Below are 57,671 nucleotides of genomic sequence, written 5' to 3'. Positions count from 1 at the left end.
GAGTGGAGGGCGCGGCGGCGGGAGCTGCGGCCGGCGCGGCGGGGGCCGCGGCCTGGCGCGCTTCGCGCAGCTCGTGCTGCAGTTCGTCGAGCGGCGCGCTGGCCATGAAGTTGTTCACCAACTGCAGCGTATCGGTGAACAGGCGATCGATTTTCCGTTGCAGGAGCGGATCCTTCGAAACGGTACGCTGCTTTTGCGCATCGATCAGCAGGGCGAATTGCTCGCGCGTGCGCAGCGCGCCCAGCTCGTTGTTCAACTTTTCAGCCTCGGCAAGCTTCCCCTCGTCGAGGCGGGCGCGGATCAACGCCATGAGCACCTCGCGACGGACGACCAGGTCGACCAGTTCTTCCTGCAGGCCGACGATGAAGCCTTCGGCCGATACGCGTTCGTCGTCACGCTGCATGGGGGCCTGCACCCTCGCCTCCAGACCAGGCACGATCGGCAGCCGCGCGAGAAACTCGCCGCCGCTCTTCACCACCAGAATGCGGATCGGCTGCGGACCTGGGGGCACCTCGACCACCCCCTGGCTGTCGCTGCGCCCGAGGGAAACTGTCGTCTTATCGTTCGGGCCGTAGGCGAATACCTCGTAGCCGACCAGCGGGCGGTCGGGTTCGGTACGCGAGCACAGCTCCAGTCGCGTGACGCCAGAGGGGGACTTGATCTTCAGCGCCAACTGCTCCGTGCGCCCACGTTTTCTTGCGGCCAACGCCCCGCGGATGCCACTGTGAACGGCGCCTTTCGCGTCGGTGTCCCCCACTTCGTCGATCATCACGTAGGTGTAGGGCACCCCTTGCAGCTTCTTGACCGATCCGTCTCGTTCGTTCAGACGCATGATGGGTCGAAAGATATCGCCCGCAGAGACGAAGCTCAGGCCGGGATCGCGCGGCGGCAGGCCCGCCGCGCGCAGCTTGAGCGTGGCTACCTTGTTCTCGACTTTGTCCACGAGCGCCAGCGGCGTGAAGCTGTCGAAGACCGCGCGCACGACCTCGTTCGTCAACGGCCGGGTTTGGGCATCCTGACGCTCGACCGTGGCGCCCCATGTCTGTGTCCGCACGTCGTACTCGCGCGAACGGATCTTCGTGCCGCGAGAACTCGCCCCGACGGACACCAGCAGAACCTTGTCCGTTTCGAGGGCCGATGGAGGGAGGTCTTCGGCCGTGACCTGCGCGAGATCGTCCAGCAGCAACTGGCGCAGGTGGGCGTCGGGCGCGATCGATTCGATCTGCCAGGCGGCGCCGACCAAAGAGTCGAGTCGATCGACCACCTGGCTGCTCAACCGCGGCGCGTAATCGGCGGGCAATCGCCCGTCGTCGGCCGTGGCCACGATCAGTTGCAGGCGGTAGGGGGTCATATCCCACAGCGATTGCGCCACCGCCGGGATCGCGCCGAGTGCTAGCCAGGCCGCGGTCACGGTGACAAGTACATGGCGGATGATTCGATCCCTCAGGCGTCGTCTCATGGCTGCCCCTGCTCCGACGCTGCGCGCGCGTCGGTCTGGGCCACCCCCACCGGCAGCGGGGCGATCTGCCAGCGTTCGATCTCCTGGTAGAGCGAGACGGGGGCTTCGCCGATACCTTCCAGGTCCTGGTGATAGGCGAAGTAGTCGGTCAGTTGCCAGAGGGGCACGACGGTGACGTCCTCGGCCGCCAGGCGATGGATCTCGAAGAGCTTGTCGCGCGCCGTGCGCCAATCGCTGGCGTGAGCCAATTGTCGCAGGGCCTGATCGAGATACAGATTCGAGGCCCCGGCCAATCCGCCCGAACCGAGCAGTTGGCGCGCATCGACGATCGGTTCCCAGAGGGCCAGTTCGGCGTAGCGCAGGTCGTGGGGGGGGTGCTGGTCGGGTGGTTGCAGCGGATCGAGCTCGACCAGATCGACTTGCAGCCCCAAGACCGCTTCAAGCTGTCGCGCGATCTGCTCGCAGGCGCGGCGGGCGATGTCTTCGGCCGGCAGGGCGATGATGAGCTTCGTACTCTTGATGGCGGCCTCTTGCTCTTCCTGCGTGAGGGGCACCGCGGGAGCCGAGGCCGTTTTGGCATCGGGCGTCGAGGGGGGCGCTGCATCGGCTTGCTCGTCGTTGTTCTTCTTGGCGAGTTCCGACAGGGCCACGCGCGACAGCACGCGTGCCAGATTGGGATCGAAGGGCCGAACGTGTACCTGGTCGTTGTAGGCATAACCGAGCGGAAATGGCCCGCTAATCACCCGGCTGCGCGCGTCGTGGCGCTTGTCGAGCAGATCGCGGCTCAGAATCAATGATCGATTGATTCCATACACCAACGCGCGGCGGAACTGTCGATTGGCCGGCAGCGGTCTCGCAAGATTGGGAATCAGGCAGTGGACCGTCGGTACGCCATAGGACGCGACGGTCACGTTGGGAATGGCATGTACTTTGCCAAGCTGCCAGGGATTCACACGATCGAGCAGCAGGATATCGCCCAAACGCAGTGCCTTGATCGCCGCGTCGGCATCGGCGATGTGCCGTTCGTCGACCAGGTGGGGCTGTGCAGGACCACGATCGAAGTAGTTTTCGTTGAGCGTGTATTGAATGGCGTCCCCTGCGTTCGACTCGATGCGATAGGGTCCATCGGTTGGCACCGGCTGGCGACCTTCACGCACCGCGTCCCAATCGATCACGGGGCCTTGCAGCATCGCTTCGGGCCGGAGAGTGGTGCGCCGCAGACGCACGTTCGTCTCGAACACCGTGGGAACCTCGACGCTGGCGAACAGCTCGGCCCAATCGGAGCGATAGATGGGGCTTTTCGGATCGGACAGGGCCAGGAGTTGCCGCGCGAGATCAGCGCCGCCGAGCACCGCGCCGCCGGGAGACCAGGTGATGTCATGGCGCAAGCGAAAGTTCATGCCGACACCCAGATCGACGCTCTGCATCTCTCCGAGCGGGGAGCGATACTCGCCCCCCTCGACGCCATAGCCGGCCAGCTCGAACAGCCCGCGATGCAGCAATCGCCGACTGCGCCGCGCGGCCCAATCGTCGAGCACGTGGACCTGGCTGGGGTCGGGGGGAGCCGGCTGCGCGACCCCCACTGCCACGTAGGGGAAGCGGCGATTCAGATCGGTGAACAGCGTCCGCGCCGCGGCCAGGTCAGGCCAGATCGTCATGGCGCGCCGGGCCGCGGCATGCGCCTGGCGGATGCGACCGGCCGCCAGTTGTGATTGCGCCTCGTCGACGGCCGATCGCGAACGTTGCTCGAAGAACCCTCGCCACTGCAGGACCGATGCCTCGTCGGGATACTTGGCCGAGAGTCCGGAGAGCAGGCGGCGGGCCGCGGGGAATTCATCCTGCGAGAGCTGCTTCTCGATCAACTTGCCCGTCGTAATGCCCAGCGCGCGCGGCAGACCGGGGGATTGAGGATTGCGATCGTACAGCTCGAGCAAGAGCGCCAGCACGCGATCGTACTGCGCCTGACGTTGCCACGTTTTGGCCTCTTCGAACAGATAGCGTTCGATGGCCTGCTTCACGCCGTCGAAGCCGGCGTGCGTGTTGTCGAGGTAGGCGTAATAGTCGTAGGCGGCGTCGAACTTGCCCGCCGCGACGAGTTTGTCTGCCTCGGACATCACCATTTCTTCCCAGAAGGTGATGCTTTGCACGTCGCGCCAGCGGAGCTCGAACTTTTCGGCCGGCTTATCCGGAAACCGCACGATGATGATGTCCGAGCCGCGCGGGTTCTCGGGACGCCGCCGTCCGACGAACTCGAGCGGTAGCACCTTCAGGTCATTGCCATCCTTGAGCAGGATGCGATCGAAGGGATCCTGTTCGTAGAAAGGGGCCGTGGGGGCCGAGGGCGAGGTGGGAATCGCAGGCCCTGCCGGCGCGTCGACGGGTGGCGGGGTCGCGTTGTCGGGGGGGGCAGGCTGCTCGGCGTTGGGAGTCTCTGCCGCCGGTTCCTGCGCGAGCGCCGTCCAGGCTCCTTGCGCCACGATCGCCGCCAGCGCAAGCAGCACTACGACCGCGCGCCACGGCGTTCGCCGGCGGCGGTACGGTCGGATCGAGGTCTGGCGTGGGTTGAGCATCGAGGAACGGCGACTGGCAGAAAGTGACGAGCGGACGATCCCATTCACGAGCGCTACGGCTGCGGCACGACGTACAACGTTCCATCGTGACCGGCGACGACGAGATTTGTACCCACCGAAAGTGGGCCCGACGCCAAGGGGCAACCGAGCTCCACGCGACCAGTGGATTCGCCGGTGTCCGCCGCGACGCGGTAGACCACGCCGGACACGGTGGCCAGAACGATACTGTCGCCTACGGCGGCAGGTTCTCCGGTCAGGCTGCCGTGGGGCAGGGGGGCCTTCCAGGCGTTTTGTCCCGACGAGTCGAAGCAGTGCATCTGGGCATCCTCGGTCACGAGCACTACATGGTCCCCCGCGCCGTACGGCCCCCAGGCGACACGGCCACCCAAATTCCATGGTTCGCCCGGCGCAAGATCGGGCAATTTGAAGGCTAGAAGCCGGCCTTTCGCATCCACCGCGTAGGCAAACGATCCGGCGACTGCCGCGGGAGTGACGAGTGGTGTTTCGAACTCGACGGTGGCGGCGGCCGCCAGATGCGCCGCCGGCTGTGATTCGACCGTCAGGCGGTAGAGCCTGGTACTGCCGTCGGCGAGCAGGGCCTCAGTCTCGCTGAGGGCCGTGGGACGCAGCCAGCCGATCGTCGCCCCTGCCGCGAGTGCAGGTTGAAAGGGTTCGATCGCGACGGCGCCGGGTTCGGCCGGCACGAACGACACCTGACCACCTTTGCCCGGCGCGAGGAGGCCCCCCGCGATTCCGCCGGGCTGGCAGGCTAGGGTATCGGGCAGGCTGACGAAGCGGGGGCGTCGATCTCCGCCGCCCCCTTGGAAAACAATCACCCGCTGTTCGTCAGCGGCGCCGACGGCCGTCCAGTCGTTGGCCAGTGCGACCAGCCGCGACGCATCGGGGATCGGCATCGAGAGATCGAGGTGTTGATTCGGCTGGCTGGCGACCAGGTTCCCAGCGAGCCTGGCGCTCGGCAGACTATAGATCGAACCGGTGGTGGTCATGCCACCGACGGAGGCGGCAGCCGTGTCGACTTGCGGTCCGCCGGCCAACGGCGCGGCCAGCGCGGTTTCCCAGATCCGCTTGCCATCGCTCGAGCTCACCGCCGAAACGAGCGCGCCGGGCCAGCCTTCTTTGCGCCGGACGTGGAAGAGCACGTTGCCCGCGGCGCGAAGCGGTTGCAGGAACTTGTCGTGCTGATCGTTCACCCAGCGAGGAGAGAGCCGGGCGTTCGCCGCCTGGACGTCATACTTCGTGAAACGATCGTCGGCCACGAAGAGTTGATTGCCCGCCGCCAGGAAGTAGCGTGTGAGGGGCTCACCCTCCTGCGGCGGAGTCGTGGCCACGTTGGTGAGCGGAGTCGGCTGATCGGGCGTGCCGATCTCGAACGTGTAGATCGCGCCTCGGTCGGTGATGACCGATAACCACCGCTCGCGGACGAGTGGCGCGACGTCAACGTGCCCTTCGAGCGGAACTTCTTGCACGGGCTTGAGCTCAAGCCCGTGCTCGTTGCCGACGAAGACACGCAGCACCGACGAATTCAGACGATGGTTGTCGACGAGCAGGACGTAGCGGCTGGCGAGCACCGGCGCGACCCGAATCGTGCCTGGCTCGTGCCCGACATACGTAGCACCGGCACAAGTGCCGTCGGCAAGCGAGATGACGTACAGGGTCGAATGTTCGCCGGGGAGGTACGCGTAACGCTGTCGCGCATCGATGCCGGGCGCTACGGCGAGCTCGTCGGGAATCTGCGTCGATCCGGCGGCGGAGCCCGTGTCGAGCTGGATGCCGATCAGCTTGCCGCTTTTCGTACTGACGAGCACCCGGTCGCGCAGCAGCACGGGATCGGCGACGAGGGGCTCGCCCAGGGGATGCCGCCAGCGGGGCTTGCCGGTGTGCGACTCGACTCGGCAAAGTTCCCGACGCGCGCCGTCGACGAGCAGCAGATCGCTGCCGGCATCGGCATTCAACGGAGTTGGCACGTAGCGCGTCTCGAAGCCAACGAATTGTCGCCAGAGCAGCGTTCCATTCGTGGCATCGAGCCCATAGGCGGCGCCATCGACGAGCGCACTGACCACCTGGCCCTCGACGCCCGGCGCGGCGGCGCCCGTCGTCCGCGCCAGCGAGACGCTGGCCACGATCGGCGATTCCACGGGAGCGGTCTCGGCGGGCTGTTCGGCGGCGGTATACGCGACCGCTGCTTGTTCAGCCTCGACGATCTTCGTCACCGCCTCGACGAGCGCCGCGTTCGATTGGAGATCGGGATAGATTTTCAGCAACTGCTTGCGAACGTCGTAGGCACGGCGGGTCTCGCCGGCGCCCACGGCGTCGTTCATCTCGGCCACGGCCTTGTTCAAGGCCGCTTCGCGATCGATTTCACGCGTGGTGAGCGCCAGCAACTGGTCGATGTTGGTCAGTTGTTGCTCCGACTGCATGGCCTTGGGCACCCAGCGTGCCACAAGGGCCAGTGCCTCGCGCGATTGCTCGACCCGGGCGGGATCTTGCTTCTCGCGGGCCTGCTGGGCGAGCCCCTCGGCGATCGCGGGCAGCAGCGAGGCAAGATCGCCCGAGGCTTCGCCGAACTCCTGCTCGCGCGAGATCTCGCTCAGCACCTGCTTGGCGGTGTCGAGCGCCTTGCTCCAGTCGCCGCCGCCACTTGTGGCTTGGCGCAGTTGTGCCAGTCCGCGATGGACTCGTGCCAGACCCACGCCGGTATGGCTGGGATAGTTCGCCAGGTAGAGGTCGTAGCGATGGACCGCCTGGGTGTACGCGCCGCTGCGGTATTCATTCTCGGCCAGCTCGAGCGCCTGGTCCCCCGTTTCACGGAAGATCGACCAGACCAGCACCCCCAAGGCGATGAACAGCGCGAGCAGTACACCGCCCCCCACCATCATCAGGTTCGAGTCCCAGCCCGATTTGCCCGGCTTGAGCTTCGCCGTGCGGGCGCGTGAAGTGGGGCGTTCCTTCTTCACAAAGGGATCGGCGTCGTCGATGACAACCGCCGTGAGAGCGCCTTCGTCGCTGATCAATTCGAGCTCATCGCCGATCGGCGCCAACTCCTCGTCGGCCGTCGCCAGCTTATCCGGTGTCACGGCCGCGGACTTGCCTGTCGAAGGAGGTGGCGATTTCGAGGCAGGCTTTTTCTTTTCGGAGGATGCCGGTTTGGGGGCAACCGTGTGCGGAACTTCTTCGAGCGGCGCCAATTCGAGCTCGGCGGCAGCGTCCGGTTCGGGCTGAAGCTCGAGCTCGGCGGGAGGCGCGTCGTCCGGAGCCGGCGATTCCTCGCGTACCGGCGAGCGGGAAAAGTCGCGAAAGAACTCCTGCAGGCTCGTGTCGGCATCGGGTTCCAGATCGCTGGCCGAGACGCGTTCCGTCGCAGTGATGGGCGTGCGAAAGAATTCGAGCGCCCCCTGATTTCCCACGCGCGAGGCGGCAAAGGGGGACAGCGCCTGCACGACCTCGTCCGGGGTTTGATAGCGCGCGGTGGGATCGCGCGCCAGCATCCTGGCGATGACCTGATCGAGCTCGGGCGAAATCTCGGGACGCAAGCTGCTGGCGACCGGCGCGTCGCGCGTCGCCCGCGCGAGCAGCTTTTCCATCGTATTCTCGCCCGGGAAGGGGAGCTTGCCCGTCAACAGGCGAAACAGGGCGCAGCCCAGGCTGAAGATGTCGGCGCGGATATCGGCGTGCTTGAAGTTCTCGGCCGCCTCGGGGGCGATATAGTCGGGCGTGCCGATCGTTTGACCGACCCGCGTCAGCGCGCCTTCTTCTTGCGTCTCGCTGACGAAGCGCGCCAGCCCCATGTCGAGCAGCTTGACGACGGGCCGCGATTTTTCCGAGTTCCAGGTGACCAGCATGTTCACCGGCTTGATGTCGCGATGCACCATCTTCTGGGCGTAGGCGTGGCTCAGCCCTTCGGCCGCCTGCATGGCGCACTCGCACGCCGCGGCAATGGGCAGGGGGCCTCTGGCCCGCAGCCAGGCATTCAGGTCGCTCCCCTCGACATACTCCATGACCAGGAAGTGCGTATTGCCGACGCGGTCGGCGTCGAAGGCGGTGATGATATTGGGGTGATGGAGCGCGGCCGCGGTTTTGACTTCGCGATTGAAGCGTTCGACGGCGCGCGGTTTCTTGAGCAAGTGCCGCGCCATCACCTTCAGGGCCACGGTGCGCGCCATCACGTCGTGCTGCGCTTTGAAGACGACGCCCATGCCCCCCTTGCCGATACGGTCGATCAAGCGGTAACGCCCCAGGTAGAACCGATCGCGCCCGGCCAGGAGTTGCCGGGCCTGCCAGAGCGAAATGTACTGCTTCTCGACCAGCCACTTGGCGACGCTGCGCGGATCGACGGGAGTCTTCGACTCGTTGGCGCGGCGCGAGACCTTGGCCAAGAGGTCGGCCGGCAGCAGGCTGCTGCGCCGCAGCACGTTCAAGAATTCATCGATCTTCAACTGGGACATGTCGTTCTTCTCGCGAGGCAAGCGACGCCTGCACTGGTTTGCGGTCGTTCTCGGTGGCCGAAGGTCGGCCGTACGCGGTTCCGGCTACTCGTCGTCCGCCATGCTCGACAGGCGAATGCTCTCCATGCCCACGGCCGTGCCCGAATCCAACACGCGCACCACCGTCTCGTGGGCGGCGTCGCCGCTGGCCATGACCATCAGGCGGGTGGCGCCGGGGCGACCTCCGCTGCCGGCCTTCAATTCGCGGAGCTTCGTGAGGAGCTCGATTTCGCTGTAGGCGGCGGCATCCTCGACCCAGACCGTGTTATCTCCTTCGATTCGCACGACGATGTAGTCGTTGTCCTCTTCCAGCTCTTCGATCGTGCGCGCCTGGGCCGCCGTATCGGTGGGGTCGGGCACCGGCATGTCGATCGACTTCTGCAGATTGAAGGTCGACGTGCAGATGAAGAAGATCAGCAACAGAAACGTCATATCGACCATGGGAGTCATGTCCATCTCTTCGTCCCCCGCGAAGGTGCGCTTGGCGAACATCGCCCCCTCTTCATCCTCGGCCAGGATCTCGGCCGGGGTGAGGGCCGCCGTCTGGGACTTCTGCGGTTCGGAATCTTGCGGCACCTCGATGGACTGACCACAACGCGGACACTTGCCGCGCCGCCCGGCGAGGCCGTCGTCGACTTTCAGTCGCTTGTTGCAGTGAGCACAGTGAAAGCGGATGGTCATGGCACAGCCAGTCGTCGTTCGTTGCTTTCTTCGGCAGCTCCGCCCCGCATCGCGTTCGTCACTCGGCCTCGAACACTCCGATGTAGAGGTGAATTCCCTCCACGGTGGTGGCCGCGGAGGCCACGCGGGTCACCTCGCGATGGGGCACGCCGCGCTCCGCCTTGATGATGACCGTCCCTTTGCCTTCGCGCATGCCCTGCTCGACCAACTCACGGATTTGAGTTTCTTGCGCCTCGTTTTCACCGGCCAGGGGCGTACCCGCCTTGCCGTCTCCCAGGTAGATCGCGGCTCGGCTGCCCCCCGTATCACCCACCGTGATGATCACGGCGGAGTTCTGGCTCACGGCCTTGCCGTAATGCGCCGGCGGCAGGTCGGCCGAGGCCTGCGTATCGATCGACGAGGCCACCAGAAAGTAAATCAGCAACAGAAACGTCATGTCGATCATCGGGGTGATGTCCATCTCGTCGTCGGCTTTCATGGGCCGGCGCGGAGGCAGCACCGCATCGTCTTCGTCGTCGACATAGGGTGGTTCGGCAACGGCGGTCGCGGCCATTTCAACGTCCTCCGACCGGCGCCTGGGTCAGCAACGGCTTGAGCGTATCGAAGAGCCGTTTCAACCCGAGTCCGACGAGATCCTCGAGTTTGCGAATACGGATATTGATGGCGGCCACGGCGAAGATCAGCGGAATGGCGATCGCCAGGCCGTAGGCGGTGGTATACAGCGCGAAGCTGATGTCGCCCGCCAGGCTGGTGGCCTCGACGTTGCCCCCCGCGGCCAGCTTGCCGAACGCGCCCACCATGCCGAGCACAGTGCCGAAGAGTCCCAGCATCGGCGCGCTCTTGATGCAGGTCTGCACCCAACTCAAGCGGTATTCGAGATCGGAAAGGATGTCACGTTGAAAACGATCGGCCACGAAGTGCCGCACCTGGTTGTAGCCCAGGTCGCGGTTGGTCAGCGCTAGGTGTACCAGCTGGGGCACGGCGCGCCCGTCTTCTTCGCACAGTTCGATGGCGGAATCGAAGTCTCCCACGATGAGAAAATCGTCGATCTGATCCATGAATTCGGCTTGCGCGTCCTCGTTGCGAAAACGCTGTTGTTGGATTCGCCGCCAGACGACGACTACGCAGAACGCGCCCCACAAGGCGCAGCCGGCGAGCGCCGCGTAATCCAACCACTCGAGAATCTTCATCAGGGCATCGATATTCATCGGCGGCGTTTCAGTCTCGTGGGTTTGAAAATGGTGGGATGGAATCGTGGGCCGCGCTGGTCCAAGGCCCCGCTAAAAGGCGGTTTGATCGATCACGTAGAACTCGTAGCCGGCGCCGGCCTCGCGCACGCCGAAGCGTGTCTTGCGGATCTTGGTGGCCTCGAGTCCCCGGAAATTGCGCTCGACGTTGGCCAGTACGTTTTCCGTCTCGGGAGGAAAGAATTGCACGACGAGCCGTCCGGCGGAAGACAAGCCCGCGCGGGCGACCAGCTCTTGATCGGCCTGCTGCAGGCTGCCCTTGCGCCAGGTCATATAGAGGCGGTTTTCTTCCGCCGCTGCACCGACGCGCGTCTCGGGCTTGGGCTGCGCCAGACGAAAGGCGTACTGCACCTGGTTCGTGCCGCCGACGACTCCCAACTCGATCTTGAAGAAGTCGAGCTGCCGCGCGTACGATTCGAGCGTGCCGCCATCCTGGAAGAAGATCTCCCAGCGTTGGGCGCGTGGGATGCCGGGTTCACCCTTGCCCGATCCGCGTCCCACCTGGCGGCCATCGCCGTGCGACTTGCCCCCGCCCCCCGACTCGACGTTGTCGGTCTCGGCCGGAGGCGTCAGGTCGGCTTGCAGCGTGGCCACGACCTCGGTGATCTGGTCGAGAGCCTGCTCGATTTGCGGCTCGGTCAATTCGCTTTCCTGCGAGATGACTTCGGCGTCGGGGGCATCGATCTCCATGCTCTCGCCGAGAACGCCGTCCTCGGCGCCTCCGCCGATCTCTTCGAGCAAGACCGGAATCGGAGCCTGCGTGACGAAGATGCGGCTCGTCAGCCAGATGAGAAACAGGCTCGCCACGGCAGCGCCGATCAACATCAGCAGCGAGATCATCCACCCCGCCGCGGTGTCGTAGCTGCTCACCTTCAGTTGGGCGGAGGTGCGCGCGGCCGCCGACCGGCGTCGCGGCGTCGCGGGATTGGAATGGGGCACGGACGGTGAAGACATCGACGCTTACTCCTCGAAATTGGCGTCGGGTCGGACCGTGAGATACCACTCCTTCCAGCGTGCGACGAGCGCTCCACGCTCGGCCGACGAGAGTCCTTCCTGGGCGCGGAAGCCGCTGAACTTGCGACTGATGCGCCGCAATCCATCGACCGCCTTCACGACGACGCGATCGTCCGGATCGGTCAGGGCGTAGATCAAGGTCGGCACGTTGTCGAGTTCCGTAGTGCGCGCCAGGGCCTCGACCGCGGCGATGCGCGCCTCGGGGTCCTCGGCGCCGGCCATGGCACGCAAACGCTCGGCATGCTTGTTGATGACTTCCTCATGGCCTTCGTTGAGCAATTCGCGGAAGCCCTCGATGGCGGCCAATTGATCAGGACTCGACGGATCGCCCATCAGCGTCAGCAATTGCTCGGCCGGACCCGACATGGCACGCGCCGCCACGCGGCCTCCCTTCAATTGCACGTCGGTTGTAGTCTGCGGCAGGCCGCGACCGCCCACCAGCGTGCCGCTCCCGATGCGATTCAATGCCTGCTGAGTCGAGCGGACGAGGAAGAGCGTGGCGAGCGCCGTATCGTGCATTGTCGACAGGTGCGACGACTTGCCGGCCCAGGAGCCGTCCTTGACTTGCGAGCTCAGCAAGTAGCGGGCTCCCTCGTCATACCAATTGGCCGAGCGAGCGCTGCTACTGCTACGGTACAACTCGCGGAACGATTGGTATCGTTCCAGGGCGTACAGATAGTAGCAGGTGTAACCGTGAGGTTCGGAGTCGGGTTGGGCACTGTAGTTCTGCTCGAACCAGGCGTCACCCCGTTGTTCGGTATCGTCCAGTCGCGCTACCGAGACGTTTTGCGTGCGTGGACCGGCGTGCGGCTTTTTCTTGTCTTCTTGGACGCGCCGCAACGCCGTCGAGATGTTCGAGCCGCCTCCCTGTGCGCCCAGGCGGAGATAATCCTGGCAGATGTACAGGCTGCCGACGCCGGCCGCGGTCCGCGTCACCGTCAGGTCCAGTTGCGGGACAAGTGCATCGCCTTTCGGATCCATGGCCTGATAGCCGTAGCCTCCCGACGGGTCTTGAACTCGCAGCAGGAAATTCGTCACGTTCTCCCAGGCGGAGATGGGGATCTCGGCCTCGGCGTGTGATGCTTCCCACAACGCCAGCACGGCGTATTGCGTGCGCGGCACATCCCCCTGACGGCTATGGTCGTAGCCCCACGAGCCGTTTTGCTTCTGCTGCTTCAGCAGCTTTTCGAGCAGCTTGGTGATCTCGGGACGATACTTCTGGGCATCGACCGACGCGAGCAAGATGATCGGTAACGCGGCCTGATAGTTGTCGGTGTCGACACCGGGATCGCCGTTGTCGCCGGCCTTGATGGCCAACTGCACCGCTTCATCGATGCGGGGATGAGTGGCTGGCTGGTTGGCTTTGATGAGTGCCAGCGCGAGCAGGCAGCGTCCCCCCAGGGTCTCGGAACTCGAGCTGAACGCCGAGAGGTATTGAACTGCTCGGGCAACGGCCGCCTTCACTTCGGGGCTTTGAGGGGTCAGGCCTTCCGCGGCGAGCACCGCCGATGGGCGAGGGCCCAGCAAAGCAAGAAGGAAGGCCCCAGCAGCGCCTACGGCGAGCGCGACATGCCGCGTGGAGCGGCGCTGTTGGCGCAGCGCAAGGGTATTCGGACGGCAGAGTAACTGCGTCACCTGGCATTCCTCGATCTCTGAATTCGCGACGGCGCGCCGCGCCTTGCGCGAAAGAGAAGGCTGGGCGAAGAAGTAGGTCGCGAGAGGCAAACTTTTCCGGGCAGCTTACCCACTTGGATCGTAATGACGCCGATTGCTAGTGTCAAGTTTTGCAGCGAACGGAAGTTATTGGCCCTAACCACTTTGCCGCCGGCGGCGGCATGAGGAGGGCAATTGACAACGCCCATTTGAGAACTTACGATTGCCCATTCGCTTGGCCCTTGTGGCGGGCATCCGGACAGGTAGCTCAGTTGGTAGAGCACTGGACTGAAAATTCAGGTGTCGGCGGTTCGATCCCGCCCCTGTCCACTTCCGACGTCGTGGGATGAATCGGTTCCCGCGCACGCATGGCGATACCTGTTGGGGTCGCCTTTTCTATGGGCGAGCGCGAGCTCGCTCCGCGCCTGCCTGGTACGATTTCCCCCACTTTTTTTCGCGCGGCGACCGTTTTTGTTGGAATTCGCCTGGAGCCTTCTTTAGACTGCCGCTTGCCGTTCGAGCGTCGGGCAACTCGCTTCGAACGGCCCCTAAGCATTTCTATCGGGGGATAGCGGGCAGTTTCGGCCAAGGGATGTCTGGGCCGTGGCTGACCCGATTTCGGGCAAGTATTGGCGTTCGATTCGGTTTCGGGTGGGGACGGTCGAGCCATCAGGGGGAGCCCTCATGCTGTCTTGAGGCTAGTTTGTCCGTTGCGCACCGTCTGCGCTCGTGATCGGGTCGTCTCTCTCGGGGGGACAGGCCCATGCTCTTCTGGCCGAAGTTTGCGTTGGGAGCGAATTGGGGATCGTTCCAGCCTGCCATGCTCGAGCGTGGCAGAGCGTGGCTGGCACTGTTTCTGCTGGCCGTGGTTTCGCTCGTGCTTTACGGCCGCATCTACGACAATGACTTTGTCGCCATCGACGATGCCACGCACGTGACGGCGAACCCCCATCTGCGCCCACTCTCGATCTCCGGGCTGCTAAACCTCTGGAGCGAGCCGTACGCCAGCATGTATATGCCGGCGAGCTACACGTTCTTTGCCGCCGAATCCTGGCTGGCAGAAGGTCGCAACGCGCAGGGGCAAACGACGCTCGATCCGCGGGTGTTCCATGTGACGAGTGCCGTGCTGCACGCCCTCAATACGGTTCTCGTCTTCTGCGTGGTGCGCATGCTCATTGGCGATTCGATGGCCTGCTTTTTTGGAGCCCTGCTCTTTGCCTGGCATCCGTTGCAGGTGCAATCGGTCGCGTGGGTATCGAGCACGCCGGGCCTGCTCTGTGCATGTGTTTCGCTGCTGGCGACGCATCAATACTTGCGTTTCCGCGGTGCATCCTGGTCGAACGCCGGCTTGACCGGTGCAGACGACGCGGATCAGGGCCCTCGCTCGTGGCGTTGCTGGGCGCATTACGCGTTGGCATTTTTGGCTTACCTGCTGGCGCTCTTGTGCAAGCCCGCCGCCACGGCATTGCCCTTGATGCTGATCGTAATGGAAGTTGCCTGGTTTCGCCGAGGGCTGTGGCGGGCACTGCTGCTGTTCGGCCCCTGGTTGCTGCCTGCGCTGTGGCTGGCGTCGTTGACACATGAACTTCAGGCCCGTCACGTGGCCGAGTTTGTCTACGTGCCGGTCTGGTGGTTGCGTCCCCTCGTGGCCATGGATGCGCTGGCCTACTACCTGCGCAAGTTGGTTTGGCCGATCGGCCTGGGCATCGATAACGGCCGATCGCCCGAATACTTGTTTCAGCACGGTTGGATCTACGTCCATTGGCTGCTTCCGGCGGGCCTGATGGCGGTGGCGGCATGGTCGTCGCAACGCCGCGCCTGGTTGACGGCCATCGGGCTGTTCGTGGCCGGGGTAGCGCCCGTGCTGGGCTTCGTGCCCTTCGTCTTTCAAGATATTTCAACGGTGGCCAGCCGCTACGTCTATCTGTCGATGCTGGGACCGGCGCTCGCCTTGGCGTGGTTCCTCGCGCAGCCCGTGGGCCGTGCCTGGCGCGGAGAGGTCGTTTTTGCCATCGCCTTGCTGGGGCTGTGTACGGTACGCCAGACGGGCTTCTGGCAGGATACGCGATCGTTGGCGGAACGGGGGCTGGACGTGAACGAGCGAAGCACGGTCTCGCTGGCCGCGCTCGCCCAGTTGGAAATCGCCGAACGAGATTATTCCGAGGCCGAGGAACTCTTGCGACGTGCGGCCGAATTCGACCCCGAAGGGGCCCGCGTATGGACCGATCTGGGATCCTTCTACGTGCATATAGGCCGCGCCGAGGACGCGAAACGCGCCCTCCGACAAGCGGCCCGCGTGTGCAGTCTCGATCCGTTGCCGCATGTCTTGATGGCCAAGTTGCGATTGCAGGAACGCGACTACGACAACGTCATCCTCGAAATGCGCAACTTGTTGCGGGTGATGCCCGACCATTGGGAGGGACGTCGCTATTTGGCGGTCGCGCTGTTCCACAAGCAGCAGTACGAACAAGCCGCCCTCGAGGGAGAGCGAATCGTGAATTCACAGCCCAATCAGACCGAGGTGCGCATGCTGGTCGCCACTTCGCATCTGCGCCTGGGTCGATATGAGGCGGCGCGAGCTCATCTACGGGCCGTGCAAGCGGTGCGGCCTGCCGATGCCAACGTGCGTCGAATGTGGCGGGAAATCGAGGCTCTTGAATCCAGCAGGAAAGGTGGATCTCTCAACGCCGACCCCCACTTGCGAAGCGGAAGAAGGCCCGGAAGCACCTGCTGGCGAGCGGTTGGCGTGCTGCCGGCGTGCTAACCGATCGGCGTTTGCCGGCTTGGCTACACGCGTCGCGGCTGCTAGACAATAGGCCAAACGGTCACGCATCACATGCACCCTGGAATGGCCTTCATGAGCAGCTTTGAAACGATCTCGTTGGAAGTCGACGCGCGTGGGATGGCCCGCCTCAGGCTGAACCGCCCCGAGTCGAAGAACGCCATGTCGCCGCAGATGATCGTCGAGCTGCGCGCGGCGGGGCGCAAGCTGGCCGAGGAGCCCAGCGTGCGAGGCATCGTGCTCACCGGGGCCGGTGACGTGTTTTGCGCCGGCGGCGATCTGAAGGGGATGCAGAAGCAGGCCCAGGGCACCCGGGAGGAACGGATTCAGGATGCCACGGAACTGGCCGAGATGCTTGCCGAGTGGAACATGCTGCCGAAGCCGATCATCGGGCGGATCAATGGATCGGCCTTCGGCGGAGGGATCGGGCTGATTTCAGTCTGCGATCTCGCCATTGGCGTGACGTCGGCCAAATTCTGCCTGACCGAAGTGCGGTTGGGGCTGATCCCGGCGACGATCTCTCCGTACGTCGTCGCCCGGCTCGGCGTGCCGAATGCGCGTCGTGTGATGCTCAACGCCCGCGAGATGGACGCCGCGATGGCGGTGCGGTTGGGGCTGCTGAGCGAGGCCGTCGCGCCGGATGAGTTGGACGCCGCGGTCGAACGCGAGATTTCCGCCCTGCTCCAGTGTGCCCCAGGAGCGGTGGGCAACGCCAAGGCGCTCATTCGCTTTGTCAGCACCCACGACACCCCGGCCAATATCGAGTACACCGCGCGGGCGCTGGCCGACGCCTGGGAAAGCGCCGAAGTCGCCGAGGGAATTCAGGCGTTTCTCACCAGGCAAAAGCCGAAGTGGTGCGTCGAATAATAGATGTAAGCTCGCGATACAGAGAAGCCGATGAGGCGCGTAGGTCAGGTACGCCGTACCTGACAATGTTCGATGTCGCCACTCGATTGATTGTCAGGTACGGCGTACCTGACCTACGCGCTTATTTCAGAGCCAACGGCCGCAGGGCGAAGCCGGCCGTGGTGCCGGCGATCTTGTTCGTGCTGGCGACGTAGCAGAACTCGTAGATCTTGTCGCGCGAAAGCTCCTCGAGGTTGTGGAATTCGAGAATGTGGATGCCCTGCTCGATCAGCAGGTAGCGATGCACCGGGATGAAGGTGTCTGAGCCGGGCGGGGGCGGATTGACTTCCAGACCGCTCGTGTCGGAGCCGATCATCATGGCGCCGAATTGCTCGACGAGATACTTCGCCGTATCGAGCGTGATGCCGGCCGAGTCGTGCTCGGCGAGCAGGTCCTGGTCCGCCCCCTCGGCGCCCCAGTAGCGCAGCGTGCCCGTGCGAAACAGCACCACGTCGCCGGGACGCAGTCCGATCTTCTGCCGCGCGAGGGCCGCATCGACGTCGAGCGGGGTGATGGCGTAGTGCGCCGGCAGGGCCTCGACTCCCTTGAGCGCGGCGATGTCGAGCATGACCCCCCGGGCCACGATCGGTGGGATGGTCGTCGCGTCGCACTTGCGCACACCGAAGTTGCCTCCCCAATCCGCTTCGCGGAAGCCGTTGTACCAGTGATTGTCTTCGCCCACGGTGACGTGGCCGAGTCCGTCGATCTGCGTGCCGACGTTGTCGCTCATAAACAGGGCGCAGCTATGCCAGGCCTGGCCACTGGGGTTCTCGGCATCGGGAAAGTCTTTCTGCCGTTTGACCCCTTCGGGTCCGCGGAAGGTCATGATCTCGGCCGGCGCGTGGCCGGGCCACTTGTAGCTGTTGCGGCTGTAAGTTACCCCCAGATCGAACACGCGGCCGGTCGTGGGAATCTTGAGTGCGGCCTCGATGGTCTCCGGGGTCATGGCGTTCAGCGCGCCCACTTCGTCGTCCGCGCCCCAGATCCAGCCATACCCTTTCCCTTTGACCCAGCCGGGTTTTAGGGCGTCGGCGGGCTTTTGACCTCGTGCGGCAGAGGAAGTGAGCAGGGCCAGCGCCGTCAGAAAGAACATCAGCAAAAGGCTCGATACGAGCCAGCGTCGCGAAAGCATGCGAACCAACATCGCCTGATTCCCCCGTCAGCAAGAATGGGTTCGTACTGTCGCCACGAGCCAGACGTGCGCCCGAAACGTGACGAACGAACGTGCCGGCCAGAGATGCCCGGCGAGCGCGGATTCTAGGTCAGCCTGTGGCACGGGGCAACGCGCGCTCCGGAATGCACCCCGCGTGATATGATAGTGGAAGCCCCCGGAAACCCGTCCATGACCGAAATCGAACAGGCCGCTGCCGAGACCGTCGAGGCTTCCGCCGCCGCGTCGAAGCCTCATTGGCTGACGCCCGACGTCGCGGGCAAGCTGCGCATCGTCTCGGCCATGCTCGTCGTGGCCAGCATCGTCATGTTCGGTTTCTACAGCCTCGAATGGTACAAGGCGCATCGCCTGCGCACCGAGGGGGTGCTGGTCGTGGCACGCGTGATCGATCCCGAATCGTATCTGGGCGTGGCCCGCGGTCGGCACAAGTACACGATGTGGGCCTCGTTCCTGCCGGCGGGGGCCACCGACGAGAAAACCGAGGGTGTGCGGGCAGAGATCAAGATCGACGAGCACATCTTTGCCAAGGCGCTCGAGGAGAAGCAGATCGCGCTGCGTTACGACCCCGACAACGCGAACTACTACGGGGTCGAGGGAGCGATCGCCGCGCCCCCCGGTCCGGCCGCGGCCGCCAGCACGTTTCTGGCCTGCGGCATCGCGCTGTGGATCTACATCGCCGTCGTGCAGCGGCGACTCAGCGCCACGCAAACGGCAGCATCGTGAGCCGCTCGTAGGCCTCGACGTATTTCTCGCGAGTCTTGCGAACGACGTCGTCCGGCAGCGCCGGCGGAGGGCTGTTCTTGTCCCAGCCCGTGGTTTCGAGCCAATCGCGAACGAACTGCTTGTCGAACGACATCTGCGGTCCGCCGGGCTGATACTGATCGGCGGGCCAGAAGCGCGAGCTATCGGGCGTGAGCACCTCGTCGATCAAGATGATCTCGCCGCCGACCATGCCCCATTCGAACTTCGTGTCGGCGATGATGATGCCGTGGCCGCGCGCGTGTTCGGCGGCGCGTTCGTAGATGGCGATGCTCCGCTGGCGCAGTTCCTCGGCCACGCTGTTGCCCACGTAGCGCGCCATGGCGGCGAAGGGGATGTTCTCGTCATGTCCCGATTCGGCCTTGGTGGCGGGCGTAAAGATCGGTCGGGGCAGCTTGTCGCTTTCGGTCAACCCCGGAGGCAGCTTCTCGCCGCACACGGTCTGCGATTGGCGGTACTCCTTCCAGCCCGAGCCGGCCAAATAGCCGCGGACGACACACTCGATCGGCACGACGTTCGTCTTACGTACCAGCATCGACCGGCCGACGAGCGGCTCGAGATCGATCTCCGGCGCAAGGCCGAATTCGTGGACGTCGGTCGAGATCAGGTGGTTCGATTCTCCCAGCAGTTCGAACCAGAACTTGCTCAACTGCGTCAGCACGCGTCCCTTGTCGGGAATGCCGTTGGGCATGACCCAGTCAAAGGCACTCGTCCGATCGGTACTGACGATCAGGAGCTGTTTTCCCAGGTCATAGACGTCGCGCACCTTCCCCCGGCGGACGGGCAGGTCGGGAAGCGAGGTTTCGAGCAGAGGGGACGAAGAGGCGGACATGGGGCGGGGCCTTGCCGGGGAGATATGCTGTGGGGAAGGCCGAGTATAGCAGTCCCCTTTGGCCCGAAACAATTGCCCCGCCGACCGGTGAACTCCGCCCAACGACTGCGGTTCTAGTGATGGGCGAGGACTCTCCACCCTTGCAGAAACGTGCCGACACGGGGACGATCAGTAGTTTATGCGACACGCGGGTTCCCTGTCGTCTCGGCTTGTCGACGAGCAATCAGAGCGTTCGATTCGCTATCCGGAAGTTCGTAGAAATATGTATCAGCGGCTCGTCCACATCCTGGAGATGATTCGCTTCAGCCATACGCTGTTCGCCTTGCCGTTCGCGCTGTTGGCGGCGGTGATGGCCTGGCAAGCACCCTCGACAACCGGCGGACCACCGGTCGCGTTCCGCTGGCAGGATTTGCTCGGCGTGTTGCTGTGCATGGTGTTCGCTCGCAGCGCCGCGATGTCGTTCAATCGGCTGGTCGATGCGCGGATCGACGCCGAGAACCCTCGCACCCAGGTGCGTCACATTCCGGCGGGATTGCTGAGCGTGACGAGCGTGGCGACGTTTGCCCTGTCCTGCGTGGTCGGCTTCGTGGCCAGCACGCTGCTGTTTCTGCCGAACTGGTGGCCGCTATATCTGTCGATTCCCGTGCTGGTGATTATCTGCGGTTACAGCTTTGCCAAGCGATTTACGTCGCTGGCGCATTTCTGGTTGGGGGCTGCCTTGATGCTCGCTCCCATAGCCACCTGGATCGCCCTGCGCGGAGAGTTGGCCTGGCCGCCGGTGATTCTCGGTCTGGCCGTCATGCTTTGGGTGGCCGGCTTCGATATCATTTACGCTTGCCAGGATGTTGACTTCGATCGACAGGCGGGGCTGCGGAGCGTGCCGGTACGATTGGGGGTGGCCGGCGCCTTGCACCTGGCGACGATTTGTCACGCCGGCATGATTGGTCTGTTGGCGGTGCTGCCGCTGGTCTATCCGTCGTTTGGTTGGATCTACTGGTGCGGCATCGGGGCGGTCGCCGCGCTCTTGATTTACGAACACTGGCTCGTGCGCCCCGACGACCTGACGCGAGTCAACCTGGCTTTTTATAATGTCAACGGCGTGATCAGCGTCGGCCTGTTTCTCATCGGCGCGGCCGACTTGCTGATGTAACGGCGCACGAGCGCAAGTAGTAAAGGAACCGTATGATCCGCACGGCCTCGGGAAATCTCGATCAGATTCGTGCCAAGGTTCTGGCCGGCGAGCGGCTCTCGCTCGACGAAGGGTTGTTCCTCTACAGTCCCGAGGCGCCGCTGAATGATGTGGGTGCCCTCGCCAACATCGTCCGCGAGCGGAAGAACGGCAACCTCGCCTACTACAACATCAACACGCACCTGAATCCCACGAACGTCTGCGTCTATCGCTGCATCTTCTGCGCGTTTCGCTCCGACCTGCGCGATCCCAAGGGCTACGCCATGTCGGACGAGCAGATCCTGGCGCGCGGCCGCGAGGCGGTCGAGTCGGGCTGCACCGAGATGCACATCGTGGGGGGCCTGCACCATCAGCGCAAGTACGAATGGTACGTGAACATCATTCGCATCCTGCACGAGGCCTATCCCCGGCTCCACCTGAAGGCCTGGACCGCCGTCGAGATCAACTGGTTCCAGCACCTAACGAAGCTGCCCGTGCGTCGCATTTTGGAAGACATGAAGGAGGCGGGGCTCGGCAGCCTGCCCGGTGGCGGCGCCGAGATCTTTCACCCCGAAGTCCGCGACCGCATCTGCGAGCACAAGGCCGACGCCAAGAACTGGATCGACATTCACCGCGAGGCACATGAGCTGGGACTGCACACGAACGCCACCATGCTCTACGGCCACATCGAGAACGCCTACCACCGCGTCGACCACCTGATTCGCCTGCGCGAGTTGCAGGACGAAACGGGGGGCTTCCAGACCTTCATTCCACTGGCGTTCCATCCCGACAACACGAAGCTGGATCACATTCGCAAACCGTCGGGCTTGATGGACTTGCGGACGATGGCCGTGAGCCGGCTGATGCTCGACAACTTCCCGCACATCAAGGCCTATTGGATCATGCTCGGCATCGGCACGGCGCAGACGGCCTTGTCGTACGGCGCCGACGATCTGGACGGCACGGTGCGGCACGAGCTGATCTATCACGACGCCGGCGCGGAAACGCCCGAGCTGCTGACCGTGGAACAGATCCGCCGGCTGATCGAAGAAGCGGGGCGCGAGCCGCTGGAGCGCGACACGCTCTACCACCGCGTGGTCCGCGACGGCGCGAACTGGGAAACGGCCGAGGCGATTGCCGTGGGGGCTTAGTGGCGTGGGCCGCGTGTAATTACGAGCGGTCGACGGATTCGCGGTCCGCATCCACAGCGCCAGCAGATCGATGTCGTAGCGTCGGCACGTTTCAGCGTGGGATGACTGCCCGGCGAGCGTGTCGAGTTAGCGAGTAGACTTCCTGTCCGATCGCTGCCGCTGAGAAAACGAACAACACGGGCCAAGTGAATAGCACATCGACCCGGATGTTCCAACCCTGGTCGATAGCGTGCAATTCATTCAAGCCAAAAAGCCCCAAAGCATCGCCGTCACCAGTGCCGCGAGATGCCGCCAGACTGGGAGACCGTTTGCGTAGAGCATCGAGATGCCGACCAGCATCAGGTAGCCAGCCGCCATGAGAAATGCCCGCTCGGGGTGCAAAATAAAAAACTCTGCCGGCGCATAAACGTTTTCCAACAGCCATTCCATGGTGTTCTCCCGTTGACGGCGAATTTAGCTCGCAATGCAAGTCCAACGGAGAAGGCGTGCTCGGGCTGCCTCATATCACGCGGTCTGACTGAGAATCTGGAAAAAAGCGTTCGCCCTGCGAAATGCCTGTCACCTCACATCCCCCAAGTCCCACACGCGATAGTGCAACCGTTGTTCTGTAAATGACCTTTGTTGGGTGGGGTTACGAGGTTGTCTTGGGGAGGTAGCGTTTCTCGGTTTGCCACTCATCGTCGGTCTCCATCAGCACCGCGGTGGCCAGGCGGAGCAAGGAGGCTTCGTTGGGGAAGATGCTCGCCACGCGCGTCCGCCGCTTCAGCTCGCGGTTCAATCGCTCCAGCGCGTTATTCGTCCGCAGCCGCCGGCGATGCTCGGCCGGGAAGGCGAACACGGCCAGCCCCTCCGGCACGTTGGCCTCCAACCAGGCCGCTAGCTTCGGCGCCGACGTGACGTGCTTCGACACCATCTGGCCCAGCAGCCGATCCAACACGCGCGTTCGGCGCGGTTAGTACCGAAGCGCAGATCGCGGCGCGCTTCGTCTGCGGTACGTTTGGCATGGAGCAGTCTGATGATTCTCTGCTGCCGGTAATTTGACATCGCTGCCAGGGCACGCCCGCAAATCGGGCCTGCAAGGCGGCCCGCAGTCCGGCGTGATCGTCACTGGTGATCAACCGCACGCCGTACGAAACCACGCAGCGCAGTCAACGAAAACTCGCGTCAATGCACCTCGGCTTCGGAAAGCGAGACGCTCAGGCCCAACACGCTGCGTCGCCCGTCGGGCTGGACGCCGATCGCGACCAAGAGCGCGCAGGAGACCACGGTGCCGCCGATGCGGACCTTTCATGGCAGGCGTCGAGAAAGCAAGTACAGGACCTCGGCAACGGCCGCACTCCGCCAGGCGGTCAGCTCTTCGTCGAGCGTCTGCACGGCGCGGCTGACCTGCATGCTGGTTACTTCGCGGCCGCAGAGTTGCTCCATCACGGCGGTCACCTTCCGCGTCGAGACCCCTTGGAGATACATCTCGGCGACCGCCGCGGCCAACGCGCGCGTTCGCTCCACGTGCCACGCTCCAAAGCCGGCAGATGGGAACTCGATGCCGCGCGCGCAGAGGCACGGCCAGCTCGAGCGTACCCAGGCGGGTGCGAGCGACGCAGCGCCCAGGAAACGGTGGCATAGCCGCGGCGGTCAGGCGATAACGTCGTAGGAGCTGCACGCCCCTTCTGGCTGCGTTAAGCTTCATGGCTTCATTCAACAGCGTCTGCATCGCCTGAGCCATGCCGTCGAAGCCGTGGTCGACCAGCAACTCAAGCAGCTCGTGGAAGCTGCCCGGCGAATCGGAGTCGGCTTGGGTCTCGAAGTCGAGGCGGTTACGATGATCGCGGTGGGTCATGGGCGTGTCTCCTTGGAAATGTGGTAATTCCCAAAGAAAACCGCGTATGGCCCGCCCTTTCCAAGATCACTTCACGCGCGAATGACAGCAATGCTGGCTGCCACGCGTTTACAGAAGGAATGATGCACTACCCCACACGCGGCCGTAGCGGGTGATCATCTGCTTGCGCAGCCGCGCGTGCTCGGGCAGGGCGATGCCGGGGTCTCGCTCGACCAGTGCCAGCGCGTCGCGGCGGGCTTCTTCCAGTACCGGTGAGTCGCACTTCAGATCGGCGATCCACATGGCCGGTATGCCGTGCTGTTTCGTGCCCAGCAGATCGCCGGGGCCGCTCGTACACGAGCCGACGGAACGCGACACGCATTACCACCGCATGGTCCGCGACGGAGGAACTGGGAAACAGCCAAGGCGATTGCCGTGGGGGGGGCTGGCTCAGGAATGAGTGATTACAGATATCAGCTTAGCAGGAGGTTTGCATTCGGGGACAACTCGAGTTCGCATTGTTCGCCGTAGAATGTCGCGCTGAAGAACTCGAGAAACCCCACATGGCCCAAGAGCAGTGTTTCATCTTTCGCACTTGGGATATCGGCAAACTGGATTCTTGCATTCCACCGGCAACTGCTCTCGCCGTCCGATATTTCTAGGTCGACATCTGCAAAGCTGAGCCGCAATTGTTGACCGCCAAAGGCGGTGATTGCTGGACCGCTACCTGGAGTCGGCTTGATGCCGATCTGTTCGGCCACAGATTCTGGAAACACGGTGAAGTCCGCCCCTGTATCAACGAGTCCTAGATATCGGTGCGATCGTGTTGCTCCGTGTATCGTAATGAAAATTTCCGGGCGCATAATCAGCATCGGCTCGCCATCTTCAGGCGCCGTCGAGATTATAGTCGTGTAGTTGAAGATCATGTCCCACCCAAGAAAGGAGTGGTGGGGACTCGATGGAAGACGGGGTCGGTATAACCCCCTTCTTCAACCTGGCGCTCGACTTCCGCCAGGGTATCGCCGTGCGCAATGATACTTGTTCGAGTGCTATTCCATACCACCCATTTGCCAGCGAACTCCGAAGGGATTGGATCTGGACGATCCGGAAATCTTTTCTTGAATTCAGCGACAGTCATGCGCATGGTGTTTCCTCCGTCACCGAATTCTAAACCTGGCCCTAAACGCTCGCCAAGATCGAAAGAAGTTTGAATGGTGGCCTCTAACCCACATCCCCCAAGTCCCACACGCGGCCGTAGCGGGTGATCATCTGCTTGCGCAGCCGCGCGTGCTCGGGCAGGGCGATGCCGGGGTCTCGCTCGACCAGTGCCAGCGCGTCGCGGCGGGCTTCTTCCAGTACCGGTGAGTCGCGCTTCAGATCGGCGATCCACATGGCCGGTATGCCGTGCTGTTTCGTGCCCAGCAGATCGCCGGGCCCGCGCAGCTCGTAGTCGATCTCGGCCAGCTTGAAGCCGTCGGTCGTGTCGACAAAGGCCTGCAACCGCGCGCGGACGTCTTCGCTGTCGCGCTCGGTGAAGACGCAGCAATAGCCCGGGTGCGTGCCGCGGCTGATCCGCCCGCGAAGCTGGTGCAATTGCGAGAGGCCGAACCACTCGGCCCCTTCGATCGTCATGAGGGTGGCGTTGGGCACGTCGACTCCCACCTCGACGACGGTCGTGGCCACCAGCACTTGCGTTTCGCCTTGTCGAAAGGCCTCCATGGCGGCCTCTTTTTCCCCGGTGGTCATCCGGCCATGCACCAGCCCCAGGCGGAACGCCTCGAGCTCACCGTTGGCAAGCGCCTCGAACGTGGCCGACAGGCTGCTGTTCTGCCGCGTTTCGCTTTCGTCGACGAGCGGAGTGATGACGTAACCCTGCCGGCCTTCGCGCAGCTTCTTGCGGAAGAAGTCCCACCACTTGGCACGCTGTTCGGCAGTGGCGAGATAGGTGTGGACCGGCTGACGGCCGGGAGGGGCTTCGCTCAGGATCGAGACGTCGAGATCGCCGAAGGCGCTCATCAGCATGGTGCGCGGGATCGGCGTGGCCGTCATCACCAGGTAATGCGGATCGAGCCCGGCCCGCTTGAGCGCCGCACGCTGCCGCACGCCGAACTTGTGTTGCTCGTCGATCACCACCAGCCCCAGCTTGGCGAACTCGACGTCCTCTTCGAGCATGGCCTGCGTGCCGATGACGAGGTCGATCTGCCCGGCCGCGACGTCTTTGAGCAGATCGCGACGTTGTGCGGCGGTGAGCGCGCCGGTGAGCAATCCGCGCCGCACCTGGCTGGTGGCCAACAAACGGCGCAACGTCGAGTCGTGCTGTCGGGCCAAGACTTCGGTAGGCGCCATCAGCACCGCCTGATAGCCGTGCGCCACGGCCACCAGCATGGCATACAAGGCGACCACGGTCTTGCCAGTGCCGACGTCCCCTTGCAGCAGGCGATTCATCGGATAGCCGTGCGCCATGTCGGCAGCCACTTCGTCGATCGCCCCGTTTTGGCCCGGGGTGAGTTCAAAGGGAAACAGGCGCCGAATGCGGGCGTCGATCTTCGCCGAGAGGGGGAGCGGGGGCGCCTTGTGATGATCGCGCAACTGCCGCCGTTTCACCGACAGCGCCAACTGCAGGATGAACAGTTCCTGGTAGACGAAGCGCCGCCGGGCCGCTTCGAGGCTAGTGCGATCGGCCGGAAAATGAATCGCCGCCAGCGCCTGGCGAATCGGCCAGAGTTGATGCTCGCGCAGGTACTCGTCCGAGAAGGCCTCTTCGAGCACCTCGGCAAACGATTCGAGCGTGGCAGCGGCGATGCGGCGCATCATGCCTTGCCCCAGTCCTTCGGTCAGACCGTAGACGGGCAGCATGCGGCCGGCGGCTTCTTCCTCGCTATCGATCCACTCGACGCGCGGGTGCGACATTTGCCAATAGCCACCGTGGCGCTGCACCTTGCCCGAGAGCAGTACCTGCTGGTCGGGACGAAATTTCTCGGCCATGAAGGGCAAGTTGAACCAGATGGCGCGCAGCACGCCGGTCGAGTCGGCAATGAGCACGCCGAGCATGGTGCGGCCGCGCCCCGTCGAGCGCGTATCGACGTCGTCGACGCGCCCCAGCACGCTGACGACTTTGCCTTCTTCGAGCTCCTCGATCTTGCGGAGATCGGTGAGATCTTGATACGTCCGCGGGAAGTAGAAGAGTACGTCCCGCGCTGTTCTTAGCCCGAGCCGTTCGAGGAGAGGAGCCCGTTGGGGACCGACCCCCTTCAGGTACTGGACCTGCGTGGCAAGCAGTTCGGCGGCGGATCGAGCGTTGGTCTCCATACGCTCGGTATTTTAGTATGCAATGGTCAAGTGGACGACCAAAGCAACTTCCATTTACTAAGTTTCTTGTGATGGTTCGTCGGGATATTGCTCGTCTTTTTGCTGATCGAGTTCACGGAGCTTGGACAAGACTTCTTCCGTTGTGTACTTCTTACCTCCCAATGCTTTCTTCCAGCGCTCGAACTTGTCGGCCGGGAGTTCCTCATCCGCCATGATGATTCTCCTCGAAAATGGCATCGCTTCAGTCTAGATTTCGAGAACAATCGTGTCGAATACTGCACGTTACAAATATTGCTGATACGCCGCCACGGCCAGTTCGTCGCAGCGATCGTTCTCGGGGTGTCCGCTATGCCCCGCCACTCGCGTGTAGACGATCTGGTGCTCGGCGATCAGCTCGTCGAGGCGCCGCCAGAGGTCCTCATTCTTCACCGGCATGAGCTTCTGACCTTCGCGGCGGCGCCAGTTGTTGGCCTTCCACTTCGGCATCCACTCGGTCAGTCCCTTGCCCACGTAGACGCTGTCGGTCAACAGCTCGACATGGGACGGTCGGGTGAGAGTTTCCAGCCCGCGCACGACCGCCATCAACTCCATGCGGTTGTTCGTCGTGTCGGGTTCGCCGCCGGAACGTTCGAGACGTTTGCCCGACGCGGGATGGACGAGAATGAAGGCCCAGCCGCCCGGGCCCGGGTTGCCGCTACAACCGCCGTCGGTGTATAGCTGCACCTCGGCATCCGCGCTCGGTTTGTTGCTCGGCATCGTCTCGATCTCGTACGGTGTCCTGCTTCCGAAGTCGAAAGAACTCGCGAAGGGGCCGCCATTCTGCGATGCCGTCCGCCGGGTGGCAAGGGACTACAGACTGCTTGTCGCGTCTCGGCGATTCAAACCGTTCGATCGTCTTCGGCCAGATCGATTTGCTCGACGCGGCTGATGGCCTTGCCGCGCGCGAATCGCGTCACGAGCGGCTCGCCCACCGCCAATTGCGCCGCATCGCGCACCAGCCGGCCGTCTGCGGCTCGTTCGGTGAGGCTGTACCCGCGCCCTAGCACGGCCAGCGGGCTCAGCGATTCCAACTGCGCCGAGAGCCGTGCCACGTGCTGCTTGCTGTGCAGGATCCGCATGCGCGAGGCTCGCGTCCCCCGCGCCCCGAGCTCATCGAGCCGGCGTGCCAACTCGCGAAATCGATCCAGCGGCCGCCGCAGCGGCCGCCGCTCGGCGAGCCATTCGAGCCGCGTACGCGCGTGGCGCACGCGTGCCCGCATCACGCCGGCCAGGCGGGCCGCGATTTGTCCCAGGTGCGAAGTCAATTCCTCGGCGGCCGGGGCGAGTCGTTCCGCGGCCTCGCTGGGGGTCAGGGCCCGCACGTCCGCGACGAGATCGGCAATCGTGACGTCGATTTCGTGCCCCACGGCCGAAATCACGGGGACGTGAGAAGCGTAGATGGCCCGGGCGACGGGCTCTTCGTTGAAACACCACAGATCCTCGAGGCTGCCACCGCCACGCGTCACGACCAGCACATCGACGGGGTCGCGAGATCGGTTCACGAGCTCGATCCCTGCGGCAATTTCCTCGGCTGCACCATCGCCTTGCACGCGGACGGGCACGACGAGCACGTCGACACCGCGCCAGCGGCGTCGCAGCACTTCGAGAAAGTCGCGGATGGCCGCGCCCGTGGGACTGGTCACGACGGCGACGCGCCGGGGAAAGCGGGGCAGGGGGCGTTTGCGCCCCGGCTCGAAGAGTCCCTCGGTCTTCAGCTTCTCCATGAGCTGCCGCAGGGCCAGCTCGAGCGCTCCCAGACCCTTGGGTTGAATCTGCTGGATGACTAGTTGATAGCTGCCACGCTGCGCGTAGACGTCGACGTAACCCTGGCAGACGACCTCCAGGCCGTCGTGCAGATCGAACCGCACGCGCGCGGCGGCGCCGCGCCAGATCACGGCGCGAATCTGCGCACGATCGTCCTTCAGCGTGAGGTAGCAGTGGCCCGATTGGGGTCGCGAGAAGTTCGAGATCTCGCCGGCGACCCAGACGTCGGGAAAGGTCCCTTCGAGCGTCTCTTTGATCTGCGCGCTGAGATCCGACACCGAGAGGATCGGCTCGGCGGTGTCGCCGTCGTTTTGCTGCGAGTGGTAGGCCATCGGCTGCGCGACCGGTTGAAGTGCAAAGGTCGCGACAATGTAGCAAATCGACGGCCGTGGCTCACGTGCTGGCGACCGGTGGCGGGACGGAAAGTGCCCGTCCGGCAAAATCAATGCACCGGTTGTGAAGCTCCGTTGCGTGCGGCATGCGCCTGGTGGCTGGCGTCGATCCTCGTGCGGCGCAGCGGAGCCGGTTCGCGGCGGATGTGCGATTGTTCGATCTTGCGCGTGCCCGATTCGGCCCAGGCCTCGGCCTCGGCGCAGAGGCGATTCAAGAGGCGTTGTGCTTCGAGCCGGTAATGCTCGATTCCATCGCGATCGAGCTCGGCAGGGATGTGAATCTCGGGGCTGATGACGCCGCGGACTCGAGTGTAAGGACGAGGAATGGCAAAGCGGTCCCAGCTTTTGGCCCGCCAGGGACGGTCGCACCCGATGCCCATCAGCACCAAGGGCATTTGCAGCCGTGACGCGAGGTAGATGGGACCTTGCGCGAGCACGCGTCGCGGCCCACGCGGTCCGTCGGGGGTGATGGCCAGGTTCATCTTGCGGCTCTTTTCGAGGCATTCGCGCAGGGCGGTCACACCGCCGCGGTTCGTCGAGCCCCGGACGAACTCGAAGCCCAGGTGCCGCGCGGCGTGGCTCAGCAACTCGGCATCATGATGCTTGCTCAAGAGCATGGCCAGGTTCGAGTGCCCGCGCAGGGCGAGGGGCACGAGAATGTACTCGTGCCAGAAGACGTAGATCTTCTGACCCCGGCACTGGGGATGTACGGGGTCGACTTGCGGATCGTAAAAGGCGGCTTTGTACTCGAGCGTGCGCATCCACAAGCGCACGGCGGTCGCCCCGACGAGGCCGATCGTTTTGTCGAGTACCGGATGACGCAGCTTCATGAGGTTGGCTTCCTTGCCCGGGCGTCGTCGAAAAGTCGTGTCACACGCGTGCCCGAGTTAACGCAGGGCGCGTTCCGCGGCGGGGGTCCATTCGCCGCTGAAAACTTCCGTGGCGGGGCCCGTCTTGTAGACGTGGTTGTCTTCGGCCCACTCCAGTTCCAAATCGCCACCGAGCAGGTGTACGATAATCTTGCGGTTCGTCTTGCCGGCCAGGACACCGGCCACGCACACCGCGGCCGCCCCGGTGCCGCAGGCCAGCGTCTCGCCCGACCCTCGCTCCCAGACGCGCATGCGCACTTCGTCGGGGGAAAGGATCTCGATGAATTCCGCATTCACGCGCCGCGGAAACTGCGGTGCGTGCTCCACGCGCGGGCCGACCTGGTAGACCCATTCATCGCTCAACTTGTCGACGTACGTGATGCAGTGCGGATTGCCCATCGAGACGCAGGTGACCGTGAGCTGGCGATCGCCCAGGTCGAGCGTGGCATTCACGGGGGGATCGCCAGCGAGCGTGGTCGGAACGTCGCTCGACTTGAGGATCGGTTCGCCCATATCGACGCGAGCCCGTTCGACCAGTCCATCGACCACCTCCAGATCGAGCGTGAGGATGCCGCGCCCCGTTTCGATTTGCAGGCGCTGCTTGTCGCACAGGCCATGATCGAACAGGTACTTGCCCACGCAGCGAATGGCGTTGCCGCACATCTCGGCCTCGGAGCCGTCGGCGTTGAACATCCGCATGCGGGCGTCGGCCTTGTCCGAGGGGCAGATCAGCACCAGCCCATCGCCCCCCACGCCAAAGTGGCGATCGGCAATCAGCCGTGCCGTGTGAGCGGGGTCCTCCGGCACGGGCTCCTCGAAGCAATTGACGTAAACGTAGTCATTGCCGGCACCGTGCATCTTCGTAAACCGCATCGCCGTGGCTCCGAGTCGAATCGTGCTGCGTGGAATTTCTAGCCGCTCGCATCGCGCGCTGTGCATTTTAGGAGAATCGCCCCGGCCGGGACAGGGAGCCGGCGGTGTGCTCGCGGGAGCGCACGACACGGCGCCGTCTCGGCCGGTTCGCGGGTCACCCGGTCAGGTCGAGCTGGCGACCGCTCTCGCCGGTAGCGTCTTTACTGGGGGGGGCAGTGGGCTCGTCCGCTGCTCCTTCGTCGTGCTGTTTCTTGCCGGCCTGCTCTTCCCAAAGTCGGCGCCCGTCGGCATCGCGTTCCGAGGCTTCGCTGTCTTCTCCCGTTTCGCCGATCCCGGCGGCGGCGTCGGCCAGTCGTTCGCTGGTCGAGTGCCGCTGCTGGGCGATCGTCTCGTGTTCGGTGCGCTCGACGTCGGGACCTTTCGCCTGTGCGTAGGGAACTCCCGCGGCGCTCGTGTGTATTCCGCCTAAGGGGCCAACTCCCATGCGACACCTCGCTTGCTCCTGGATCGTGCCTGGCGATGCGCGGACGTCAGGCGATGTTTTGCTCCACGATAAGCCTAGGTTGCGGTCTCTTGGTTTGAATCGAGGACTTTTCCTTATCGGGGCGCCACGGCCGGGGCCGGCCGCGCGCCAGGGGACGCCAGTGGTGCGGGCGTGCGCGCCGTGGGGTAGGTCGGGGGTGCGCCGCTCGATTGTTGCAGTCCGGCCTGGATTCCTTGCAGGGCCTGGTTCACGCCCGGGAAGTGCTCGCGGCGAATGTTCGGGTGGTCGAGCCGGCCGTCGACCCGGACGAGCATCATCTGCTCGCTCGCGCCGCGCAGCAACTCGCCGACCAACGGCAAGTCGAACTCGTCGCGTCCCACCACGGCGTAAAAGTTCAGGCCCAGCTTGCGGTCGAGTCCCATCTCGCCCGATCCCTTCAGGCTGATGGCATCGCCGTAGAAGTCGATCTTGTCGAAGTAGACGTGCTCTCCTTCGATGCGAAAATTGGCCTGGCTGCTCGTGAACGCGGTGCGGTCGGGCTCGCGGACGCTGAGGATCTTGAGCAGGGCCACCATCTGCGGCAACTCGTAGATGTCGGCGTCGCGCAATTCCATGGTTCCTTGGCCGCGTAGTGTGTGCGCGCCGGCGGCCGTGCCGCGTAGGTTGACCGTGCTCAGCATCTTGCCGCGGATCTCTTCCTGGCCGGCGAAGACCTCGTTCGAGAAGCGTTTCAGATCGACCTGGCTGAGGTTGGCGTTCAGGCCGAACTCGGGGGTGCGTCCCTGCGTGACCCAGCCATCGCCGACGATCTGACCGCCGTAGGCACTGGCCGTAATGTGACGCTGCCCCTCGGCGCTCGCCGGTCCCAAGGTCAGCGCCGAGAGACGCGGCGCGGTGGTGGCGACTTTTTCCGCCCAGGAGCCAAAGAGAATGCGATCGGCATCGATCCACAGCGGTCCCTTGAGCTGCGTGAACTGCAGCTTTTGCCAGGTCAGCGAGTCGAGATCCAATTCGCCACGGCTGCCGAAGCTCTGGCCGTCGAAGTCGCCCACGAGCTGCACGCTGCCATGTACGTGATCGAGTGGCACGCCGCAGCGCAGTTGGGCATTGTGCAGGTCGATCCGCATGTTCCAGGCGGCGGTCACGGGATCGTCGCGTCGATCCGTGCCGGCCAGGCTCAAGGCGCCACGCAGGAAGAAGGTGCCGCGCGGATCGAGCTTGTATACCGCCGTGCGCAGCGGACCCGGCAGCGCATGGACCAGCTCGCTGTCGGCCTCGAGACGATCGGCCGAGATCTTGTTGAGCACGACTTGCCAGCCGCCATCGCCGCGCATCTCGCAATAGCCGCCGGCACGCAGGGTGACTTGGTCGTGTGCCGCGCGCAGATCGACCAGTTGCACGACGCCATTACGGTAATCGATCAAACCGGTCACGCGCTCGAGCCGGTAGGGAAAGAACCGCGGTTCGAGCGAACAAACTTCGGCCTGGGGCCAGATCCGGGCCGTCACGGCCAACTGTCTCGTGCGCGTCAGGTAATGCACCGTCGAGTCGACATCGACGCTGCCCCGTGGCTTCATGTCGTTCCAGATGCGCTGCAGCGGCAGGTTGAGCGCATCGCGCAACTCATCTTCGATCGGCACGCTGCGTCCCTGGAGCTCGAGCGCCAGCTCGGGACCGGCGGTCGTCGGCGAGAGAGTTCCCTGGCAGGTGACGTGTCCCGAATCGTTCCAACCTTCGAGATCGGTCAGGGTCCAGATTTCGTCCCGCCCGACGATCTTGCCGCGCACATTGGTCAACGGATAAGCGAATTTTTCGTAGCGAATCGCACACTGCTTGAGCGTAATGGCAATGTCGCGATGCAACTCCTCGTTTTCGCCGGGGCGTCGATGGAAGGTCGCTTTGAGATCGAACATGCCCACCGGCCGTAACGAGCTGACGAGCCCGCGTTGGTCGGCGGGCAAGGCGTTCAACAGTTGTTGATCGATGCGCAGGCCGTTGCCCCAAACCTGTAATTCGCCCGAATAATCTTCTCCCAGGTTGGCAAAGCTGCCGAAGACGTGGACATCTTGGCCTGCCCCTTGCGCGGTGACGTTGATGCCCAGGCGCCCGCCCGCGAAGGTGACCGTCCCTTCGGCCTGTTCGAGTCGATAGGGAAACTTATAGAAGGTGAAGGCGGTGCCGCGGCATTCGGCCGTCAGGTGGGGATGCCAATTCTGACCGTCGTAACCAAGCTTCAGGTCGACGTCGATCATGCCGGCCGGGAGGAACTTCGTCCAATGCGAACGCCACTCTTGGGGTAGCGTCGAGACCAGCTCGGGCGCCAGGATGAGACGGTTGCAGTGGGCGTGCAACTCCAAGGGGCTATTCGTCTGCAGTCCCGCCCGCCGCGCGGCGACCCGCAGTTCGGTCTGGCCGTTGCGGGCCGTGAGCTCATTGACGACGAGCTCCTCGTTCGTCAGACGAAATGCCGCGCGCAGATCGGTGAGCGGGAAGGGGAGCCGAGAATCGTCGATGCGGCCGCGCTCGATGCGACCGTTGATCTGGAACTGGGGCAACGCCTCCGGTTCCAAGGCCGAGTGGAGATGAAAGCCCAGGTTCGTCGTGGCCCGGATCGATCGCAACTCAACGAGGCGCTCGGCGACAGGACCGGGCATCGCCGCGTGAAGCTCGGGGGTCAATTCCAGCCCGTCCAACTTGCCGTCCAGGGTCCATGTGGCGCCGCCATTGCTGAGCGTGCCGCGGAATTCGACGCGCCGCAAATGCTCGCTGGTGCCGTAGCCTTCGAAGCGCAAGGGGGGAACATCGGCAGAGGCAACGCCGGACGCGGCTTCCGTCGGTGAGGAGGCCGCCGGCTCGTTCGGCGTGATCGTGAGATTGACGTCGTGCAGCGTGAACATGCCCGAGGGATTGCGCAAGGGATCGAACAGTTCGACCATCGCGTTCTCGACCTGGATCGGAGGCGTCCGCTCGCCGAACTTTGGCAGCGGAAAGAGACGCGTCGAGCTCCACGTTCCGTCGGCACGGCGCGTGACGTAGATCTTCGGACGGCGCACGATGATCCGCTTGACGTCGAGATCCTTGTTGGCGTCGAGTTGCTGTTGCACCAATTCGGGCAGCGCCGTCGGGCAGAGCAGCATCAATTCGTCGAAATAGGCCAACTCGGGCTGCGGACCATCGGCATTACGCTCGGCGAGCGAAATACCCTGGATCTGGATTCCTTCTCCCTCGATGCGCCGCGCGGCGCGTACGCTCACCTTGAGATGGTGGTAATGCTGCGCGAACAGGTCCTCGGCGCAGCGGCGGATCTCTTCGTCGACCCGCTGGTACAGATAGAAGCCGACCGCCAGCGCAACCGCCAGCGCGAGGGCCAGGGCCCATTTGAAGCACCACCAAAGGCCGTTGACCAGGTTGCTCATGGTCGCGTGGCACCCTGGATGGTGGGGGGAGAAGTCGCCGTCGTGCCACGAACCAGGCCGAGCAGCCCCGCGGCCGTCAGCGCCAGCAGCGACACCACCACCGGTTCGCGATAGCGCAGCGAGCTGACGAACACCACGTGCAGCAACGTGATGTAGCCGGCAGGCAGCCACAGCAGCAACAGCGGCCAGCCGATCATTCGACAGCGCCAGGTGCCGAAGATCGCCAGACCCAGGACGGGGACAAAGCTGACGAGCACGGCCAGTCGATAGGGCAGGGACCGGAGATCGGATTCATTCGGCCAGACGTTCCACAGTCGCGTCAGCTTGACGCCCGCGAGCCGCACAACTTCGCCCGGGTTGGCCTGTGCCCATTGGAGGGCGTCGCGTCGAAAGCGCTGATCGAGCCGGTATTCGAATGCATCGTCGATGTTGCTGCTAGGGTGGCGGCGCTCGTCTTGTTCGATAGGGGGGATGAAAGAGAGATCGCTCGCCCCCGTGGCGTGAGGATGCCAGCCGTCGTAAAGACTCACCCCCAACTGCAGCGACGTCGGCACGAAGCGTCCCGTGACGTGTGCGTTGCGCACCCACCAGGGGAGCATCGCCAGCACGAGCCCCGCGGCGATCGCGCTCCCCACGAGGAACTGTCTTGGTCGCTGGCGTGAGACGACCGTCGTGAGGCACCAGGCCAGCGGCGTGAAGAGCAGCCAGCTCGGTCGCGCCAAGGTCGCCGCACCGGCGAGCGCTCCGGAGAACAGGCCCCAGCCAACCGAGCGCCCCCGTGACGTCGCCCGCTCCGCGACGATCCAGGTCGCCAGTTGCAGCAGCATCAAGGGGGAGAAGAGCGCTTCGCTGAGCACGAAGACGCTCATGGCGATTGCGCCGGGATAGAGCGCCGCGAGCAGTGCCGCGACGATGCCCACGCGCGCGTCCCACAGAGTACGACCGATCCAGTACACCGCGGCGACGCTCAACGTGCCCCACGCGGCGCCCACGAAGCGCGCCGCGAGTATCGGCGGTTGATCGCCGTAGATCGCGAACAACGGCGCGAGCACGAGGGGATAGCCAGGGGTGCGAAATACCTTGGCGTCGGGGGAGCCGTACTGATAGCTATCGCCCTGCGCGATGGTGCGCGCGAGCACCCAATAGCTCTGACTGTCGCCGAAGTAGAACTCGCCGGCCAGGCGCGATTGCCACCAAACGGCGCCCCCCAAGCGCACGGCGAGCGCCAACAGGAGCACGCTCCACAGCCAGGTACGGGGTAGATCGCGAGGATCGCGCATGAAGCCTTGCCCATCCTTGGGCGCTGGTTGGAAACGGGAACTCGTTGGGGGCGCGCGCGATCGGCCGCCCCGGCCGACTCCTTCGGCGAGGCGTACTGCGGCGCGAAACTCGTCTCGCTAACCCGCGCAACTGCCGCGACTTGAAGCTGGTCGTTTGCGCGAAAAGCGAGGCATGTTAGGCGTCGACGAACGAGGGGGTCAAGCCAGCTTCGACGGTGGCCCGAGAGGGCAGGGGGCCGAACTCGTTCATCGCCCGGGCGGTCCGATCGATGAACGACGCGGGATGCGCGAAGAGGACGCTTCCCAGGGGGACGGAACGCCCACCAGCTTGCCTCACCCGCAGAGGCCGAACTGCCTATCACGAAATGATTTACTTCGCCCGGGCAGCAAGTATACTCGGACGCTTTGCATCTTCGCACCGCGCGCTCGCCGGCACGAACGATGCGCCGCGGGCTGCGATGCCTGCGGCGCCCATCTCGCCGCGCGAGCGATAGCAGGGAAAGCATTGCTGGCATCGCCGCACACCGTGCGCCTCTGGGAAGCAAGGATATTCGGGACATGAACAATACCCGCTGGCTCTTCATTTGTAGCTGCATCGCGCTGGTCACCTCCGCGTTCACGTTTTCGATTCGCGGCGACATCCTGCAAGAGTTGGGCAACACGTTCGGTTTGACGCAGGAGCAGCGCGGCGGTGTCGGTGGCGCGGCCTTCCTCGGCATGGCGTTTTCGATGCTCGGCGGCGGTTTCATCTGCGACTTGCTGGGCATGAAACGCATCATGTTCCTGGCCCTCTTCTCGCATCTCGTCGGCACGCTGGCGATGATCTACGCGCCTCATTTCGACTCGGCGCAGATGACCTACTGGTGGCTCTTCTCTTTCTCGTTCCTGCAAGGCTGTGGCAACGGGTTCACCGAGGTGGCCATCAATCCGCTGGCCGCCACGCTCTACCCCACGCAGAAGACGCACTACCTGAACATCCTGCACGCCTGGTGGCCGGGGGGCCTGGTGATCGGCGGTCTGCTCGCGCAGTTCGTCATCCGGCCTATGTTCGGCAGCGGTGCGTTCGGACTCGATATGTGGCAGGTGAGCATGTACTTGATCGTCATTCCCGCGGTGATCTACGGGGTGATGCTCGTTCCCGCCGCCTTCCCCAAGACCGAACGTGTCGCCTCGGGCGTTTCGACGGGCGAAATGCTGGCCGCTTGCGTGCGACCGCTGTTTTTGCTCTGGGCCTTCTGCATGCTGCTCACCGCCGCGACCGAGCTCGGTCCGCAGCAGTGGCAGGAGTCGGTCATGAAGAGCGTGGCCGGCGTGTCGGGCACGCTGATTCTGGTCTACACCTCGGGCATGATGTTCGTGCTGCGGCATTTCGCCGGTCCGATCGCGCACCGCTTGTCCCCCATCGGCATGTTGTGCGGTTCGGCGGTGCTGGCGGGGGTCGGCCTCTATCTGTTGAGCTTTGCCAACAATGGCGCCACGGCCTTCGGCTATGCCACGATCTTCGGCTTGGGAATCGCGTACTTCTGGCCCACGATGCTCGGCGTGACCGCCGAACGCTTTGCCAAGGGGGGGGCCTTGGCACTAGCCCTGATGGGCTCCGTCGGCAACTTGTCGATCTCGCAGGTCTTGCCCGCGATGGGGGGCATCGTCGACCACTATGCCGTGGCCGACGTGAAGCAGAACGCCCCCGAACAAGTGGCGATCTTCCTCAAGCAGAACGAAGCGGGCAAGGAATTCCTCGACATGGACGCGGTAAACAAGTACGCCGCGACCTTCCTCGTCGAGCATTATCCCAATCAGGCCGATAACTTCGTCGTGCGCAACGCGGCGGGAGAACCGGTCTCGGTGAACGCGCGCGAGTTGGCGCAGGCCAATGCCAAGTTGCCCGAGGATCAGCGGATGGTCATTCCGGGATTCGAAGCCGCCATCGCCTCGCAACGCAACGGTTTCTCGATGGCCTTCCGCTGGGTGTCGCTGTTGCCGACTGTGTTGGTTGTGATCTTTGGTGCGATCGCCCTGTGGGACAAATCTCGCGGCGGTTACAAACCAGAGATTCTGCTCAGCCGCGAGGAAGAAAACGAGCTGATGGCTGGCGGCGTGCAGGCGGCGGTGGAATAACCGTTCCATGGCGGGCGCTTGCCCAGGTGCCGTCGCGCTACTGGCGCCGCGCCGGGGCGCGTGAGAGTTCCAGGCGCGCGCCGACGCGCCGTGCCGTCACGCAGCCGGGAAGCATGCGCTGGCGCGGCGCGGCGTCTTCCGCCAAAAGCATGTCGGCCAACAGATCCCATTCGACAAAGCCCATTGCCTGCTCGGGCCAATGTTGGCGCCGCCAAACGGCAATCAACAACTCGCGCACGAGATAGCGTGGTCGTTCGCCTAGCAGCGTGCGATCGATCGCCACGTGGTCGGGCGAATCGGCGAGAGTGCATTGCGGCATGAGCTCGCCGACCAGTTGAGCGATCACCTCCTGTGCCTCGCCCGCCAATGTGCCGAGCCGAAGCAGGGCCTCGGTCACCTGCGGGTTGTAATGTTCGCGCAGGTTCTCGAGCAATTCGTGCCGCAGTCGATTGCGCGTGAAGCGTCGATCGACGTTGCTTTCGTCCTCGCGATACGTTTGTCCAAGAGTTTCCAGGTAATCGAGGATCAGTGTCCGGCGCACCGCGAGCAACGGGCGAACGAGGGTCAATTCTTGACGGAGCTCGCGTCGCGGGGGGATGCCCGCCAGGCCGGCGAGTCCAGTGCCTCGCACGACGCGGTGCAGAATCGTTTCGGCCTGGTCGTCGGCCGTGTGCGCGGTGACGACGAAGCCTGCCGAGCGGCGGTTGGCTGTCTCGATCAAGAAGGAGTAACGCGCCTCGCGTGCGGCGGCCTCGAGCCCGTCGCCACGTTGTTGGGCGATCTGTGCAACGTGGGCCTGGCCCAGCTCGAGGGGGACTCGTAACTCGCCGCAAACGCGCTCGACGAATGCCTGATCGTCGTCCGAGGCAGCCCCTCGCAGGTGGTGGTTGAAATGGGCGGCGACGATCCGGCCGTCTCTCCCGGGGGCGAGCTCCACGAGCCCACGGAGCAGGGCCACGCTATCCGCTCCCCCCGAAACCGCCACGACGATCGTGACCTCGCCCCACTCGGAGGTCGGCCAAACGCGGGCAAGTTGCTCGACCAGAGGATGCCGCTGGTTGCTCGGCTCGGTTCGAGCGGCGTTCGCCGCCGCCACGCGGGGCGATACTGCGACGCTCTCAACCTGCCTAAACCGTTTCGCCGGCATATCTTATTTGCCTACCGCTAGTCGGAAACTAGTTGCAGGTACTTCGGACTTTGGTAGGATTCAGATGTGAAGCTTCGGTTTAGCGTGGTTACCGCGCCGGTACGTTTCGTTTCTGGCGTGTCACCGCCGCGATTACCGCAAGCTGATTGGTTACTTGTACATAACTATTTCCCGGTAGGCGAGCAGATGGCTCGGCGCCGTGGGGTAGTACGACGCGAGTTTGCGATTGGCACGGCACAAGGGTAAGAAGAACCAGCCAATTCTCGAGGCCTTTTCCGCGATGTTCTTTCTGATTGCCTGGATCGAGCACTGGATCGCGCGCCTGTGGGGTGAGTTGCGCCCCGCCGAGGTGCGCCGCGACCGACGGGCGGGCATGGTCCGCCTGGGTTTGGTTCGCACGGTCGAGTGGCCTTCGCCCCGATCAGAAGCGAAATCCTCTGCAATTGGTTGGATGAGAGGTCACCCCGTGGCGCTTCGTGCGCGGGCGCATGTCTGGCCCCCGCGAAGTGGACGTTTTCGCCTTCCCTCGACCCCCGGCCCCCGGGGGCTGGGCGCCGACGGATAGTCGGTGGGGCAGCGCGCCTTGGGGATCATCTCTCGTACTTCGACTCTCGTATCGGCCGCCGACTCTCGACTGGCTCGAGAGCCGTCGCGTTTCTTGCGACGTCGACCCTCCGTCTGCCCGTCATCGTGCGGTGCAAGGTTGCACCGTCGCGCCAGCCTGCCCTTAGTTCCGCAGGGTCTGCGGGACGGGAGCATCACGTGCCACCGGTACTAGTCCTGGTCGCCGTCGCCGCCGCGGTCTTGCTGACCTTTCTGGCGGTCAAGTTCGTCGACTATCTGCGTCAAACCGACGCCGAAAAGCGCGCGCAGGAGATCATCTCGCGCGCCGAGAACGAGATCGCCACCAAGCTCAAGCAGGCCGATCTCGAAATCAAGGAACGCGCCATCCAGCAGCGGGGCGAGGTCGAAAAGGAGCTCGCCGTTGCCCGCCACGAGTTGCACGAACGCGAACGGCAACTCGACAAGCGGCAAGACGCCATCGATCAGCAGGCCGAACAGCTCCGCAAGCAGGAGAAGATGGTCGAAGGGACGCAGCGCAAGCTGGCTGAGCGCATCGAAGACACCAACCGCCGCAACGAGGAATTGGGCAAATTGCTCGACCTGCAGCGGCAAACGCTGCACGAGCTCAGCGGGCTGAGTCGCGAGGAAGCCACCTCCAGGCTGCTCGAGATCCTCGACCGCGAGATGCAGAAAGAGGCCGGCGCGGTCATCCTCAAGCACGAGAAGCGCGTCGCCGAGGTGTGCGAGCAGAAGGCCCGCGAGGTGCTGATCACCTCGATCCAGCGTTACGCCGCGGCGCACACGGCCGAGACGACCACCAGCACGGTCGACATTCCGAACGACGACATGAAGGGGCGGATCATCGGTCGCGAGGGGCGCAACATCCGCGCCTTCGAGAAAGCGACCGGCGTCGACGTGATTATCGACGATACGCCCGGCGTGGTGATCGTCAGCGGTTTCGACATGGTGCGCCGCGAGGTGGCCCGCATCTCGCTGAACAAGTTGATCGCCGACGGTCGCATTCATCCCTCGCGTATCGAAGAGATCGTGGGAGAGACGACGGCCGAGATGGACGCCCTGATCCAGAAGCTCGGTCAAGAAGCGGCGCAAGAGGTCGACGTCCGGGGGCTGCACGAGCGCATCATCCATCTGCTGGGCCGGCTGCGCTTCCGTACCAGTTACAGCCAGAACGTGCTGCGGCATTCGATCGAGGTGGCCTTCCTCACCGGCATGATCGCCGAGGAGATCGGTCTCGACGGCACGCTCGCCCGGCGCTGCGGGCTGCTGCACGACATCGGCAAGGCGGCCGACCACGAGGCCGAAGGAGGCCATCCCAAGATCGGCGCCGATCTCCTCAAGCGGTTTGGCGAGTCGCCGGCCGTGGTCCATGCCGCGCTTGGCCACCACGACGACTTGCGCCTCGACAATCCTTACACCGTGCTCGTCGCGGCGGCCGACGCGTGCAGTGCCTCGCGCCCCGGCGCCCGGCGCGAGACCCTCGAGCGTTACGTCAAGCGGATGGAAGAGCTGGAATCGATCGCCTCGGGCTTCGAGGGGGTCGATCAGGCCTTTGCCATCCAGGCGGGTCGCGAATTGCGCGTGCTCGTGAATTCCAAGAACACGACCGATGAAACCGCCGCCAAGATCTGTCACGATATTGCCCGGGCGTTCGAGCAGCAGTTGACCTATCCCGGTGAGATCAAGGTCACCGTCCTGCGCGAAACTCGCGTCACCGAAATGGCCCGTTAGAATCCCTGTTTGCTCGCGTGGAGAGTTTGGCGTGCGTGTGCTGTTGATTGGCGACATCGTCGGCAAGCCGGGGCGGCAGATCGTCGTGCGCGCCTTGCGTGGCTTGATCGAGGCGGAGCGGCTCGACCTGGTCATCGCCAATGCCGAGAACACTGCCGGCGGCGCCGGGCTGACCTGCGCGAATTATCGTGAGTTGATCGCCGCCGGTGTCGATGCGATCACCATGGGAGATCACATCTACCGCCAGCGCGAGATCAACGAGGTGCTGGAGCGCGAGCCGAACATCGTCAAGCTGGCGAACTACCCCGCCTCGGCGCCGGGCAAGGATCACATGCTGGTCACTGCCCGCAATGGCGTGACCGTGGCGGTCTTCAATCTGCTGGGGCGCGTCTTCATGCGGCCGGTCGATTGTCCCTGGGAAGCCGCCGACCGCGTGCTGGCCAAGCTGCCGCCGGAAGTGCGCGTGATCTTCGTCGATTTCCATGCCGAAGCTACCAGCGACATGCAGCTCATGGGGCGCTATCTCGATGGCCGCGTCACGGCCGTCCTGGGGACCCACACCCACGTCGCCACCGCCGACGAACAGATCCTACCCGGCGGCACCGCCTTCCAATGCGACGTGGGCATGACGGGACCGTATGAAAGCATTCTCGGTCGCCGCATCGATCGGGTGTTGGAAACCACGCTCACGTTCAACCCCACCCACTTCGAGGTGGCCACGGGCGACGTGCGTATCTCGGGCACGATCGTCGACGTTGATCCTGAAACGGGGCGCGCGACTGGCGTGCAACGACTCGTCGTCAAGCAGGAAGAGGCTGACCGCCTGGCCGCCAGCGTGAAAGCCGCCGCCAGCACGCCGACCGTGCTGTAGCCGGCTTGCATAGCGTGTTGCGTTGGGCCGCGATCTGATAGTCTGGGCAAGTCGGCGGTGTGCGTCTCGTCGCCACGGCTATGTGCCAGCACGCCGATCGCTCTTGCGACACCTTCAGGCATCGGTTATTTTCCCGCACCTTATCCCAGCACGTCGTGGAACGAACGACCGAGGAGAAACCGGCAGCACTACGAGGCCGAGCTCGTTTCGGGCTGGCGGTGTGCGGCGTTCTGTTGGCGATTCCGCTCATCGTCGCAGTCTGGCTTTCTCCCGATGCACGTGGTTACGGCACGCACGAGCGACTTGGTCTGCCTCCCTGCACCTTTTGGGTGCTGTTCGGCAAGCCGTGTCCCTCGTGCGGCATGACGACCTCCTGGGCGCACACGGTGCGAGGAGAATTGCCTTCGGCCATCGCGGCCAACGCAGGAGGCGCCTTGCTCGCCCTGATCGCCGCCGCCGGAGTGCCATGGACGATCGCTTCGGCGGTGCGCGGAAAACTGATCGGGGGGCGACACGTCGAAACTGTACTCGTGACCCTGGCGGTCGTGGCGGCCGGCGTCACGATGTTCGATTGGCTCGAACGATTGATATTCGAATAACGGCGCGCACCGCGTGCCGAGGCCGGACAAGGATGTCTGGCGCACTAGCGCGGGAGAAACGGCGATGGATCGCTGCCAAAAGTCGGGCGTGCGGAGTCTCTTATCCCTCTTGTTGATCTGCTCGTTGGCGCTCTCCGCCGGCGGCTGCGCCGCGGTCGCCACGGCGATCTACATCGTCAAGGGGACCAACGTTTCGGCCGAGTACAAGGGACTGGTCGGCAAACGCGTCGCGGTCGTGTGCCGACCGGCGGCCTCGCTCCAGTACGGCAAGACGGCCGTCTCGAAAGAGCTGGGCCAGGCAGTCAGCGCGCTGCTGCGCGCCAATGTGCGCAAGATCGTGGTCGTGCCGCAGCAAGACATCGAAGAATGGATGGATGAAAACACCTGGGACGAATTCACCGAGGTGGGCGAGGCGGTCGACGCCGATCAAGTCGTGGCGATCGAACTCGAACACTTCAGTCTCTACCAGGGGCAGACTACCTACCAGGGACGCTGCGATGTGCGGATCGCCGTGTACGATCTGAAGCAGGATGGCGATATCGCCTACGAAAAGATACCGCCAGAATTCGTCTATCCGCCGAACATCGGCATGCCGACCTTCGAAAAGGCCGAGCAGCAGTTCCGGCGCGAGTTCATGGCAGCCGCCGCGCGCGACATCGCGCAGCACTTCTACGATCACGATTCGCGCGTTGAGTTTGCCGAAGACGCCCGCGCGTTCCACTAAACGACACGATGCCGTTCGCTGCGCGACAGCTTGCGGCGATCACACCAGGCCGAGCGGAAAGTCGCTGAGCAGCTCGACTCCGTCCGCCGTGACGAGGTAATCCTGCTCGAGTCGAATTCCGCCCCGCAGGCGGTCGGAGTAGAGTCCCGGCTCGATCGTAAAGATTTCTCCCAGCTCGAACGTGTCGTCCCAACTGGGATTCACGTGCGGGGCCTCGTGCGGGAAGAGCCCGATGCCGTGCCCCAGGTGATGGGTAAAGCTGCCGGGCAGGTGGCGGTCGAGATGTGCCTTCACCTCGGCGTAGAGTTCGCGGCAGCGAAAGCCCGGCTTCACGCGTCGCTCGACGATGGGAAACACGGCCGCAATCTGCTCCCAGGCCGCCTGCTGCACGTCGGTCGGCTGGCGATTCACGGCGATCGCGCGGCAGTTGTCGGCGTTGTAACCGCGATACGCCGGACCGAGATCCAGGATGTAGAGCTCGCCATCCTGTGCGGCGCGATCGCGCGGTGGGCCTCCCGGCACGCCACAGGCAAAATCGTTGCCGGCCGCGGTCGGTGGCTCGCCGAGAAAACGCGTGGCGGCCGCCTGCAACTCGCCGAATACGTCGAGCTCATTGACGCCCGGCTGCACAATCTCTCTGGCCCGCGCGTACATGGCTCCGGTGGCCCCGATAGCCTTCCGCAGGCATGCCAACTCGTCGGGATGCTTATAGCGTCGCAGGCGGTAGATCTCCGGTTCGATATCGATCAGTTCGGCGCTGAAGCCCCCCGCCAGGTGCGGGCCAAACACGGAATACTCGACGCCAATCCAACGCGTCGCGCGGGGCCCCGTCAAATCAGTGGCGAGCACCTCGGCCGCGGCCTGGCGTTGATCGTTGCGCAGCGTCGACATCCATTGCGCCTCGTACGTCAGCACGCGATCGACCGCCGCACCGGCCGGCGGTTCATTCGGCGCCACCAGCGTGCAGAAGCCGGTCGAGTCGAGCGCGGCGAGCGGTGTCACCAGGGGACCGTAGTGGGGGCCCGTCAGCCATTGCACGTGCTCGCGATGGGCCACGACGACCAGATCGCACTCGAGTCGTTCCATGACCTCCAGGAGACGTGCTTGCCGCGCGCGGCAATGCTTGATGCTGAAATGCGCTGTCGGGTCGGTCATGCTTGTCTCGTCGCGGACTAGGGGAGACGCGTGCGGGGGACGCCATGTTACCGCACGACCCCTGCGATCGACAGTCTCGGCCGAACCCCGTGAGGCGGGATCCCTGGTGATCGTCCGATGACGGGCAAGGGGCCGCCATTTTCTTGCCGCCGGCGCGGTTGGGCGGTTACGATTGACTCGTCCCGCCCCTGTGCAATCCCACCTTCGACTCGCGGCAGGTCCACGGTTATGGCGCGCCGGTTTGCCTCGATTGCTTGTCTGGCATTCGTCTGCTTCGCCGCGCGCGTACAGGCCGATGAGGCGCCCGACTACGCGCGCGACATCCAGCCGATTCTGGCCCGCAGTTGCTTCCGATGTCACGGTGCTGAAAAGCAGGAGTCGGGGCTGCGGCTCGACACCGCCGATGGCGCCCGCGAAGGAGGCTATAGCGGCGCCGCCGTTATCCCCGGCCAGGGCGGCGACAGCATCCTTGTCCACGCCCTTACAGGCACGCACGACGCGACACAGATGCCCCCCGAGGGAGAAGGGGAGCGTCTTTCGGCCGCTGAAGTGACGCTCGTCACTCGCTGGATCGATGCCGGCGCCGAGATTCCGGCCGATCCGTCAGCGACTTCCGGCAAGAGTCGCCGCACGAGCGAGCATTGGTCCTTCCAACCCGTCGTGCGTCCGGAGTTGCCCGTGCTGCGCCGGCCAGCCTGGGTGCGCACGCCGATCGATGCGTTCGTCCTGGCGGAACTGGAGCGCCGCTCGCTGGCGCCGGCCCCCGAGGCCGATCGCGCCACGTTGATTCGCCGCGTGAGTCTCGATCTGATCGGCCTGCCCCCTTCGCCCGCGGAGGTCGAGGCCTTTCTGCTCGACAATCGGGCCGACGCCTACGAGCGCGTCGTCGACCGGCTATTGGCGTCGCCCCATTATGGCGAACGCTGGGGCCGCCATTGGCTGGATCTGGCACGCTATGCGGATTCGAACGGCTATACGATCGACAGTGCCCGTTCGATCTGGAAGTATCGCGACTGGGTCATCGCGGCGATGAATCGTGATCTGCCGTTCGATCAGTTTGCGATCGAACAACTCGCCGGCGACATGCTGCCCGAGGCGACCTTGGAGCAGCGCATCGCGACGGGCTTTCATCGCAACACACTCAAGAACGAAGAGGGGGGGACCGATCCCGAACAATTCCGCGTCGAGGCGGTGGCCGATCGCGTCGCCACGACGGGGGCGGTGTTCTTGGGGTTGACGATCGGCTGCGCCCGCTGCCACGATCACAAGTACGATCCCCTCTCGCAGCGTGACTACTACCAGATGTTCGCGCTCTTCAATAGCGCGGACGAGCCGAGCCTGCAAGTGCCGACCGACCAACAGTCGAAGGAGCTGCCGGCGCTGGCCGCCGATCTCGTTCAGGCTCAGCAGCGTTTGAAGATGGTCGACGAGAACGCCCCCGGCCGGCAAGCCGACTGGGAAAAGAAGCTCGCCGGGAGAGTCGGGCGCGGCTGGCAGACGCTCGAGCCGGTCGAGTACCATTCGGCGCACGGCGCCACGCTCGAGAAGCTCGCCGATCTTTCCCTGCTGGCCACGGGCGAGCGACCGCGGCAAGACGAATACATCGTCGAAGTGGAATTGCCGCTGGGCGAGCCCCTCACGGCGATACGGCTCGAGGCGCTCACCGACGATCGTCTGCCGCGCCGGGGACCAGGCCGCGCGGGGAACGGCAATTTCGTCCTCAGCGAGGTGACCATCACTCGTTTGCCCCCCGCCACGGCGGAGGTGGCAGAATCGGCCCAGGCTGCCACGGGCAGCGCCACTCCCACGGACGCGGCCGAGACGATGTTCGCCATTGCCTCGACTCGCGCCGATCATTCCCAGGTCGATTATCCCATCGCGGCCGCCGCCGACGGTGACACGGCGACCGGTTGGGCCATCAATGTGGCACGCGGCTCGATGAACGTCGATCGAACGGCCATCTTCGTCTTGAGCCAGGTGCTCGAGCCGGCAGAACAGGGGAGCCGGCTGCGGATCACGCTCCGGCATCAGCATCGCGACGCAGGCTACACCCTGGGGAGGTTCCGGCTTTCGGCCACGTCGACGGCAACCGATCTGCTCGGATTGTCGCCAGCGGCGCTCGCCGCGTTGGCTATACCTGCCGAACAGCGTAGCGACGAGCAACGCGAGACGCTACGGATCGAGTATCAGCAGCACGATCCCGAACGACTCCCCTTGGCGGCCGCGATCGAAGAGTTGAAGCGTCAACAAAAGCAGCTCGAATCGTCGATCACGACGACGCTGGCGCTGGCCGAGCGGAGCGAGCCTCGCCCGACGACGATCCACATTCGCGGCGATTTCCTCCGCCCGGGCTCGCCCGTCGCGCCCGACGTGCCGGAGGTCCTGCCACCTCTCGAAAAAAATGGCGAGCGGGGGACCCGGCTCGACTTTGCACGCTGGCTCGTCGATGGCCGCAATCCGTTGACGGCGCGCGTCACGGTGAACCGGCTCTGGCAGCAGTATTTCGGCGTGGGCCTGGTGGCCACCGAGAACGACTTCGGCACGCAGGGCGATCCCCCCACGCATCCCGCGCTGCTCGATTGGTTGTCGTCAGAGTTCGTCCGTAATGGTTGGAGCCAGAAAGCGATTCATCGCCTGATCGTCACGTCGGCGGCCTATCGGCAGTCGTCGCGGTTCCGGCCGGAGCTGGTCGACGTCGATGCCGACAACAAGCTGCTCGCGCGGCAGTCGCGGCTGCGCCTGGATGCCGAGGCGATCCGCGATTCGGCGCTGGCCGCCAGTGGGCTGCTGGCGCGCGAGATCGGCGGACCCGGCGTCTATCCGCCTCAGCCCGAGGGGATCTATGCCTTCACGCAGCAGGTAAAGTATTGGAAAGAAAGCCAGGGTCCCGATCGCTTCCGTCGCGCCATGTACACCTATTTCTGGCGGTCGAGTCCCTATCCGTTTCTCACCACGTTCGACGTCCCCGACGCGAACACGGCCTGTACGCGGCGCGTGCGCTCGAACACGCCGCTGCAATCGTTGACCCTGGCCAACGACCGCGCGTTTCAAGAGATTGCCCGCGGTCTGGCGACGCGGGTCATCGAGCATCTGCCCGAGCATGACGATGCGGCCCGAATTCGCTACGCGATCAAGCTCGGACTGGCGCGCGAGCCTTCGATGAACGAGCAGGCGACACTCGGCCGTTTTGTGGCCGAGCAACGCGCTTCGTTCGCCGCCGATCGCGAGTCGGCGGCCAGCGCGCTAGGCGTCACCGCCGAGGCCGGAGCGGCCGATCCGCAACTGGCCGAGCGCGCCACCTGGACCGCGCTGGCGCGTGTGTTGTTGAATCTCGACGAATTCGTGACGCGGGAGTGAGACGCGATGAGCATGGCATCCCCTGCGCCACGAGCCATCGAACAAGCGGCGTTGCTGCAATCCACGCGGCGTCACTTCTTCGGGCAGTGCGCCGTCGGCGTGGGCTCGCTGGCCCTGGCATCGTTGCTGCAGGGTGAGCGTGCTCACTCGGCCGCAGCCATGGACGCCGACCTGCGCACGCATCCCTTGGCGGTGCGGCCGACCCATTTCGCCCCGCGCGCCAAGCGGGTCATCTTTCTCTTTATGGCTGGTGGGCCCAGTCAACTCGACCTGTTCGATTTCAAGCCGAAGTTGCAGCAGCTCGACGGGCAGCAGATCCCCTCGTCGTATGTTGAAAAGAAACGCTTCGCGTTCATCGGCCGCGACGCCAAGCTGCTCGGCACGCGGCGGGCGTTCGCCCAGCATGGCCAATCGGGCGCTCAACTGAGCGAGCTCCTGCCGCATCTGGCGACCATCGTCGATCAGATCTCGATCGTCCGCGGAATGAAGACCGACGTCTTCAATCACGGCCCGGCCAAGCTCTTCGTCAACACGGGCACGCCGCGCTTCGGACTGCCGAGCATGGGGGCCTGGGTGACGTATGGCATCGGCAGCGAATCGCAGAATCTGCCGGGCTTCGTCGTGCTGCAGTCGGGTCCCCGAGGACCGCGTGGCGGCGCGCCGCTGTGGGGGAGCGGCTTCCTTCCCACCACGTATCAAGGCGTGCCGTTGCTGCCCGGACCAGAGCCGATCTTGAATCTCACCAGCCCGCTGGGCTTTGCCGGCGCGCGCCAGTCGCAGTTCTACGAGACGGTCAACGCGCTCAATAGCGAGCGCCTGGCTACGGTCGGCGATCCTGAAATCGCGACGCGTATCGCCGCCTACGAAATGGCGTATCGCATGCAGTCGAGTGCGCCGGAGTTGACCGACCTCTCGGGCGAGACGGCCGAGACCCTGGCCGCCTACGGCGCCGAGCCCGGCAAGGTTTCGTTCGCCAACAACTGCCTGTTGGCGCGCCGGCTAGTCGAACGGGGCGTGCGGTTCGTGCAGCTCTACCACACCGACTGGGATCATCACGGCAACAACGATACGCACCTGGGCGAGCCGCTCGACGCGCGCTGCCGCGAAGTCGATCAACCGTCGGTGGCGCTGGTGAAGGATCTCCAGCGGCGGGGACTGCTCGAAGACACGCTGGTCGTCTGGGGGGGCGAGTTCGGGCGCACGCCGATGGGCGAGCCACGCGACAAGATCGGCCGCGATCACCACATCGATGGCTACAGCATGTGGCTGGCCGGCGGCGGAGTGCGTGCCGGGCAAACCCTGGGCGCCACCGACGAGTTGGGTTTCTACACCGTCGAAGATCCGGTCCACGTACACGATCTGCAGGCCACGATCCTGCATCTGCTGGGGCTCGACCATTTGAAGCTGACCTACCGCTTCCAGGGACGCGACTTCCGCCTGACCGACGTCGGCGGCGAGGTGGTCCAGCGATTGCTCGCCTGAGAAGACTCGGCATTGGGTCGCATCGCGCGGAGCGAGCGAGTACATTATCGCTCGAACTCGCTCATTTGTGGGAGACTACCGCCATGCTCCGTTTTGTCTTCGCCTTGCTCGTCGCCGCGTTGCTTGCCGGTCCCTTGTCTGCCGCGGACGAGTCCGCAAAACCGATCCGCGCCGGCATTATCGGCCTCGATACCTCGCACGTGATCGCCTTCACCAAGGCTTTCAACAGCCCCGATAAGCAAGGAGACGCGGCCGACGTGACGATTGTGGCCGCGTATCCGGGGGGCAGCCCCGATGTCGAAGCGAGCTACAGCCGCGTCGAGATGTTCACCAGGCAGGTGCGGGAGATGGGGGTCGAGATCGTCGACTCGATCGACAAGCTGCTCGAGAAGGTCGACGTCGTGCTGCTCGAAAGCGTCGACGGTCGGCCGCACCTGGCGCAGGCGACGCCGGTCATCCTGGCGGGCAAGCCCTTGTTCATCGACAAGCCGGTGGCCGGTTCGCTGGCCGACGCGATCGCGATCTTCGCACTGGCCAAGGAGCACAAGGTGCCCTGCTTCTCGAGCTCGTCGCTCCGCTTCGGGCCCGAGCTACAGGGGATCGGCAAAAACGAGAAGGTCGGCGAGATTGTCGGTTGTTCCGTACACGCCCCTTGCTCACTCGAAGAGCATCACCCCGACCTGTTCTGGTATGGGGTGCATGGTGTCGAGATGCTCTACACCGTGATGAGCACCGGTTGCGAAGAGGTCTCTCGCGCGCACACCGCCGATACCGACTTTGTCACCGGCCGCTGGAAGGATGGCCGCATCGGCACCTACCGCGGCATTCGTCGCGGCGACAGCACCTACGGCGCGATCGTATACGGCACGAAGGGGATCGTCGAGTCGGGCAGGTATGCCGGTTACGTTCCGCTGGTGGAGGAGATCGCCAAATTCTTCAAGACGGGCAAGTCGCCGGTGCCAGCCGAAGAGACGATCGAGATGTTCACCTTCATGGAGGCCGCCGACGAAAGCAAGCGGCAGGGGGGCGCCCCGGTGAAGCTGGCCGACGTGCTGCAGAAGGCTCAGGCAGAGGCCGCCAAGAAGAAGTAGATCCACACAGAACTGGAAAACGGATCGCGCTCGGCCGTCACCACGACGCCGCGTGGCGTGCCACGACCAGGTTCTCGCCGTGGTGCGTGCGACGGGGCGTGCGGCTTACGACTGGGTGCGTTGCTCGATCTGCTTCAGCCACCGGATCGCCTGTTCGAGCAACTCGAGCTGCTCCTGGCGAGCAACGAGTTCGCGTGCTTCCTTGGCCGTACACCAGCGGCGCTGGCGCTGGGTGTCTTCGGGCCAGTGGGCCAGTTCGTGCGAGACGCACATCAGCCGTCCATGCACGCGCAAGGGGCGGTTCCATTTGAAGTCGGCGTAGTCCCCCAGGGGTTGGCCGATAATTTCGCCCGCCAGGCCGGCCTCTTCGTACGCCTCGGCCAGCGCGGCCGTCTCGATCGTTTGATGGGGCTCGACAATCCCTTTCGGGAAGCCCCACTTGCGCCGGTTCAGCGACGTGATGAGGCAAAACTCCACACGCTGCTGACGGTACCGGAAGGGGACGGCGCAGGCCTGCGGCAACTCGTTCGATGGATCGCTCGACATGGCGGTTATCTTACACGTTGCCGGTGAAGAAATGGGATGCCAGCGAGCGGTGCAGGCATGGCATGAAGAAGTGCAAGTGCTTGCGCCGCTTCCATGTGTGGAACCTGCCATTTTGTGAGCCATGAAGCTCAATTCGAGACCAGGTTCTCGGTTTGAGACTAGCCCTTCGGCCAAACGCCTCGGGGACTTGAATCTTTTTTTTCGACAGGCTCCTTTCGAATGCCTTGTCGCGTAATGTCTTAGAGCGTTGTCAGCGATGCTAGCAGAAAAATACTTCAAACCATCGGCATAACCTTTGCGAATAACAGGCATTCAAGTGACGTGTTGGCACCACCCTCCCGCGAAGCCAACGCGTGCGAATGAGTCGCTCAGGTCGTGCTAGCGGCCGCAAGGCGATGTGGAAGAGTCGCCGGGTGGCATGTCGTCGCCCCCTTCCAGATGGACCCAGTGGCGGGAAGAAAAGAGAGCAAGATGCTTGTCCTCAGTCGAAAAATCGGCGAGTCCCTGGTCATCGATGGCAACATTCGAGTCACGGTCGTCCGTGTCAGCGGCAACCGCGTGGCGCTGGGGGTCGAGGCCCCCGACGATGTCCGCGTGCTGCGGGGCGAGTTGCGCCCCTTCGGTGACGAGCCGGTGGCGGCCCAAGAGCCGGAAGAGGAAGCCCCGGCGAAGCGTCTGTCGCGTCATCCCCGCCGCAATGAGTTAGTCCCGTCGACCACGCCGTTGCTGCCGCAGCGGTTGGCGCGCCGGAGCGGTTTCACCTCGCGACTGGCCAAGTAAGCCACTCCCCGCTCAGCCCAGCGAGAGCTCGGTGACCGAGATGGCGCCGTTGAAGCAGATTTCGACGTCGCACCCCTCGTGCCGCAGCCGATCCTGGTAACGTGCCCGGTAGTGCAATAAACCCTCTTCGACCACGTAGACCACGGGCAGGGGGTTCGGGTCGAGATCGCAAAAGACGACGGGCGGCGTGGGGCCGTCCGTCGGTGGATCGGGCAGGTTCACGTTCCAGAAGCGCCCCGGTCGCGCATCGCGCGACGTCAACATCCGCACCACCTCGTGTGCCCAGCGCGCCGCGCGGTTCCAATCGACCGCCTGCCGGCTGCGCCGATACTGCGACACCGCGATGCCCGGTTTCCCGAGCAGCACCGCCTCGCGCACGGCGGCGACCGTTCCCGAGGGGTAGACATCGGCCCCCAGGTTGCCCCCTTCGTTGATGCCGGAGACGACCCAATCGATCTCGGGCACCAGTTCTGGCACCAGGTGCGAAAGTGCCACGCGCGAGCAATCGGCCGGCGTGCCGTCCAGGGCATAGCGGTCCGAGGCGAGCGTCCGCAGCACCAACGGGCGATGTGTCGTCGTTTGGTGACTACAGCCGGAAAGATGCGTTTCCGGCGCCAGGACGACCGTGCGTCCCAGGGGCGCCATGGCACGTTCGAGGGCGGCGATTCCCGGCGCCTCGATTCCGTCGTCGTTCGTCAGGAGCAGATTCATCGCCGCGATTGTCTCACAACGCCACCGGACGACAAAGGGCCCGCGGCTTGCGGGGCGTTTCTGAGGCGACTAGGCTGGCGGGCCGCTTCAATGCATGCCGCGCCCCTGGGGAGAAGATGTCATGAACTGCCGCCGCACTTGCCGCCTACTGGTCGCCTGCCTGGTTACTTCGCTCGCCGGAGTGGCGTCGACCTCGTCCGCTGCCGATCTGCCCGATGCCGCCCAGATCGAGGCGATCGAAGTGCTGACGGTGCCGCACTACAGCGAAGGGGTGGTCTTCGACTACGCCGGCAACGGGTACCTCTCCGAAGCCAAACGCATCGTGCAATTCACGCTGGATGGAAAGCAGAAAACATTTGCGGAGACCGGCGCCCCGAACGGTCACAAAGTGTTGGCCGATGGCACGCACCTGGTTTGCGATGCGAGCCAGCACGCCGTGCTGCACCTCTCGGCCGATGGCAAGCTGCTCGAGCCGGCTTCGAAGGAGTGCCAGGGCAATCCGCTCAGGGGTCCCAACGATCTCTCGCTCGACACGGCACACGGCGGATTCTACTTTACCGACCCAGGGGGCTCGAGCGACACGGAGTTGATCGGCACCGTGCATTATGTCGACGCGAAGGGCGTGACCCAGCTCGTCGACGAAGGGCTGGCCTTTCCGAATGGCATTATCCTGACGCCCGACGGCAAGACGCTCTACGTCGCCGAAAGCAAGAAGAATCGTGTGCTCGTGTACGAGGTGCTCTCACCGGGCAAGGTGGGAGAGCGCCGCGTTCTGGCCGATCTGCCGAGCAAGGATGAATCGCTTGGCCAGGTCGACAACCAACCCGATGGCATGTGTCTCGACGCCGCGGGAAATATCTACGTGGCCCACTACGGCATGCGGCAGGTGCAGGTGTTGAGCCCCGAGGGAAAGCTGCTCGCCCGTTATCCGGGGGGCAACCTCACCACGAGCAACGTTGCTTTCGGCGGCCCGCAGATGAACCAGCTTTTTGTCACCGGTGCATTGGGCAATGAGCAAGAGGCCAAGGGTGGTTTGTTCCGCCTCGATCTCGGCGTGCCGGGACTCGTGATCTTGCCCGCCAAGAAGTGATGCCATGATTCATGCCGCTTCCCCATGAGCTCACCTGACGACCGACACGCCGATCCGCAATTGCTCGCTTCGTTGAACGCGCTCGAGTTCTTCAAGTTGATCGGGCTGCGGATCGTCGATTTGCGCCCCGGGTGGTCGAAGCTGGAAATCGACTGGCGGCCGGATCTTTGCCAGCCGTTGGGCATCATGCATGGCGGCGTGATCGCCACGATGATCGACTCGGGCATCGCCTACGCGCTGGTCCTCAGCGAGGTCGCCACGCAGGGGGCCGGCTGGGTTTCGGTCGATCTGCGGGTCAAATATCTGCGCCCCGCGTCGGCCGGCACGCTCGTCTGCGAGTCGACGATTCCCCGGCTGGGCCGCCAGATCATCCACGGCGAGAGCATCGTGCGGGGGGCCGATGGCAAGGAGATCGCCCGCGGAGATTCGATCTACATGGTCGTGGGCCGGGGGGAGAAGGCCCATCCGGGACTGGGCGGAAAAGGGGACTGAACGAGTGTCCCGTGCGGATCGTCGCGATTAAGTAGAGATTAGCACGGCTTTTATTGATGGTTGTGCGGTAAGTGAGCCCTGAAGTATTGATCACTGGCACGCCGGCCAGGCTCCCGTTGGTCGCCCTGGGTTCATTGGCAGCGCCGAGGGGAATAGGTTCATCTTGCTCCGCTTTCCGATTCTACCTAGAATCGAGTTACACACGGTCTGTAGGTGTTTTTCGCCCGCCATGCGTGTCATTTCCCGGCGGGGTAAATCAGTCGAACGTCGCAGGCCTCCCACGAGGGTAAAACGACGTGGCCCTCTCCGAAGTCGATCGCGGTCTGCTCGAACGGTGCCTGGCGCGCCAGCCCAGGTCTTGGGAAGACTTTGTTGACCGATATATGGGCCTCTTCGTCCACGTGATCAATCACACCGCGCAATGCCGCTCGGTGCGACTGACGCAACAAGACCGCGACGATCTTTGTGCCGAGATCTTCGTCGCCGTGATTCGCGACGATTTTGCCGTGTTGCGGAACTTCCGCGGTCAGAGCAGCCTGGCCACGTATCTCACGGTCGTCGCGCGTCGCGTCGTTGTCCGCGAAATGATCCGGCAGAAGACTCCCATGCGACTGGGTGACATCGCCGGAGAGCAACTCGTCGGCGCCGGCCTGCCCGAGCAACGCATTACCGATCGCGAAGAGGTCGAGCGTCTGCTCAACTCGCTCGACGGCGACGAAGCGGCCGTCGTGCGGCTCTACCATCTCGAAGGCAAGACCTACCAGGAGATCAGCGCCTCGGTCGGTATGCCAGAGAACAGCGTCGGCCCCACGCTGAGCCGCGCTCGCCAGAAGATGCGCAGCGCGGGGGCCGAGCCTTCCGGCTCGAAGCTCTAATCGCGCGCTCTGCGATGCACACTCTCTGCCTGGTTCCTCAAACGCAAACCCGCAGTGCCGCGTAGATATGCAGAACGAGCTCACTCAGCGCAAGAAACGCTGTTGCGCGGGAATGCCCGGCCTCGAGGTGACGGGATCGGGCGTGCTGACGGGTAGCGCCGGCGTCGACCGCCCGTCGTCGTGCATCGGAGGAAGTGGCCGACGGCCCAGGTCGATCGTCTGCCAGCCGGCGTATTGCGGCATGGCCCACAGTTGATGCTCGCTCGGCAACGAATTGATCTGCAACCCTTCGAGCTGCAGGGTTAAACGCAGCTCCATGGCCGGCCAATGGACTTCGACCGTCCGGGGCAGGATGGCCTCGGAGATCGGATCTCGCTGATGGTTGCGTGCCACGGCGCTGGCGATCAGTTTGCCGTCGGCGTCGTAGGCGTGTTGTTCGAGGATCCAGCCACGCTCGGGATCGATGATCGTGATGCGTTTCCAATCGAGCGTCTCGGTACGCAATTCGAGCTTGCCATCTTTCCGCGCGAAAGGCCCATAGTGCTGGTCGGACGGATCGAAGCGGACCACGCCCAACGCCTCGATCAACCAGGTGGGTTCGACCGAGAGGGCCTGCCGGGCCGGGCTGGTGGGGAAATCGTCGTGCCGGCAGAAGTAGATCGTCGGCGGATTGTTCTGCGCGGCCGAGAACCAGAAGCCGTCGTCGTTGCTTCCCAGGTCGACGGCCGTGCCGGCCAGGGCCGTTTCGGCGAACAGACGAAAGCGTTGCTCCCGTTCGTAAGCGAGATTGGCTTTGATCGTCGGAAAGGCCGCCACTTTGATCGAGGCGCTCGTCGTGTAGAGCGAGTCGACGCGATCGCTGTTCTCGTTGATCGTCGTCAGCACCGTTTCGAGCGTCGGCTGCTCGGGCAGGACCCGCGTGACCGGAACCTTGTATTGATCGACGACGCGCGGACAGCTCGCACCGCTGCCCGCCACCAGGAGCAGGGGCAACCACCAATAGCCCACCCCTCGGAGCCACGCTCGAGGCGGGCTCTGCGGTTCCTTCCGCGGTTGGGCTGTGTTCGTGGCCATCGTGGCTCTTGCGTCGCGGCCGGTTCAACTTGCCGGCGCGTCGAGTAGTTGTGCCAGGTGTTCTTGGATCGGTCCGATCCGCTCGTCCTCGGGCGGTGCTACGGCAAGACGATAGGTTTCCTCGTGGCGCGGGCAATACAGCAGCAACATCTCAGCGCCATGCTTCGAAGATTCGATGCCCTCTTGCCGCAAGACGCGATGCCGCACGAGCAACAGCGCCAACACGTAGCGCAGATCGTCCTGCCCGGGCTGCTCCGCGAGTTGTTTGAAATACTCCAGCAATACGTCGCCAGGCGCCATGCGGGCACGCTTCGCCTGCCGCGTGGGCATCTGCGACTTCCACCAGCCGACGATTCGATCTCCCACCGGTCCCTGCCAGGCCTCGGCCGAATAGTCGTAGCGCCTCACGTGCGAACCTTCGGCCACGAGCACCGAGTAGAACGTCTCTCCCTCGGTCAGCTCGCGACCGCTCTGAGCGCAGTGCCGCGTACAGCGTTGAACGTCGTAATCCATGGCGAGGCCGGGAACTTGCCGCTAGGTTGCCACGATCGCTGGCGAAAAATGCTTTTCGTACACGGCAACGCCATTCCCCGTGCCCCCTCGCTGACGCTTCGGGTTGGGATTCCCTCCATCACAACCCGAAGCGTCAGCGAGGGGGACCGCAGGACGCCAGAGGATGACGAGCGGGGCGGAGATTACTCAAAACGGCCGCGCCACTCAAGAGACCGTTGGTGCTAGCACCGCCAGCGCCGGCACGCCCTTACCAGACCGTGAAGAAGCGCGAATCGGTGCCGCCGGGGCCGATCTTCAATTCCACGCGCCGCGAGCAGCGGGGGCAATGTCCCAGGTAGGCCGTGCCGGCGCGGTTGATGTAGATCCGCGAGTAGATATCGCAGCAGGCGAAATGGATGCCCACGAAACGCCGGCGAACTCCGGGGCTGCTGCCGGCCCCCGAGTCGGCCTCATTGCTCGCGCCGCTCGATAGATCGAGGTTTTCGCCAACCATTATCAGTGGTCAGTGGTCAGTGGTCAGGGGTCAGGGGTCAGGGGTCAGGGGTCAGGGGTCAGGGGTCAGGGGTCAGGGGTCAGGGGTCAGGGTAGCGGTGTGG

General features: G+C 64.3%; 50 protein-coding genes and 1 tRNA gene (1 of these 51 running past the window's edge). 19 read left to right on the top strand and 32 right to left on the bottom strand.

Annotated features, from left to right (window positions below):
- From KF708_08625 to KF708_08590, 8 genes are all read right to left on the bottom strand, one after another.
- Positions 1-1,459, bottom strand: partial view of a hypothetical protein gene (locus KF708_08625; protein MBX3412738.1) — the 5' portion only. 206 nt of this gene lie to the left of the window's left edge; only the first 1,459 of its 1,665 coding nucleotides appear in the window; its start codon is at positions 1,457-1,459; the stop codon falls past the left edge of the window.
- Positions 1,456-4,029, bottom strand: a complete 2,574-nt coding sequence (locus tag KF708_08620; GenBank protein ID MBX3412737.1) for a hypothetical protein — start codon at positions 4,027-4,029, stop codon at positions 1,456-1,458. The genes KF708_08625 and KF708_08620 overlap by 4 nt, the downstream gene beginning before the upstream one ends.
- Positions 4,030-4,082: 53 nt before the next feature.
- Positions 4,083-8,492, bottom strand: coding sequence for a protein kinase (locus KF708_08615; GenBank protein MBX3412736.1), 4,410 nt, complete (start codon positions 8,490-8,492; stop codon positions 4,083-4,085).
- 84 nt (positions 8,493-8,576) lie between these two features.
- Positions 8,577-9,212: a biopolymer transporter ExbD gene (locus tag KF708_08610; GenBank protein ID MBX3412735.1), complete on the bottom strand. Its 636-nt coding sequence runs from the start codon at positions 9,210-9,212 to the stop codon at positions 8,577-8,579.
- Between the two features lie 58 nt (positions 9,213-9,270).
- Positions 9,271-9,765 carry a biopolymer transporter ExbD gene (locus KF708_08605; protein MBX3412734.1) on the bottom strand — a complete coding sequence of 165 codons (495 nt, stop codon included), beginning with the start codon at positions 9,763-9,765 and terminating at the stop codon, positions 9,271-9,273.
- A gap of 1 nt (position 9,766) precedes the next feature.
- Positions 9,767-10,420, bottom strand: a complete 654-nt coding sequence (locus KF708_08600; protein ID MBX3412733.1) for a MotA/TolQ/ExbB proton channel family protein — start codon at positions 10,418-10,420, stop codon at positions 9,767-9,769.
- 72 nt (positions 10,421-10,492) lie between these two features.
- Complete coding sequence (locus tag KF708_08595) at positions 10,493-11,413, bottom strand: hypothetical protein (GenBank protein ID MBX3412732.1); 921 nt, start codon at positions 11,411-11,413, stop codon at positions 10,493-10,495.
- A 6-nt stretch (positions 11,414-11,419) separates the two neighbouring features.
- Positions 11,420-13,108, bottom strand: coding sequence for a HEAT repeat domain-containing protein (locus KF708_08590; GenBank protein MBX3412731.1), 1,689 nt, complete (start codon positions 13,106-13,108; stop codon positions 11,420-11,422).
- Between the two features lie 275 nt (positions 13,109-13,383).
- Between KF708_08590 and KF708_08585 the strand changes: the two genes are divergently transcribed.
- From KF708_08585 to KF708_08575, 3 genes are all read left to right on the top strand, one after another.
- Positions 13,384-13,456 (top strand) — tRNA-Phe (locus KF708_08585).
- Between the two features lie 433 nt (positions 13,457-13,889).
- Complete coding sequence (locus KF708_08580; protein ID MBX3412730.1) at positions 13,890-15,890, top strand: tetratricopeptide repeat protein; 2,001 nt, start codon at positions 13,890-13,892, stop codon at positions 15,888-15,890.
- A 93-nt stretch (positions 15,891-15,983) separates the two neighbouring features.
- Complete coding sequence (locus KF708_08575) at positions 15,984-16,775, top strand: crotonase/enoyl-CoA hydratase family protein (protein MBX3412729.1); 792 nt, start codon at positions 15,984-15,986, stop codon at positions 16,773-16,775.
- Between the two features lie 121 nt (positions 16,776-16,896).
- On the opposite strand, the gene KF708_08570 is transcribed toward KF708_08575, so the two are convergent.
- A complete protein-coding gene (locus KF708_08570; GenBank protein ID MBX3412728.1) occupies positions 16,897-17,958 on the bottom strand; it encodes a cyclase family protein in 1,062 nt (353 codons plus the stop codon).
- A gap of 198 nt (positions 17,959-18,156) precedes the next feature.
- On the opposite strand from KF708_08570, the gene KF708_08565 reads away from it, so the two are divergent.
- Positions 18,157-18,708, top strand: a complete 552-nt coding sequence (locus tag KF708_08565; protein MBX3412727.1) for a hypothetical protein — start codon at positions 18,157-18,159, stop codon at positions 18,706-18,708.
- Here the strand turns inward: KF708_08565 and KF708_08560 are convergent.
- On the bottom strand, positions 18,680-19,576 hold the full coding sequence (locus KF708_08560) for a phosphoribosylaminoimidazolesuccinocarboxamide synthase (GenBank protein MBX3412726.1): 897 nt from the start codon (positions 19,574-19,576) through the stop codon (positions 18,680-18,682). The two genes, KF708_08565 and KF708_08560, sit on opposite strands and share 29 nt — an antisense overlap.
- Positions 19,577-19,838: 262 nt before the next feature.
- Between KF708_08560 and ubiA the strand changes: the two genes are divergently transcribed.
- Together ubiA and mqnE are read left to right on the top strand one after the other, a co-directional pair.
- The gene (gene ubiA, locus KF708_08555; protein MBX3412725.1) at positions 19,839-20,726 is read left to right on the top strand and encodes a putative 4-hydroxybenzoate polyprenyltransferase; all 888 of its coding nucleotides are present in this window, start codon (positions 19,839-19,841) and stop codon (positions 20,724-20,726) included.
- A gap of 32 nt (positions 20,727-20,758) precedes the next feature.
- Entirely contained in the window at positions 20,759-21,895 is a 1,137-nt protein-coding gene (gene mqnE, locus KF708_08550; protein MBX3412724.1) for an aminofutalosine synthase MqnE, read from the top strand.
- Between the two features lie 240 nt (positions 21,896-22,135).
- Here the strand turns inward: mqnE and KF708_08545 are convergent, their stop codons facing one another.
- The 6 genes from KF708_08545 to KF708_08520 form a co-directional block, all read right to left on the bottom strand.
- Positions 22,136-22,324, bottom strand: coding sequence for a hypothetical protein (locus tag KF708_08545; protein ID MBX3412723.1), 189 nt, complete (start codon positions 22,322-22,324; stop codon positions 22,136-22,138).
- Positions 22,325-22,686: 362 nt separating this feature from the next.
- Positions 22,687-23,019 carry a transposase gene (locus KF708_08540; GenBank protein MBX3412722.1) on the bottom strand — a complete coding sequence of 111 codons (333 nt, stop codon included), beginning with the start codon at positions 23,017-23,019 and terminating at the stop codon, positions 22,687-22,689.
- 40 nt (positions 23,020-23,059) lie between these two features.
- Positions 23,060-23,161, bottom strand: a complete 102-nt coding sequence (locus KF708_08535; protein MBX3412721.1) for a transposase — start codon at positions 23,159-23,161, stop codon at positions 23,060-23,062.
- A gap of 21 nt (positions 23,162-23,182) precedes the next feature.
- Positions 23,183-23,401: a transposase gene (locus KF708_08530; protein MBX3412720.1), complete on the bottom strand. Its 219-nt coding sequence runs from the start codon at positions 23,399-23,401 to the stop codon at positions 23,183-23,185.
- A 439-nt stretch (positions 23,402-23,840) separates the two neighbouring features.
- Positions 23,841-24,089, bottom strand: coding sequence for a hypothetical protein (locus KF708_08525; protein ID MBX3412719.1), 249 nt, complete (start codon positions 24,087-24,089; stop codon positions 23,841-23,843).
- Positions 24,090-24,184: 95 nt separating this feature from the next.
- Positions 24,185-24,637, bottom strand: coding sequence for an aspartyl protease family protein (locus tag KF708_08520; GenBank protein MBX3412718.1), 453 nt, complete (start codon positions 24,635-24,637; stop codon positions 24,185-24,187).
- Positions 24,638-24,669: 32 nt separating this feature from the next.
- Here KF708_08520 and KF708_08515 point away from each other — a divergent pair, with 32 nt between their 5' ends.
- On the top strand, positions 24,670-24,882 hold the full coding sequence (locus KF708_08515; protein ID MBX3412717.1) for a hypothetical protein: 213 nt from the start codon (positions 24,670-24,672) through the stop codon (positions 24,880-24,882).
- Between the two features lie 50 nt (positions 24,883-24,932).
- On the opposite strand, the gene recG is transcribed toward KF708_08515, so the two are convergent.
- The 9 genes from recG to KF708_08470 all read right to left on the bottom strand — a co-directional run bounded on the left by recG (position 24,933) and on the right by KF708_08470 (position 36,137).
- On the bottom strand, positions 24,933-27,020 hold the full coding sequence (gene recG, locus KF708_08510) for an ATP-dependent DNA helicase RecG (GenBank protein MBX3412716.1): 2,088 nt from the start codon (positions 27,018-27,020) through the stop codon (positions 24,933-24,935).
- Between the two features lie 57 nt (positions 27,021-27,077).
- Positions 27,078-27,233, bottom strand: coding sequence for a hypothetical protein (locus KF708_08505; GenBank protein ID MBX3412715.1), 156 nt, complete (start codon positions 27,231-27,233; stop codon positions 27,078-27,080).
- 69 nt (positions 27,234-27,302) lie between these two features.
- Positions 27,303-27,776, bottom strand: a complete 474-nt coding sequence (rnhA, locus tag KF708_08500; GenBank protein ID MBX3412714.1) for a ribonuclease HI — start codon at positions 27,774-27,776, stop codon at positions 27,303-27,305.
- 122 nt (positions 27,777-27,898) lie between these two features.
- Positions 27,899-29,155, bottom strand: a complete 1,257-nt coding sequence (xseA, locus tag KF708_08495) for an exodeoxyribonuclease VII large subunit (GenBank protein ID MBX3412713.1) — start codon at positions 29,153-29,155, stop codon at positions 27,899-27,901.
- A gap of 110 nt (positions 29,156-29,265) precedes the next feature.
- Positions 29,266-30,045, bottom strand: coding sequence for a lysophospholipid acyltransferase family protein (locus KF708_08490; protein ID MBX3412712.1), 780 nt, complete (start codon positions 30,043-30,045; stop codon positions 29,266-29,268).
- A gap of 57 nt (positions 30,046-30,102) precedes the next feature.
- Positions 30,103-30,957 carry a diaminopimelate epimerase gene (locus KF708_08485; protein ID MBX3412711.1) on the bottom strand — a complete coding sequence of 285 codons (855 nt, stop codon included), beginning with the start codon at positions 30,955-30,957 and terminating at the stop codon, positions 30,103-30,105.
- A 154-nt stretch (positions 30,958-31,111) separates the two neighbouring features.
- On the bottom strand, positions 31,112-31,441 hold the full coding sequence (locus KF708_08480; protein MBX3412710.1) for a hypothetical protein: 330 nt from the start codon (positions 31,439-31,441) through the stop codon (positions 31,112-31,114).
- Between the two features lie 113 nt (positions 31,442-31,554).
- Positions 31,555-34,857: a hypothetical protein gene (locus KF708_08475; GenBank protein MBX3412709.1), complete on the bottom strand. Its 3,303-nt coding sequence runs from the start codon at positions 34,855-34,857 to the stop codon at positions 31,555-31,557.
- A complete protein-coding gene (locus tag KF708_08470; protein MBX3412708.1) occupies positions 34,854-36,137 on the bottom strand; it encodes a glycosyltransferase family 39 protein in 1,284 nt (427 codons plus the stop codon). The genes KF708_08475 and KF708_08470 overlap by 4 nt, the downstream gene beginning before the upstream one ends.
- Positions 36,138-36,695: 558 nt before the next feature.
- On the opposite strand from KF708_08470, the gene KF708_08465 reads away from it, so the two are divergent.
- Positions 36,696-38,255 carry an MFS transporter gene (locus tag KF708_08465; protein MBX3412707.1) on the top strand — a complete coding sequence of 520 codons (1,560 nt, stop codon included), beginning with the start codon at positions 36,696-36,698 and terminating at the stop codon, positions 38,253-38,255.
- Positions 38,256-38,292: 37 nt separating this feature from the next.
- On the opposite strand, the gene tilS is transcribed toward KF708_08465, so the two are convergent.
- A complete protein-coding gene (tilS, locus tag KF708_08460) occupies positions 38,293-39,351 on the bottom strand; it encodes a tRNA lysidine(34) synthetase TilS (protein MBX3412706.1) in 1,059 nt (352 codons plus the stop codon).
- Between the two features lie 813 nt (positions 39,352-40,164).
- Here tilS and rny point away from each other — a divergent pair.
- From rny to KF708_08440, 4 genes are all read left to right on the top strand, one after another.
- Complete coding sequence (gene rny / locus KF708_08455) at positions 40,165-41,715, top strand: ribonuclease Y (protein MBX3412705.1); 1,551 nt, start codon at positions 40,165-40,167, stop codon at positions 41,713-41,715.
- A gap of 31 nt (positions 41,716-41,746) precedes the next feature.
- The gene (locus KF708_08450) at positions 41,747-42,586 is read left to right on the top strand and encodes a TIGR00282 family metallophosphoesterase (GenBank protein MBX3412704.1); all 840 of its coding nucleotides are present in this window, start codon (positions 41,747-41,749) and stop codon (positions 42,584-42,586) included.
- A 155-nt stretch (positions 42,587-42,741) separates the two neighbouring features.
- Positions 42,742-43,185 carry a DUF2752 domain-containing protein gene (locus KF708_08445; protein ID MBX3412703.1) on the top strand — a complete coding sequence of 148 codons (444 nt, stop codon included), beginning with the start codon at positions 42,742-42,744 and terminating at the stop codon, positions 43,183-43,185.
- 64 nt (positions 43,186-43,249) lie between these two features.
- Positions 43,250-43,909 (top strand): hypothetical protein, encoded by a 660-nt coding sequence (locus tag KF708_08440; protein ID MBX3412702.1) that lies wholly within the window; start codon positions 43,250-43,252, stop codon positions 43,907-43,909.
- A gap of 39 nt (positions 43,910-43,948) precedes the next feature.
- Here the strand turns inward: KF708_08440 and KF708_08435 are convergent, their stop codons facing one another.
- Positions 43,949-45,064 (bottom strand): aminopeptidase P family protein, encoded by a 1,116-nt coding sequence (locus KF708_08435; GenBank protein MBX3412701.1) that lies wholly within the window; start codon positions 45,062-45,064, stop codon positions 43,949-43,951.
- A 228-nt stretch (positions 45,065-45,292) separates the two neighbouring features.
- On the opposite strand from KF708_08435, the gene KF708_08430 reads away from it, so the two are divergent.
- From KF708_08430 to KF708_08420, 3 genes are all read left to right on the top strand, one after another.
- Complete coding sequence (locus KF708_08430; protein ID MBX3412700.1) at positions 45,293-48,421, top strand: PSD1 domain-containing protein; 3,129 nt, start codon at positions 45,293-45,295, stop codon at positions 48,419-48,421.
- Between the two features lie 12 nt (positions 48,422-48,433).
- Positions 48,434-49,903 carry a DUF1501 domain-containing protein gene (locus tag KF708_08425; protein MBX3412699.1) on the top strand — a complete coding sequence of 490 codons (1,470 nt, stop codon included), beginning with the start codon at positions 48,434-48,436 and terminating at the stop codon, positions 49,901-49,903.
- Between the two features lie 83 nt (positions 49,904-49,986).
- Positions 49,987-50,994, top strand: a complete 1,008-nt coding sequence (locus tag KF708_08420; protein ID MBX3412698.1) for a Gfo/Idh/MocA family oxidoreductase — start codon at positions 49,987-49,989, stop codon at positions 50,992-50,994.
- Between the two features lie 105 nt (positions 50,995-51,099).
- Here the strand turns inward: KF708_08420 and KF708_08415 are convergent, their stop codons facing one another.
- The gene (locus tag KF708_08415; GenBank protein MBX3412697.1) at positions 51,100-51,540 is read right to left on the bottom strand and encodes an NUDIX domain-containing protein; all 441 of its coding nucleotides are present in this window, start codon (positions 51,538-51,540) and stop codon (positions 51,100-51,102) included.
- 471 nt (positions 51,541-52,011) lie between these two features.
- Here KF708_08415 and KF708_08410 point away from each other — a divergent pair, with 471 nt between their 5' ends.
- Positions 52,012-52,320, top strand: a complete 309-nt coding sequence (locus KF708_08410; GenBank protein ID MBX3412696.1) for a carbon storage regulator — start codon at positions 52,012-52,014, stop codon at positions 52,318-52,320.
- A gap of 12 nt (positions 52,321-52,332) precedes the next feature.
- Here KF708_08410 and surE read toward each other — a convergent pair whose 3' ends face one another.
- Positions 52,333-53,031, bottom strand: a complete 699-nt coding sequence (surE, locus tag KF708_08405; GenBank protein MBX3412695.1) for a 5'/3'-nucleotidase SurE — start codon at positions 53,029-53,031, stop codon at positions 52,333-52,335.
- Positions 53,032-53,152: 121 nt separating this feature from the next.
- Here surE and KF708_08400 point away from each other — a divergent pair, with 121 nt between their 5' ends.
- The 3 genes from KF708_08400 to KF708_08390 all read left to right on the top strand — a co-directional run bounded on the left by KF708_08400 (position 53,153) and on the right by KF708_08390 (position 55,488).
- Complete coding sequence (locus KF708_08400; protein MBX3412694.1) at positions 53,153-54,121, top strand: SMP-30/gluconolactonase/LRE family protein; 969 nt, start codon at positions 53,153-53,155, stop codon at positions 54,119-54,121.
- A gap of 24 nt (positions 54,122-54,145) precedes the next feature.
- Positions 54,146-54,613 carry a PaaI family thioesterase gene (locus tag KF708_08395; protein MBX3412693.1) on the top strand — a complete coding sequence of 156 codons (468 nt, stop codon included), beginning with the start codon at positions 54,146-54,148 and terminating at the stop codon, positions 54,611-54,613.
- A 296-nt stretch (positions 54,614-54,909) separates the two neighbouring features.
- The gene (locus KF708_08390; protein ID MBX3412692.1) at positions 54,910-55,488 is read left to right on the top strand and encodes a sigma-70 family RNA polymerase sigma factor; all 579 of its coding nucleotides are present in this window, start codon (positions 54,910-54,912) and stop codon (positions 55,486-55,488) included.
- A gap of 84 nt (positions 55,489-55,572) precedes the next feature.
- Here KF708_08390 and KF708_08385 read toward each other — a convergent pair whose 3' ends face one another.
- From KF708_08385 to KF708_08375, 3 genes are all read right to left on the bottom strand, one after another.
- Complete coding sequence (locus KF708_08385) at positions 55,573-56,562, bottom strand: hypothetical protein (GenBank protein ID MBX3412691.1); 990 nt, start codon at positions 56,560-56,562, stop codon at positions 55,573-55,575.
- 24 nt (positions 56,563-56,586) lie between these two features.
- Entirely contained in the window at positions 56,587-57,075 is a 489-nt protein-coding gene (locus KF708_08380) for a hypothetical protein (protein MBX3412690.1), read from the bottom strand.
- A 247-nt stretch (positions 57,076-57,322) separates the two neighbouring features.
- Entirely contained in the window at positions 57,323-57,568 is a 246-nt protein-coding gene (locus tag KF708_08375; protein ID MBX3412689.1) for a hypothetical protein, read from the bottom strand.
- Between the last annotated feature and the right edge of the window lie 103 nt (positions 57,569-57,671).

It is taken from the genome of Pirellulales bacterium (genome assembly GCA_019636335.1).
Taxonomy (GTDB): domain Bacteria; phylum Planctomycetota; class Planctomycetia; order Pirellulales; family JAEUIK01; genus JAHBXR01.
Note: the sequence above shows the minus strand (reverse complement) of the source record. Positions and strands in the feature narration are given on the sequence as shown.

Coding starts and splice junctions, on each gene's coding strand:
- KF708_08620 (MBX3412737.1), bottom strand. CDS start 4,029: ATGCTCAACCCACGCCAGACCTCGATCCGACCGTACCGCCGCCGGCGA.
- KF708_08615 (MBX3412736.1), bottom strand. CDS start 8,492: ATGTCCCAGTTGAAGATCGATGAATTCTTGAACGTGCTGCGGCGCAGC.
- KF708_08610 (MBX3412735.1), bottom strand. CDS start 9,212: ATGACCATCCGCTTTCACTGTGCTCACTGCAACAAGCGACTGAAAGTC.
- KF708_08605 (MBX3412734.1), bottom strand. CDS start 9,765: ATGGCCGCGACCGCCGTTGCCGAACCACCCTATGTCGACGACGAAGAC.
- KF708_08600 (MBX3412733.1), bottom strand. CDS start 10,420: ATGAATATCGATGCCCTGATGAAGATTCTCGAGTGGTTGGATTACGCG.
- KF708_08595 (MBX3412732.1), bottom strand. CDS start 11,413: ATGTCTTCACCGTCCGTGCCCCATTCCAATCCCGCGACGCCGCGACGC.
- KF708_08580 (MBX3412730.1), top strand. CDS start 13,890: ATGCTCTTCTGGCCGAAGTTTGCGTTGGGAGCGAATTGGGGATCGTTC.
- KF708_08575 (MBX3412729.1), top strand. CDS start 15,984: ATGAGCAGCTTTGAAACGATCTCGTTGGAAGTCGACGCGCGTGGGATG.
- KF708_08570 (MBX3412728.1), bottom strand. CDS start 17,958: ATGTTGGTTCGCATGCTTTCGCGACGCTGGCTCGTATCGAGCCTTTTG.
- KF708_08565 (MBX3412727.1), top strand. CDS start 18,157: ATGACCGAAATCGAACAGGCCGCTGCCGAGACCGTCGAGGCTTCCGCC.
- KF708_08560 (MBX3412726.1), bottom strand. CDS start 19,576: ATGTCCGCCTCTTCGTCCCCTCTGCTCGAAACCTCGCTTCCCGACCTG.
- ubiA (MBX3412725.1), top strand. CDS start 19,839: ATGTATCAGCGGCTCGTCCACATCCTGGAGATGATTCGCTTCAGCCAT.
- mqnE (MBX3412724.1), top strand. CDS start 20,759: ATGATCCGCACGGCCTCGGGAAATCTCGATCAGATTCGTGCCAAGGTT.
- KF708_08545 (MBX3412723.1), bottom strand. CDS start 22,324: ATGGAATGGCTGTTGGAAAACGTTTATGCGCCGGCAGAGTTTTTTATT.
- KF708_08520 (MBX3412718.1), bottom strand. CDS start 24,637: ATGATCTTCAACTACACGACTATAATCTCGACGGCGCCTGAAGATGGC.
- KF708_08515 (MBX3412717.1), top strand. CDS start 24,670: ATGGAAGACGGGGTCGGTATAACCCCCTTCTTCAACCTGGCGCTCGAC.
- recG (MBX3412716.1), bottom strand. CDS start 27,020: ATGGAGACCAACGCTCGATCCGCCGCCGAACTGCTTGCCACGCAGGTC.
- KF708_08505 (MBX3412715.1), bottom strand. CDS start 27,233: ATGGCGGATGAGGAACTCCCGGCCGACAAGTTCGAGCGCTGGAAGAAA.
- rnhA (MBX3412714.1), bottom strand. CDS start 27,776: ATGCCGAGCAACAAACCGAGCGCGGATGCCGAGGTGCAGCTATACACC.
- xseA (MBX3412713.1), bottom strand. CDS start 29,155: ATGGCCTACCACTCGCAGCAAAACGACGGCGACACCGCCGAGCCGATC.
- KF708_08490 (MBX3412712.1), bottom strand. CDS start 30,045: ATGAAGCTGCGTCATCCGGTACTCGACAAAACGATCGGCCTCGTCGGG.
- KF708_08485 (MBX3412711.1), bottom strand. CDS start 30,957: ATGCGGTTTACGAAGATGCACGGTGCCGGCAATGACTACGTTTACGTC.
- KF708_08480 (MBX3412710.1), bottom strand. CDS start 31,441: ATGGGAGTTGGCCCCTTAGGCGGAATACACACGAGCGCCGCGGGAGTT.
- KF708_08475 (MBX3412709.1), bottom strand. CDS start 34,857: ATGAGCAACCTGGTCAACGGCCTTTGGTGGTGCTTCAAATGGGCCCTG.
- KF708_08470 (MBX3412708.1), bottom strand. CDS start 36,137: ATGCGCGATCCTCGCGATCTACCCCGTACCTGGCTGTGGAGCGTGCTC.
- KF708_08465 (MBX3412707.1), top strand. CDS start 36,696: ATGAACAATACCCGCTGGCTCTTCATTTGTAGCTGCATCGCGCTGGTC.
- KF708_08440 (MBX3412702.1), top strand. CDS start 43,250: ATGGATCGCTGCCAAAAGTCGGGCGTGCGGAGTCTCTTATCCCTCTTG.
- KF708_08435 (MBX3412701.1), bottom strand. CDS start 45,064: ATGACCGACCCGACAGCGCATTTCAGCATCAAGCATTGCCGCGCGCGG.
- KF708_08430 (MBX3412700.1), top strand. CDS start 45,293: ATGGCGCGCCGGTTTGCCTCGATTGCTTGTCTGGCATTCGTCTGCTTC.
- KF708_08425 (MBX3412699.1), top strand. CDS start 48,434: ATGGCATCCCCTGCGCCACGAGCCATCGAACAAGCGGCGTTGCTGCAA.
- KF708_08420 (MBX3412698.1), top strand. CDS start 49,987: ATGCTCCGTTTTGTCTTCGCCTTGCTCGTCGCCGCGTTGCTTGCCGGT.
- KF708_08415 (MBX3412697.1), bottom strand. CDS start 51,540: ATGTCGAGCGATCCATCGAACGAGTTGCCGCAGGCCTGCGCCGTCCCC.
- KF708_08410 (MBX3412696.1), top strand. CDS start 52,012: ATGCTTGTCCTCAGTCGAAAAATCGGCGAGTCCCTGGTCATCGATGGC.
- surE (MBX3412695.1), bottom strand. CDS start 53,031: ATGAATCTGCTCCTGACGAACGACGACGGAATCGAGGCGCCGGGAATC.
- KF708_08400 (MBX3412694.1), top strand. CDS start 53,153: ATGAACTGCCGCCGCACTTGCCGCCTACTGGTCGCCTGCCTGGTTACT.
- KF708_08395 (MBX3412693.1), top strand. CDS start 54,146: ATGAGCTCACCTGACGACCGACACGCCGATCCGCAATTGCTCGCTTCG.
- KF708_08385 (MBX3412691.1), bottom strand. CDS start 56,562: ATGGCCACGAACACAGCCCAACCGCGGAAGGAACCGCAGAGCCCGCCT.
- KF708_08380 (MBX3412690.1), bottom strand. CDS start 57,075: ATGGATTACGACGTTCAACGCTGTACGCGGCACTGCGCTCAGAGCGGT.
- KF708_08375 (MBX3412689.1), bottom strand. CDS start 57,568: ATGGTTGGCGAAAACCTCGATCTATCGAGCGGCGCGAGCAATGAGGCC.